Origin of the sequence: Cellulomonas sp. NPDC089187 (assembly GCF_040685135.1) — a bacterium.
Taxonomy (GTDB): Bacteria; Actinomycetota; Actinomycetes; order Actinomycetales; family Cellulomonadaceae; genus Cellulomonas.
In genome coordinates this window covers 170,850-228,520 of record NZ_JBFBHI010000001.1, presented here as the reverse complement: position 1 = coordinate 228,520, position 57,671 = coordinate 170,850, and the positions used below count along the sequence as shown (strand labels likewise).

Genomic DNA, 57,671 nt, shown 5'->3' with positions numbered 1-57,671 from the left:
CGGCTCGTCGATCACCGCCACCACCCGGCTGCCGTCGGGTCGTTGCTCCAGCGGGAGCCAGCCCTGGGAGAGCACCGTCTGCACGTCGGCCACCGCCAGGTCGGCCTCGGTCAGCGCGGTGGCGGTCCGGGCGGTCTCGACATAGGGCATGTCCCACAGGTCGGCCAGTGCCCGGGTCAGCGTCGCGGAGTCGACGGCCCCGATGGCGACCAGTACCTCACCGATCTGCGCGCCGGTCCGGCGCGCCACCTCGGCGGCGGAGTCCAGCACCTGTCGGTCGACCAGCCCTCGCTCGGTCAGGTAATCGCCCACCCGCGGTGCGTTCTCGTGCCGTCCCACACTGCCCCTCCTGCCTCACCGGTGAGCGCACCATAGGCAGGGATCGGGAGGAATCGCCACGGAAGCGCTGCTCAGGGCTCCGGGTAGCGCGCCTGTCCGGCCGCGAACGCCGCCTGAGCCGCCCGAGTCACCGGACCCGGGGTGCCGTCCCCCACCGGTCGACCGTCCACCGCCACCACCGGCTGCACATCCCGGGCCGTGGAGGTCAGGAAGAGCTCCTCCGCAGTGTCCAGCACGTCATAGGGCAGGTCGACCTCCTGCGCACCCACCCACTCCAGCACCAGCGCGCGGGTGATCCCGGCCAGGCAACCGGCCGACAGCGGCGGGGTGCACAGCTGCCCGTCACGCACCACGAACACATTGGTGCCAGTGCCCTCGCAGAGCCGCCCCTGGGTGTTGGCGAACACCGCCTCCCCCGCGCCGACCGCATGCGCAGCCGCCAACGCCAACACGTTCTCCCCGTAGGAGGTGGTCTTCAGCCCGGTGAGCGCACCGAACTCATTGCGACGGTAGGGCACCGTGACGATGCCGGTCTGGGGGTCCGGGTCGTGCCCGGGGGTCAGGCCGAGCACCAGCGTCGGGGTGCTGGCCTCCGGTGCCATCCGGCCCGACCCGAGCACACCCGGGCCCGCGGTGAAGGTGATCCGCAGCAGGTCGTAGTCGCTGACCAACAGGTCACGGTTCGCGTCGATCACCTGCTCTGCGGCCCGCCGTACCCGCTCGGCGTCGAATCCGGGCAGCCCCATCCCGGCAGCCGACCGGGTCATCCGATCCAGATGCCGACCGAGCGCGAAGGGCGTGCCCTGCACCACCTTCACCGCCTCGAACACCCCGTCGCCCACCACCAGCCCGTGATCACGTGCGGAGGTGGTGGCCCGTTCGGCCGGAACCAGTTCACCGTTGACCCAGAACACCGTGCTGTTCACGTCCATGGCGGCACGCTACCCGCGCACGTTCAGGTGTACTCGGCACCGCCGGGCAGTCCGAACAGTTCCTCCACCGACTGTGCCCCACGCACCTGCAGCTGACGGATCAGGTCCTCACCCAGATAGCGCAGGTGCCAGCCCTCCGGGCGGTACCCGGTGCGGTCCTGGTTCTGGTCGGTGTAGCGGATCACGAATCCGAAGCGCTCGGCGTTCTGCGCCAACCACTGCCCCTCGACGGTCTGGGTGTAACACTGCTCCAGATCGCACTGCGGCTGCGTCGCGCTGCCCAGGTCGACCGCCAGACCGGTCTGGTGCTCGGAGTGTCCAGGCCGGGCGGAGACCTCATCCGCGCTCGGCCCGCCCATCTGGGATACCCAGGAGGCGTACACCTCGGCCTGCCGCTCCGCCGAGCGGTAGCCGGAGATCAGTGTCGGGGTGACACCCTCCGCCGCGGCTGCCGCGCGCAGGGAAGCCAGGGCGTCCGCCGCCTCCTGGCGCAGCTCGATCACACCGCCGTCCACCGGCACCAACCCCGCCGGCACGTAGTCCAGCGGCAATGGTCGTTGCTTGTTGACCACCGCCCCCAGCGACGCCGGGTCCTCGTCGATCATCAGCGGTCCCGGTCGCAGGACCTCAGCCAACCGGTCTCCCTGCGGTCGCGGATCCGGCCACGGACCGGCCATCGCGGGTGCTGCCATGGCGGGGCTGAGCAGCAGCCCGAGCAGGGCAGCACTCACCAGGGTCCGGGCACGCATGGGATCCAGTCTGACCCGCATGCGCCGACTCGGCCAGAGCCGACGCGAGACCTTCACCCGCGCCGGACCCGCATCCGCCACAGCAGCCAGATGAAGTACGGCGTGCCGACCAGCGCGGTCACCAACCCCGCGGGCAACTGAGCCGGGGCCATCGCCGTACGCCCCACGGTGTCCGCCACACAAACCAGCAGCGCGCCCAGCATCAGGGTCATCGGCAGCAGCCACCGGTGCTTCTTGCCGATCAGCATCCGGGCGGCATGCGGGGCGACCAATCCGACAAACGCGATCGGTCCGACCGCTGCGGTCGCCGCCGCGGTCAGCAGCACCGCCACCCCGATGTGCAGCCGCCGACTGCGTGCCAGGGCCACGCCCAGCACCCGTGGCGTGGTGTCGTCCACCTGCACCAGATCCAGATCCCGGTGGGTCCGGGCGACGATCAGCACCGCGATCACCAACGCGATCGCCATCGGGATCAGCTGCTTGGGTCCGGCACCGAACGTCGACCCACCGAGCCAGGTGATCGCCCGGTTCTGGTTCCACGGGTCAGTGCGCACCAACACCAGCGTCGTGATGGCACTGGCCGCCGCCTGCACGCCGATACCCACCAGCACGATCCGACCAGAGGCCATCCCACCCCGGGCGGCCATCCCGAAGACGATCAACGCAGCGACCAGGGCCCCGGCCATGGACCCCGCCAGGATCGTGACGTAGGACCCGGCACCGGTCGCGACGATCACCGCCACCGCCCCCAACCCCGCGGCATTCGCCACACCGAGCACCCCGGGGTCGGCCAACGGGTTGCGGGTCACGGTCTGCACCAGGGCACCGGCCAGCGCCAGACACGCCCCGGCCAACAGTGCGGCGGCCACCCGCGGCACCCGGGAGTCCAGGATGATGTCCAACCGGACCGAGGCGCGCCCGGCCAGCCAGTTGCTCACATCGCCGAGCAGCACCGTCGAGTCACCGAGCAGTACCCCGGCAACGACAGCCACCACCAACAGCACCCCGGCGGCGGCCAGAATCAGCCACGGTGCTCGGCGGGCCAGTCGCCCACCCGCCCGCAGTGTGGCCAGCGTGTCCGCCTCCAGCGCCGACCGGGCACGACGGGCCAGCAGGATCAGCGCGATCGCCCCCAGGATGCTGGTGACCACCCCGGTGGGGACCGTCACGCCGCTCAACGGTCCGAAGACCGCGCGCAGCGCCACATCCGCCGTCAGCACCAGCGCCACTCCGGCCAGCGCCGCAGCCGGGATCATCAGCCGGTGCTTGCGCAGTGGCCGCACCCAGCCCGCCGCCAACCGGATCAGCAGCGGCGCGCACAGACCGACGAACCCGATCGGGCCGGTGGTCGCCACCGCGCAGGTGGCCAGCAGCACCGCGAGCACCACCACGATCACCCGGGTCCGACCGACATCCACCCCGAGCGAGCGCGCGGCGTCGTCGCCGAGCTGCAACAGGTCGATCCGCCGCCCGGTCCAGATCAACGCCAGCATCCCGACCAGCACCACGGGCAGGATCACCCGCACGGTGTCCAGCCCGTTCTGACCGAGCGAGCCGGCACCCCAGGCGAACAGTCCCTGGGTCTCCCAGGGGAAGAGCAACAGCAGCGCCGAGGTGATCGCATGCAGTCCGAGGGTGATCGCGGTCCCGGCCAGCACCAGGCGGACCGGCGAGGACGCCACGCCCCCGGACAGGCCCATCACCACCCCGGCAGTGACCAGGCCACCGACGAAGGCCACCGCCACCCCGGACAACGACCCGAGATTCACCCCGAAGGCCGCCACGGCGGTCAGCGCCAGGTAGGCCCCGGCGTTCACCCCCGTGGTGTCCGGGGAGGCGAGCGGGTTGCGCGCCACCCCCTGCATCGCCGCGCCGGAGGCACCCAGCGCGCAGCCGACCAGCACACCGGCCAACAGACGCGGGATGCGCGACGCGGTCACCACAGCAGCGGCCTGGTCCAGCGCCGGGCCGCCGGTCAGCGCCCCCCACAGTTCGCCGACGGTGACATCCGCAGTGCCCTGGGTCAGGTGCACGGCGGCGACCGCCACCAGCCACGCCACCAGCAGCGCACCGATCAGCACGGTGCGCAGCGTCTGGCGGTCGCGGACCGGCGGCGGCGTCGGTCGAACGGCGGGGGGCGCGTCGATCATGCGGCGGTGAGCTGCGCGACCAGGTCGTCGCTCCACGCGGCCAGCGACTCCGGACCGCCGTAGGCCCAGATGCCCACTCCGGCGCGGTACACGTGGCCGTCCTGGACGAAGGGCAGCGACTGCCAGATTGGGTTCGAGGCCAGGACGGTGGTCACCGTGTCCTCCTCGGTGTCATTGCCCCAGTACAGAAACCGGGTGTCGGCCGGCAGAGCGGTCAACCCCTCGACATCCATGGAGGACAGCCCGTAGGCATCATCGCCCGGGTCCTGAGTGGCCGACCCCAGCCCCATCTCCGTGGCGACGGCCTGGACCGCCGAGCGCGGACCGTGCATCCGGATGGTGACGTTGGCACCCTCCGCGTAGGGCGAGGCGAAGACCACCGGGACATCGGTCAGACCGGCGTCGGCGATGGCGGCGGCGTTGTCCTCGATCCGCTGCGTGGTGTCCGCGATGACCTCGGCCGCCACATCCTCCTTGCCGACCAGGGTGCCGATCGAGGTCAGCATGTCATTGACATAGCCGATCGGGTCATCGGCGCTCGCCCCGTCGAACAACGCCACCGGCGCGATCCGGGAGATCTGCTCCATGGCCTCCTCCGGGATGGAGGTGGTCACGCCCACGATCAGGTCCGGCTCCAGCGAGGCGATGGCCTCCACCGACGGCTCTCCCCGGGTGCCGACGTCCTCCGGGTCGCTGCTCAGCGGCACCGCGGTGCCCACCCAGGAGGTGTAGCCCTCAACATCGGCCGCACCCACCGGGTCCACACCCAGCGAGGCCAGCATCTCGGTCTGCATCCACTCCAGGGAGACGACGTTGACCGCCGGGGAGTCCAGCTCCACGGTCTCGCCGCGGTCGTCGGTGATCGACACCGGACCGGCGGAGGCGTCCGCGGTGCTGGTCGATTCGTCCGCCGGGGCGTCGGTGGTGCCACAGGCGGCCACCAGGGCGAGCGTCCCGACGGCCAGGGCCGCGGTCAGCGCACGTCGCGTGCTCATTCGTTCCTCATGTCTGCGCAGGGGGTGAGAGGGCGCCCGCGCGTCGCGCCCGTGACAAACGTGCAGGGGGTTCAGACCGCGGCGTGCTCCGCAGCGCGCACCCGGCGCAGCTGGAGTCGGGGCGCCCGGACGGTCACATGTCCGGACGGGGTGATGCCCGCCTCGATCTCGATCTCGTAGACCCGGCTGAGCAGGGCAGAGGTCAACGCCTGCTCCGGGCTGCCGTCGGCGACGACTCGGCCCTCGGCCAGCACCAGCACCCGGTCGGCCACCGCGGCGGCCTGCTCCAGGTCGTGCAGCACCACACCGACCGCGACGCCGTGCACGTCAGCCAGCTCGCGGACCAGTTCCAGCACCTCGACCTGATAGCGCAGGTCCAGGTGGTTGGTCGGTTCGTCCAGCAGCAGCACGCCCGTGTCCTGGGCGAGCGCACTGGCGAACCACACCCGTTGCACCTGCCCACCGGACAGGGCGTCCATGTCATCGTCCGCGAGGTCGGCGATCCCGGCCAGCGCCAGCGCCCGGTCCACTGCGGCGTGCCCCTGCGGGTCGCTGCCCCGCCAACCCTGCCGGTGCGGGTGGCGGCCGAACTCCACCGCGTCGCGCACCGTGATCCCCGCCGGGGTCGGACGGGACTGGGACAGCAACGTCACCCGACGAGCGAACTCCCGGGAGCTCAGCGCCGCGGCATCAGCCTCGCCCAGCTCGATGCCCCCGTCGGAGAGCCGCTGCAACCGGGCCATGCCACGCAACAGCGTCGACTTCCCGGACCCGTTCGGTCCGACCAGGGCGGTCACCTGGCCCGCCGCGACCTCGACGCTGGCACCGGTGACGACGGGATCCCCGCCATAGCCGATGGTGACGTCGCGCGCGGCCATCGCGGCAGTGTGGATGGGCACGAAGCGAGAGATTAGCTGAGGCTTGCCTTACAGACAATGCCTGTCCGGTTCCGGCATGATGCCCGAATGTTCACCGGCCTGAGCGCCTTCCCGCTGACCCCGATCCGCGAGGAGGCGGTCGACACCGCCGCCCTGGCCCGGATCGTCGACCGCCTGACCGCCGCCGGCGTCGACTCCATCGGGGCACTCGGCTCCACCGGCGCGGCCCCGCTGCTGTCCCGCACCGAACGCTCGACGGCGCTGCGCACCGTGATCGAGCACGCCGACGCCACCCCGGTAATGGCCGGGATCGGCGGCCTACGCACCCGCGACGTGCTGACCTACGCCGAGGACGCACAAACAGCAGGAGTCGACGCGGTGCTGCTCGCCCCGGTGGCCTACCAGCCGCTGACCGAGGATGAGGTGCTCGCGCTGTTCCGGACCGTGCTCGCCGGACTGGATGTGCCGCTAGTGATCTACGACAACCCGCGCACCACCCAGTTCCGGTTCACCCCCGAGCTGTACGGCCGGATCGCCGCGCTCGGGAACGTGACCGCGATCAAGGTGCCCGGCGTGCCCGAGGATCTGGCTCAGATCCGTGCACTGCTCCCCCGTGGCGTGGCGGTGGGTGTCTCCGGTGACGGCTCGGGCGCCGCCGGACTCGCTGCCGGCTGCGACCTCTGGTTCAGCTCCCTCGCCGGGATCCTGCCGGAGGCCATGCTCGACATCGCCCGGGCGGACGACCCGGTGGCCCAGGCGGCCCGGTTCGACCCGTTGTGGGAGCTGATCCCCCGACACGGTGGGCTGCGGGTGTCAGCGGTGGCGGCCCGTCTGCTGGGACTCGTCGAGGAGCCGTGCCTGCCTGCCCCGTTGCGCGAGCCCGACGACGCGCGGATCGAGTCGACCCTGCGGGCACTCGGACTGGTCTGACCCCGGTGGGTGCCTCCGCCTCTGGGTGACTCAGCCCACCAGCACCCGCCCGCCGCCGATCACGACCTCCCGCGGCGGAGTCCGCACCAGCGCATCCATCGGGTTTTCTGCATCCAGCAGCACGATGTCCGCCCGACCGCCGACCACCAGATCGTGCTCCTGCGCGCTGCGGCCCACCGCCCACGCACCCGCGCTGGTCAGACCGCGCACCACCCGGGTCAGATCCTCGTCCCGGACCAGCGACGACGACCGCGCGAACTGCCAGCCGATGCCCAGCGTGTCCCCGGTCCCGTACGGGCTCCACAGGTCACGGATGCCATCAGTGCCGAAGCCGACCGGCACCCCCGCCTCGTCCAGCTCCGCCAGCGGCAACTGCGGCAGACGCAGTGGCGCCACCGTCGTCATTGACACCCCGGCCTCCCCCATCCGGGCCAGCAGCTCCCGACGCGGACCCTCCGGCAGCTGCGCGATGGCGAAGCCGTGGGCGATGGTCACCCGACCCTGCAAGCCCAGCGCCACCGTCCGGTCCACGATCAGCTCGAACTGGAACGCGCCCAGCTCGGCCGGGTCGTGCAGGTGGATGTCCACCCCGACGCCCTCCTCCGCGGCCAGACCGAGGATCGCGTCGATCTGCCCCACCGGATCACGGTCGATCCCGGCCGGGTCCAACCCGCCGATGTGCTCGGCACCCGCCCGCGCGGCGTCACGCAGCAGATCGAGCACCCCGGGCCGGCGCAGCACACCATCCTGCGGGAAGGCCACGATCTGCACGTCCAGCGCCCCGTCGTAGGTGGCCGCCGCCTCCCGGACCGCCTCGATCCCCCGCGGGCCGACCCCCAGGTCCACGTCGACGTGACTGCGGATCGCGGTGGTGCCGTGCGCAACCATCTGCGCCAGCACCGCCGCCGTCGGCCGCACGCCCGGGATGCCCAGCTCGTCCCGCCGGGCGCGCTCGTGCCGAATCCGACCGTCCGTGCCGCCCTCGCCGCCGTAAGACTGCCACGGCAGCCCCCACCACGACTTGTCGACATGGGCGTGAGCGTTGACGATCCCGGGCAGCGCCAGCAGTCCGCGACCGTCCAGCACCGCCGCCGGATCGATGCCCTCCTGCGACACCGCCCCGATCTGCTCGATCCGGCCATCCGCCCCGATCAGGACGTCGACGGGCGGACCACCCCAGGGACGAATGCGACGCAGCAGGCGGACCGGACGACGGGCATCGATGCTCATGACCGGCAGTCTCACCCGGAACACCCCATCGGGTGAAATCGCCTGTACCGCACAGCCGCGTCAGGCTCCGCCGCGCAGCTCCACACTGATCTGCTCCGCGTCGATGGCCTCCAACGCACCGGAGAGCGCCTCCGCGTCGAAGGCCCCGTCATCCCGGGCGTCCAACAGCGCGGTGCGCTGCGCCACCAACCGATCCAGCTCGGTCGCCTGACCGGAGGCTTCCTGATCCGCCGCCGCAGAGGCCTCCTCCAGCAGTGCCAGCAACCGCCCGTGCTCCTGTGCGGCCTCCGCCTCCTGCCGGGCCACCGCCTCCGGCTCCGGTGCCAGCCGGGCGGCCATCCACCCGATGCTGCCGCCCTGGATCAGCAGGGAGAACGCCGCCACGATGAAGGCGATCACCACCAACAGTGCCCGGTCGGGGGTGTCCGCGGGCAAGGTCTGAGCCGCAGCCACAGTGACGGCGCCGCGCATCCCCGCCCACACCACGATCACGCCCTCCCGCTTGCCCAGTGGCGAGCGGCGGAAGTAGTCGATATCCGCCAGCATCCGGCGGACCCGGGTACTGAACCGACTCAGGTCGGCCTGGCGGTCGGCGGGCACCCGCGCACGACCACGACGACGGGCGATCATGCGCAGCCGCAGGCGCATGTTCCAACGGTGACCACGGGGGTGCGCACCGCCACCCACCGGTCGCGGTGCGGGGATTCGGTCCGCAGCGACCGCAGGCACCGTGGTCGCGCCCTCGGTCACCGCCTTCCCGGTCGCCATCCGCTCCGCCTCGACCACCTCGCGCCGCACCGCCGGACCGCCTAGCCGGGGCAGATCCGACCGGCCACGCCCGGCCACACCCCTGGGGTCACCGACGAACTCTCCACGTTCGCGGGCCTCGCGCTGGCGGACCAGGAACTTCTGCGCCCACTCCGGATCGGCCAACGTCTGCTCAATGGCGGTCAACCGCGGGGCGACCGCCGCGCCCCGGGCCGCCTTGCGTCGCAGCCACGCCAGCATCGGCACCACAAATGCCCCGCGCACCAGCACGGTGATCGCCAGCGCCGCCACGGCCAGCAACACCGCCACGCCGATCCCCTGGTGGTCGGCATGCACCTCCTCCACCAGGCCGTACAGCTGCAACCCCATCGTCAGAAAGACCACGCCCTCCAACACCAGCTCCACCGTGGCCCAGTTCTGCTGGTCGGAGAGCCGGTGCTGTGGCGCGAGCACTCGGGGGCCGCGCCATCCGGTGATCAGCCCCGCCACCACCGCCGCGACCAGCCCGGAGGCCCCCAGCTCCTCGGCCGGGATGGAGGCGATGAACGGCACGGTGAAGCTGAGCAGTGTGTTGACGGTCGCATCCGTGACCCTGGCGCGGATCCGCACATTGAGCCGCCCGACGATCCACCCGATCAGCGCCGCCACCCCCACGGCGTACAGGAACGTGCCCAGTGCATGCCAGAAGGAGAACGCCACCGCCGTCGCCGCAATAGCCGTCCGCAGCACCACCAGCGCCGAGGCGTCGTTCAGCAGACCTTCGCCCTCCAACAGCGCCACCACCCGCGGCGAGGCACCGGCGTTCTTCACGATCCGGGTCGCCACCGCATCCGTCGGGCTGATGATCGCGCCCAGCGCCACACCCCAGGCCAGGTCGATCCCCGGCACCACCCACGCAAAGAACAGCCCGAGCACCAGCGACGTCCCGACGACCAACACCACCGACAGCCCACTGACCGCACCGAAGTCCCGACGCAGACTCATGGTCGGCATCGACACCGCCGCGGAGTACAACAGCGGTGGCAGCACCCCGGCCAGGATCCACTCCGGCTCGATGTCCACCGCCGGCACCACCGGCAGGAAGCTCACCGCGATCCCCACCAGCACCAGGATCAGCGGCGCGGGCAGCCCGAAGCGGGGGCCGAGAACCGCCGCCGCAGCGGTCACCAGCACAGTCAGGACGATCACCACGATGGCCAACACGTCCGCGACCCTAGACCCCGGCCAGCACCCCCTCGGTGCCTGTCGCGGGTCGCGCCGGTCACTCAGGGTCCGAGTTGCGGGCTACGTGTCGACTGTGTGGGCCGTGGCGAACACCCCGAGCCAACGCAGCGCCTCGTCCACCGCGCGGCTCGGATCGTCACCGGCGCCACTGGCCACCCACTGCACCAGTGCCGTGTGGCTCGCCGACTCATAGGCGGCGGCCAGGGCGAGCGGGATGCTGGGCGGTGCCTGCGGCAGGCGGTCGCTGAGGTAGTCGGCCAGCGCGTCCCGCCACGGGCGGTAGGCCCGATGTGCGCTCGCCGCCAACTCCGGCTCGCTCTCGATCAGCCGTGCCCATTGCGCGCCGAGGCGGCCGGTGGGCGGTGCCATCGATGCCAGCACCGCGGTGCGGAGCACATCGGCCAGGGGTGCCGTCGGGTCCGCGGCGGCCAGGGCGGTGCGCAGGCGCTCGGCGGCCAACGGCACTCCGGACCAGAAGATCGCGGAGCGCTCGGAGTAGTGCCGGATCAGCGTGCGGACGCTGATCCCGGTGGCGTCGGCGAGCTCCCGCCATCCGGTGGCGGCGAATCCCTGCGCGGTCCAGAGCTGGATCGCCGCGATGCTCACCGCGGTGTCGTCCACCACCGTGGGCCGGCCGCGTCCGTGACCGGAGGCACTGTTTTTTGGCACAGCGCGTCACTATAGTCGTGGGCACACCACGGCGCTGGGTGCGGCCCACCCGCCACGACGCCACCGATGTCGTCGACGGCCCGGACCCGCGCGGGTCGACGGCGACGGTGCCACCGACCGCGCACTCCCACCCGGCACCTCGACCGAGGGAGTGTCATGACCCGCACCATCGTCGTCACCGGATCCGCCTCCGGCATCGGAGCCACCACCGCTGAGCTCCTGCGAGATCGCGGTGACCGGGTGATCGGCATCGACCTGCGCGAGGCCGATATCAACGCCGACCTGTCCGTGCCCGAGGCTCGTGAACGGGCCGTCCGCGAGACCACTGACCGGGCGGATGGGGTCATCGACGCGGTCATCGCCTGCGCCGGCATCTCCGCACCGGTGCCCGCCACCATCGCGGTCAACTACTTCGGGGTGACGGAGTTGCTGACCGGTCTGTTGCCCGCGCTGAGCCGTTCCGCCGCACCGCGTGCCGCCGTGGTGTCCTCGATGGCCTCCCTGCAACCGAACTCCCCCGAGTTGGTCGCCGCCGCCCTGGCCGGTGACGAGCAGCGTGCCCTGGCGATCGCGCATGAGCTGTGCGCCCACGGGCCGGAGGCGGGCTACATCGTCTATCCCTCCTCCAAGCGGGCGCTCTCCCGGTGGGTGCGCCGCGAATCGATCACCCCGGCCTGGGCGGGTGCCGGGATCCCGCTCAATGCCGTCGCGCCCGGAACCGTGCTGACCCCGATGACCCAGGACCTGCTCTCCGACCCGACGACCGTGGCGATGGTGGATGCGGCGGTGCCGATGCCGCTCGGCTACCACCAACCGCCCGGGTCCATCGCGCACCTGCTGATCTGGCTGACCGGACCGGAGAACACGCACCTGGCCGGACAGGTGATCTACGACGATGGTGGGGCGGATGTGTCCCTGCGCGGTGAGGACATCTGGTCCTGGGCGGATCGGAGCTGAACCAGGGCCGTCACTGCGTGCGGACACAGCGCCACGGCGGCGGCTACTCCCTCGGGAGGACCGCCGCCGTGGCGTCATCAGGATCGCGCGGTCAGCCCTGCGCGGGAACCTCGCTGGACTCGACCTCCGGGTCGGGGGTGGGCTGCTCCCCCGCCACGGCGGCCTGCTCCTCATCAGTGACCACCGCCGCCGCGAACTGCGACTGGTACAGCCGGTGGTACGCCCCCTCCCGGGTGATCAGCTCATCGTGCGTGCCCTGCTCCACGATGGCGCCGTGCTCCATCACCAGGATCAGGTCCGCATCCCGAATCGTGGAGAGCCGGTGCGCGATCACGAATGAGGTCCGACCCCGCCGCAGCGTGGCCATTGCCTGCTGCAGCAGTCGCTCGGTGCGGGTGTCCACCGAGCTGGTCGCCTCGTCCAGGATCAGCACCGACGGCTGCGCCACGAAGGCCCGGGCGATGGTGATCAGCTGCTTCTCACCGGCCGAGACGTTCGCCGCATCCTCCTCCAGCACCGTGTCATACCCGTCCGGCAACGAGTGCACGAACCGGTCCACATAGGTGGCCTTCGCTGCGGCCAACACCTCGTCATCGCTGGCGGACTGACGCCCGTAGCGGATGTTCTCCCGGATGGTTCCGGAGAACAGCCACGGGTCCTGCAACACCATCCCGGTCCGGGCACGCGCATCGTGCCGGCTCAGGTCGGCGATGTCCTGCCCGTTGACCAGGATCCGGCCGCCGTCCAGCTCGTAGAACCGCATCAGCAGGTTGACCAGGGTGGTCTTGCCCGCACCGGTGGGTCCGACGATGGCCACGGTCTGGCCGGGCCGGACGGTGAAGGACAGGTCCTCGATCAGCGGCTGGTCCTCCCGGTAGGAGAACCGGACGTGCTCGAACTCGATGGTGCCGTCGCCCTCGGCCGGTGCCGGGGCGTCCACGTCATCGGCGGACTGCTCGTCCTCGTCCAACAGCTGGAACACCCGCTCGGCCGAGGCGGTGCCGGACTGGACCACTGCGGCCATGCCACCCAGCTCGGACAGCGGCTGGGTGAACATCTGCGCGTACTGGATGAAGGCCTGCACCGAGCCCAGTCGCATCGAACCGTTGGCGACCATCAGTCCACCGACCACCGCGATCCCGACATAGGTCAGGTTCCCGACAAAGCTCATCCCCGGCCAGATGATCCCGGACAGGAACTGCGCCTTGAACGACGCCTGGTACAGCTCCTCGTTCTCGGCCTTGAACTTGTCCTGGAAGTCCTGGCGACGACCGAAGACCTTGACCAGCGCGTGCCCGGAGAACGACTCCTCCACCCGGGCATTCAACCGACCGACCTTGCGCCACTGGATGCCGAAGGCCTTCTGCGACTTGGGGCCGATCACCCCGAAGATCACACCCATCAACGGCAAGGACACCAGCGCGATCAGCGCCAGCTGCCACGAGATGGAGAACATCATCACCAGCACACCGATCACCGTCAGCACACTGGTCAGCGCCGTGGACAGCGACTGCTGCATGGTCTGGGTGATGTTGTCGATGTCATTGGTGACCCGGCTGATCAGCTCACCGCGCTGCACCCGGTCGAAGTAGCGCAGCGGCAGCCGGTTGATCTTGGCCTCGACGTCCTCGCGCAGCCGCCACATCGCCCGGACCATCACAATGTTGATGATGTAGCCCTGCAACCAGGTCAGAAACGCACCGGCGGCGTACAACGCGAGCACGGTGACCAGGATCGATCCCAGTCGGCTGAAGTCGATGCCCTGGCCCGGGATCAGCCGGTCCATCGCCTCGACCATCGCCGCGAGCTGGTCCTGGCCGGCAGCCCGCAGCCCATCGACCGCCTGCTCCTGCGAGGTGCCGGCCGGTAGCTGGTTCGAGATGTACCCCTCGAAGACCTCGTTGGTGGCATTGCCCAGCACCCGCGGGGCGAGCACGGTCAGCACCACACCGGCCGCGCCCATGATCGTCACCGCGATCAGCGCCGCCATGTACGGCTTGAGCAGCCCGAGCATCCGCCCGAAGCTCTCCTTGAAGTTGTCCGCCTTACCTGGCGCGACCGAGTCCCAGGAGTCCGAGGCGATCCGGGCCTGCTCGCCCAGCTCCAGCTCGTACTTCTCCTCGTCGGTCAGCTCCGGGGCTGTCTTCTGCTCGCTCATGCTCCGGCCTCCACGGACAGCTGGGACTCCGCGATCTCGCGGTAGGTCTGGTTGGACGCGAGTAGCTCCTCATGCGTCCCATGTCCGGCCACCTGCCCGTCCTCGAGCACGATGATCTGGTCCGCACCGGTCACAGTGGACACCCGCTGGGCCACCACGACCTTGGTCACCTCCGGCAGCTCCGACCACAACGCCTGGCGCAGGCGCGCATCCGTGGCCAGGTCCAGCGCGCTGAACGAGTCGTCGAAGACCAGGATGTCCGGCTTGCGGACCAGTGCCCGGGCGATGGCCAACCGCTGCCGCTGCCCACCGGAGACATTGGTGCCGCCCTGCGCGATCCGCGCCTCAAGCCCGCCGTCCATCTGCTGCACGAAGTCGCTGCCCTGCGCGATCTCCAGGGCGCGCCACAGGTCACCGTCGCTGGCGTCTTCGTTACCCAACCGCAGGTTGGAGGCCACCGTTCCCGCGAACAGGAACGGACGCTGCGGCACCAGACCGATCCGGGACCACAGGTGCTCCAACTCCGCGTCACGCACATCGACCCCGCCGACCCGGACCGTGCCGGAGGTGGCGTCGAACAGGCGGGGCAGCAGCGAGATCAGCGTGGTCTTGCCCGCGCCGGTGGACCCGATCACGGCCAGGGTCTGCCCCGGTCGCACGTCGAAGCTCACCCGGGACAGCACCGGATGCTCAGCGCCCGGATAGGTGAAGGTCACGTCCTCCAGGCTCACCGCGCCCGGCTCCGGGAACTCCGTCACCGGCTGCGCGGGAATGCTCAGCGTCGACTCCGAGGACAGCACCTCGGTGACACGTTCGGCGGAGACCGCAGCACGCGGGATCATCACCGTCATGAAGCTGGCCATCAGCACACCCATCAGGATCTGACCGATGTACTGCATGAATGCCAGCAGGGTGCCGATCTGCACACTGCCCTCGTCCACCTGGATCGCCCCGAACCAGATCACGCCGATGGTCGTCACGTTCAGCACCAGCATCGCCAGCGGGAACAGCACCACGAACAGCGACCCGATCTTGCGTCCGACCACCAGGATGTCGGTATTCGCCACCCGGAACCGCTCAGACTCGATCTGCTCCCGGACGAACGCGCGCACCACCCGCACACCGGTCAGCTGCTCACGCATGATCCGGTTCACCGAGTCGAGCTTGGTCTGATAGCTGCGGAACAGCGGGATCATCCGGCTGATCACGATCCCCGCGATCACCAGCAACGTCGGCACCGACACCGCGATCAACCAGGACAGGCTCACGTCCTGACGCAGCGCCATCACGATGCCGCCGATGGCCAGCAGCGGAGCAGTGACCAGCATGGTCGCGCCCATCATGCTGACCATCTGGACCTGCTGAACGTCGTTGGTGTTCCGAGTGATCAACGACCCGGCTCCGAACTGCGACACCTCACGCTCGGAGAAGCCCGACACCCGGGCGTAGATGTCGTCACGCAGGTCACGGCCCATCTGCATGGCCGCGCGCGCCGCGAAGAAGGTCGCGATGATCGCGGCCAGGATCTGCCCCAGCGACACCGCCAACATGAAACCGCCGGTGCGCCAGATGTAGCCGGTGTCGCCCCGCGCCACCCCCTGGTCCACGATGTCAGCGTTCAGACTGGGCAGGTACAGCATGGCCAGCGCCGAGGCGAACTGGAACACCAGCACGCCCAGCAGCAACCAGCGATAGGGCGCGAGGTAGCGAAGTAGAAGTCGTCCGAGCACAGGATCTCCGGGGTGAGTGCGCGCCGTGGTGGCGAACCATCTGGTCAACGAGCACGTCCGCCCCAGCGAGCCGGGTCGTGACGGTGTGGCCGGCAGAGCCGGGCGATGAGAGCGACAGCATAGGCCCGGGGGTCTGACACGCACAGGGATTTCACGGGCACGCTGCTCAGGGCCGAACGCGCGAGGGGGTCGGGTGGTTCCCGGCCATTCACGCCCCGGCGGCCACGCACCCCTCGTCGGTCAGCGCGACCAGTGCGTCGACGATGCCCCGCCAGCCGCCCATCACACTCACGCGATCGACTCTCGATCAATGCGCACATCACCCAATCGAGTGAAGACAACCGCCGCGATCCCGGTGACGATGACCAGGAATGCAAGCCTTCCCTGACTAGCCGAGTGACAGGACAACGCTGCTCGCTGCTGAACCGAATCCCAGTCGACATCAGCATGGTCGGACGATGTGATCGCATCACTCGCCGACCAGAAGCCCCGATCACTGTCCTGCGCCGCAACTCCCAGACCAATCGGCGCGCACGACATGCGGGCGCTCGGGTCAGAAATCGAGGCCGAGATCGGTGTGAACACCAATAAAGCCACCACAATGACGTATCCGAGAACAACACCCCACGCGGACCATTTCATGGATGCGAGGGTAGTAAGGCGCTGTCCCACCAGTCCAACACCCGGATCGCCGCCCAGGTGACCCACGGTGACGGCTCCCCCTCCGGCACGTCCACCTCGAACCACGCCTCGCCCGCCAACCGCGGCCCCTGCTCCCACCGACCGTCCGCACCCCGCGCATCCCGGATCAGGTCCATCGCCTCGCCTAGCCGAGAATCAGGCGCGGTGCCCTCCAGCCCGGCAGCAGCCCGGAAGTACTCGGCCGCCCCCAGCACGCTATACGCCCACCGCCACGGGTACCGGAGCCGCGTCGTCCACGGCCCGACGGAGTCCCCGGTGGACAGCCGCCGGTGCAACCGACGGGCCAGCAGATACTCCTCGCCCCGGTGCCGTGCCTCCGCGGTGCGGTCCAGGTCGCCGGTGCGTTGGGCGTGGTCGAGGAGTCCGCGCAAGGCGTTGAGGGTGGAGTGGAAGGAGGACCGCGTGGAGCCCTCGACCCATTCGCAGTTCCAGCCGCCGTCAGATTGCTGGTGCTGAAGAAACCAGTCGACCAGAGGGTCGACATCGATGCCGAGCCAGAGGCCGTTCATCAGGGTCCAGGAGTTGATGCAGACGTCGACCTCGCCGCCCCAGTAGGGCAAGTCGTCGTACTCCCAGCGCACGGTGGCCAGTCGAGCGCCAGTGTCCCCCAGCATCGCTGCGTCGACGCCCCATTCGCGCAGGGAGTTTAGCGACCAGGTGGTGGCGGTCCAGGGTTGCCCTTCGCCCATGCCGTCGAAGCCACGCGGGAAGAATGCGCCACCCGCCCATTGCCCGTCTGGGTCCTGCAACGACAGCAGTCGTGCCCCGAACCCCTCGGTGGGTACCAGGGCACGGGTGGCCTGCCAGACGTCTGCCGGCTCTTGCAGGAGATCGCGCTGGACCTGCCAGCGCAGGGCCGGGTCGGTGTCCAGCAACCAGTCGACGAGCTCGGCGTCGAGCGTCATGCGGTCACGTTACGCCTGGGGGTGTCCGCACCACTGCTCGGCGGGCACCTGTGCCCGGACGTCGTCGACATGCTGTCCGCAACCGGACCAGGTGGTGCGGCCGCACTGGGCGCAGGGCACGGGGAAACACATGCGGACAGTCTGTCAGGTCGACTCAGCGCGCTAAGCCCAGCATCCGCGCGGCCAGGGCACGGACGCGCAGCAGGGCGCCCGCGTTCATGGGGTCGGCGACCCATCGTGTCATCGCGTCGGACAGCAGCCCCCAGGCGAGGGCATCCGCCTGCCGGGTGGCCCTGACCAAGCGACGGTGGCGGTGCTCACCCAGTGTGGTCACACCGGTGAAGGCAACGTCGTCAGTGAGCGCGATCACCTCGTGGCAGAGGTCGACGATCGGGTCCGGCGGGCTGATCGGCACCGGGACGTGCTCTCGACGGTCGAGGATCCCGCGGAACCGCTCCCTGAGCGCGTCGAGGCGCGCACCGGAGACGCGTCGTTGCGGCGCGAAGTCGAGGCTGATCACCACCGGTCCGGCGGCTCGGTCCACCACGACGGACACCGGTTCCCATCGACCGTCTCTCGCGAGGACCAGCACATGGGCGATGGTGGCGGTGCCCTCGGTGTAACGCAGCAGGGCGTCGGCGGTGACCTGGCGTTCAGCGCTGACCGGCAGGCGGAGCGCGATCACGCGACCCTGCCGATCGGTGACCGGCCAGAGCAGTTCCTGAGCCACCTCGTCCACCTGGACGGCACCCACTGACGAGGGGCTAAGCAGCACGGCGGTGTCCCGAACGGGCCTGGGCAGCTGCGACCAGTCATCGCAGCCGATCGACCGGAGCTCTTGGTCGGTGGCGGCGTCGACACCGGCCCGGTCGACCCGGGCTCCGGTGGGCGACACCTCGCCGTCCTCCGTGATCCGCAGGTCGCGGAGCAGGAAGGGGCCCGCGAGCAGGTGCGGCACGGTGGCACCCCAGAGCAGGACAGCGCGCGCAATGCGCTGGAAGCCCGGATCGGCGTGCGCAGCCCGGGCGGCGCGGACCTGGAACATCACGCCCTCGGCCCGGTCCCAGAACACAGCGGTGACCCCGCGGGCCCCGGTCCGGGCGGTCCACCAGGATGCCCCGAGCGGCACCACCTCCCGGTCCGCCGCGTGGTCGGTCTGCCGCCGGGACTGACCACGCAGCGCACCGAGGGGCTCACCGACGGCGCGGGCGGCGATCGCCTCGGCCACCAGGTGACACTCGGCGAGTTCGCCATGCGGGTCGAGGTCGGCACCGTCGTCCTGTCCGTCGGCAACCGCCATCAGGGTGGCTGCACAGCGGGCGACCTGTCGGGAGAGCCGCGGCAGCCCCACCGCGCGTGCGCGCAGGCCGATTTCCCGCAGCGGATCGACGGATTCCGGCACCAGGCGGCCAATCCCCCGGCTAACCAGGGAACGCACCTCGGCCGCCACCGCCGCAGCAGCCTTTCGCTCTGCCGCGGTCACCGCGTCGGGGTCGACCGGTTCGGTGCCGGGGATCCAGGTCCAGCCCGGCACCACCTCGGAGAGCGCGGCGAGGTGCACCGCCGCTCGCTCGGCACCGGTCAGATCCGAGAGGACCGCGCCGTCCACCAGCAGCACAGGGCCGTGTCGGGTCTCGATCCGCAGCCGACCGGGTTCGGAGGTGGTGCTGAGAACCACCGGGCCTTCCCGGAGCAGGTGCCGGGCGGCCCGGACCGCGGCGCGCCCTGCCGTCCGCTGGACCCGCACCGGATCGATATCGGGCACCGCGCGGTCCGATTCGCCGACCAGGGCCGCTGCGATGACGTGAACGCACACTCCAGCGGTCGGACACGGACAGCTCCAGTCCTCCACCGCGCCCCGAGTGCGGACCGGCATCTCGCCCACCAGCACGGTGCCGTCCGGCCCAGCGATGACCGCGCCCGAGTCCACCACCCGACGCGCCCGCCGGACCACGCCGGGACCGACAAGCAGGGTGAGCGCCCCCTCGTCCCAGCCGGTCACCGCATCACCTCTGCCAGCCACTCCGCGAGGTGATCCGGGGTCAGCGCGGCGATCTCCATCCCGACCGCGGCAAGGCGACCGGCCACCACGGGGTCGTGCACGGGGTTCGCCTGCTCGTCGAGCGCGGCCAGCCCCAGCAGGGTGACCCCAGCGGTCCGCAACCGACGCGTGGTGGCCACCAGGTCGGTGACGGAACCGCCCTCCTCGAAGTCCGACACCACCATCACCACGGTGCGGGCCGGGCTGTGCACCATCGACTCAGCGGTCCGCAACGCACCGGCGATGTCCGTGCCACCCCCAAGCTGGGCGGTCATCAGCACCGCCACCGGGTCGGCTGCCAGATGGGTCAGATCGGCCACCGCCGTGTCGAATAGCAGCAGCCGCAGCTGGACGCCGGGCAGCGCGGACATGATCCCGGCACAGACTGCGCTGTAGAGCACCGAGGACGCCATCGACCCGGACTGGTCCACCAGCAGGATCACGTCCCAGGTCAGTCGGCGTCGCACCCGGGCGTCGAATCGCAGCCTCTGCACCACCAGCCGTCCGGACTGGGGGTCATAGTGGCGCAGGTTCTCCCGGATCGTTCCCAGGGCATCGAAGTTCTGTGCCACCGGCAGCGGTGAGCGACGGTGTCGATTGCGGCGACCCAAGAACGCGCTGGTGAACCGAGGTCGGATCCGGGCGACCACCTGGGCCACCACCCGCTCGATCAGCCGCCGGATTCCCGCCTCCAGCCCCGGATCGAGCCGCCCGCGCACCGCCAGCAGCGCACTGGCCAGCTCCGGACTGGGGTCGAGCGCCTCGACCACCTCCGGGTCGGCGAGCAGATCGGTCATGCCGTACTCCTCGATGGCCTGGCGCTGCATCCGCTCGACGGTGGACCGAGGAAAGAGCTCCCCGGCCAGGTGCAGCCAGGTCAGTGCGGTGATCGCGCTCGGATCCAGCCCACCACCGGTGCCGCGCGCGTGCCGGTGACCGCGGTCGGCATATCCGCGGTCGTACAGGTGGCCCAGCACCCGGTCCACTCGCTGGTCGGCTTTGTCCAGAGTGTGGGCGGTCGGCATCGAACGCTCGGCGTACCGACCCAGGACGAGTCGCCAGCGTCGGGAGGAGTCGGTCATAGCCCCTCCGCAGCGAGCTGGGCCCGCAGTGCCCGTTCCAGCGCGATGCCCCGGCGCAGGGTGGGGGCGTCAATGCCCGTGACGTGCACATCGACCGGTCCATCGATGCCGTCGCCGCGCAGCCGTTCGGCCAGCAGTGCGGTGTCGCGCGGACGGAGCCGGGCGAAGGCGTGGCGTAGATCGGGCAGCAGGGTCAGGAAGGTCGACTCCGACATGCGCGTGACCGCAGCGTCCACCGCTGTGCGCAGCCGGTCGTCTCGGATGACCAGATCGGGTCCGGCGTGCAGCACACCGGAGATGAACCGCACCGAGGTCTCCGCGTCGGCACCGACACCCAGATACCTGGACACCGCCTCGGCCCACTCGGCGACTGATCCGCTGTCGCGGGCCACCGCCACGGTCAAGGCGGCACCGGAAACCGCCGGCGACGACGCCGCGGTCAGCCGATCCAGTGCATGCCGGAGCGGGCCGGGGTCGACACCGAGCCCGGCATCGTCAAGCTCTGCCACCAGATCGACGATCCCGAGCAGCGTGGAGACGGCCTCGGCGTCACGCTCCGGCGGCACACCACCCAGGTCCGGGACGCGCTGGGTCAAGGCCAGCACCCCGAGCGCGACCAGATCGGACACCGGGGCGTCCCCCAGATCGAGTCCGTCCCGGGAGTGCCAGAGCATCAGCAGCCGACGGACCGCGGCGAGCACTGAACCGGTCCCGGGGTCACGTGCGAGTAGCTCGGCGACCTCATCCCCCAGCCCCGGCATCCGGTCCAGGACACCGAGCGCCACCGCCTGACCCAGCAGCCGGGTCGCGCGGTCAGCCGAGTCGGTCGGCGTGCTCAGCTCCTCCCCCAGCCGCGCCACTGCGAGGTCCTCCAGATCAGCGCCCCGTCCCGCGAGCCGGATCAGCTCGGACTCCACCAGGGGTGTCCAGGCGTACTCCCACTGCTCGTACAGCCGTCCACGGCCGGTGCCCGCGGCCAGGTCCAGCCCGGACAGCTGCCGCGCGAATCCGGTGCCGAGGTAGCTCATCAGGGCGAGGAACCGGGCCTTGGCTCGGTGCTCCGCAGACCGTAGCCGGTCGATCTCGGTCCGTCGCGGGCTGCTGTCGGTGAGAGTCAGCCGGTGCCGCCGTGCCCGGTCCCGGGTCCGCGAGACCAACGGCGGTGCCGTGGTGTCGGGTGGGACCTCGCCCAGGGCGGTGCCGCCGAAGGCCGACGCCACCGCATCGCGCACCGCCGGCGGCCAGTCCCCGTCGGCACTGACATAGCAGGACGTGATCGCGTCCAGCACGTCGCACCGACCAGGGCTCGGGTGTCCCCGCAGGGCGGCGAGACGATGTGCAGCCTGCGTGGCTGCCAGCACCTCTGCGGTGCCGACCGGGTCCGCCGTGCCCCGGGTGGATCGGGCGACGTCGACCAGCAACTGTGTCGGATCGAAGCGCAGATCGGCCCGCCACACCCGCTGGTAGAAGCCCGGCGACCGCATCCCCGCGCCATAGCCATGCAGCGCATCCAGTCGCGCGAAGTCGTAGCGGACCAACCACGCGGGCTCGGCCGCCCGACCGGCAGGGACCTCCACCTCACCGGACGTGAGCCGATCGGCCAGGGCCAGAGTGTGGAACGCCCCGGTGACCACCACGACCGGACCAGCGGGGTCACGTTCCCGCCGCGCCCGCACCCAGCCTGCCATCCGCTCTTCCCGGGCCAGCGAGCCGTCAGCACGCAATTCGGTCTGCGTGGCGTCGACCCGTGCCAGATCAGCCCACACCGCAACCTCCCGGAACACGGTGCGCCAGTCCGCCGCCTGGTCGGTGGACCGGAGCTCCACCAGGTGGTCCCACAGATCATCGTGGTCGCGGCAGTGCAAGCGACGGGCCAACGCGGCCAGGGTGCGCGAGTGCGCCAGTGCGGCCTCGGACATCACGGACCGGGCGACCACGTCGTCTCCGGTGTCCTGCCGCTGGGACCACGGCAGGTCGATGAAGGACAGTTCCGCGCCCGCCTCGGCACCCGCCCGCAGCGCCACCCACTCGGGTGAGAACTCGGCGAGCGGGAAGAACCCACTGGCGTGCGGTCCGTGGCTGAGCAGCGCCACCGGCGGTCGCGTGTGCTCCCGGAGCAGGTCGGGGATCAGTGCGGTGTACTCCTCCGGACCCTCGATCAGCACCGCCGTGGGCCGCACCTCCTCGATCAGTGTCCGCACCGCGGTGGCGCACACCGGGCTGTGGTGCCGCACCGCCGCCAGGTGGACCCCGTCCGCCGCCAGCATCCGCATCCGGTCCAACCCCTCACGGGTCCGGTCCGGGAGCTCGCTGAGCAGGTCGGTCACTGCCACAGTCCGGCGGCCCCCTCCAGAAACGCCCGCCAGGTGGCGTCAGTCCGGGCACGTTCCCGCACCACCGTGTCCAGATAGGAGCGCAGGGTGGCGGCGTCGTCCTGCGCGTCCTTGAGCGCCACCCCGGCCAACTGCCCGGCGAGACGACCGGCGTGCACCACGCCGTCGCCGAGATAGCGGGCCTCCAACGCGGCGGCGTGTGCGACGTTCACCGCCTCCGCGGTGGACATCACGGTCTGCGGGCGGGAGATCGGCGTGCCGGCAATGGTGCGTCCGGTCCGCAACTCCTGGAAGACCGTCACCAGCAGGTCGATCACCGGCTTCGGGGTGTCCACCATCTCCGCGACGTCACCGAGTTCGGCGGCCAACGCGCGCTGCACCAGATCGACCTCGAATTCCCGGTCGGCGATCGGCCGCACCGTCTCGAAGGCGAACCGACGCTTGAGTGCCGCGGACATCTCATTCACGCCCCGGTCCCGCAGGTTGGCGGTGGCAATCACGGTAAAACCGGGCCGAGCCGGAAGCCGTGCCTCCTCGCCGAGTTCGGGCACCATCAGCTGCTTCTCGGACAGGATCGAGACCAGGGTGTCCTGGATCTCCGGGGCGCACCGGGTGATCTCCTCGAAGCGCACGACCCGACCGTGCTCCATTCCGCGGTACACCGGGGACGGCACCAGGGCCCGCCGCGACGGGCCTTCGGCGAGCAACAGGGCGTAGTTCCAGGAGTACCGGATGTGGTCCTCGGTGGTCCCCGCGGTCCCCTGCACCACCAGGCCGGAGTCGCCGCTGATCGCCGCCGCGAACAGTTCGGACAGCAGGGACTTGGCCGTGCCGGGCTCCCCGACCAACATCAGTCCCTGGTTGCCCAGCAGGCTCACCACGGCGCGGTCGACCAACGGGTCGTCGCCGTAGAACTTCCGACTGATCCCGGTGTCCTCGTCGCCGAGGACGAAGGACCGCACGGCGCGGGCGGACAGCCGCCACCCCGGCGGGATCGGGTCGCCGGTGGCGCGGTCCCGGTCCGCGAGGGCGGTCAGCTCCTCGGCGTAGCGCTGCTCCGCGGGCAGCCGCTGCTCGGTCACCATCGGGTTGTCCGCTCCCACTCCGGATCGAAGGCACCGGCCTCGGCCATCGCCCGGTAGTCCCCGTAGGCCTCCCACCGCAGGACGGGCGGCACCTCCGCCACCGGCATCGGTCGGGTGCGACGGCCCGCGATCCGTGCGAACCGGAGGTCGGTCACGGCGGCGGTGACCTGTTCACTCTCCGGCAGCATCGACCCGGTGAAGCCGACCGACACCTGCACGCCCAGCGAGTCGAAGCGCTTGTGGTACTCGGTGAACCAGCCGCCGTCCCCACCCTCGCCGCGGACCAGGTCTCGCTTGGCCGCGACCCCGCGCAGGGCGTAGTTGTCGCTCAGCCAGCCCCGACGGTCGTCGATCCGCATCGGGTCCGGCAGCTCCGTCGGTGGCGCAACCTCGCTGAACTGCTCGAACAGAGGACGCACGCGGTAGTCCGCCAGGTGGGCGCGCCACGCGGCGGCGACATCGGCGGTGACCAGTGCCCGGTGCGCCACCCGCACCTCTGCGGTCGGGTCGAGGGTGAACTCGTCATCGTCGATACCCAGCAGCGCGCCCTCGGACGGACGGAACAGCCGCTCGGTGTCCCCGACCCGTTCGATCCAGACCAGGTCACTGACCAGACGACCGACCAGGGGGTGGGCCAGCAGATGCTCCGACCATTCCGTGCCCGACCAACGCCGCTGCCCGCACATCGCCTCGTACAGCCGGATCCGCTGGGCGGTGACGACCTCCTTGAGTTCCTTACGAGCGCTCGACAGGGCAGATTTTGCGACCTTCACGGTCGCCGCGTCCTCATGCACCCGTGGAGCGGGCAGCGCTTTGATCACGTGGCCGTCCTCGCCGGAGAGCTCCACGGTGTACCGCGGCGTGATCCGGGCGGTGAAGGTCCGTTCGCCGTAGCTCAGACGCAGCACCCCGTCGTCGTCGAACCCGGCGGTGGGCACGGTGCGGTCGGCCAGCTCCTCGGGGGACCAGCCGCGCCGGTCGGCGATCTCGTCCACCAGCTCCCGGGTCTTGGCCTGCAAGGACGCCGCCCGGGACCGCTGGGCCACGGACAGCACCCATTGCAGGGCCACCCGGTCGTCGCTGGCTGCGGCGACCCGCACCAGGGACTCCATCTGGGACATCCGGCCGTGGTGCTCCCGGAAGTACGCCCGGCCGACGGCGGCGATGGTCGTCCCCGGCGCAGCGGTGGCCAGGGCCAGGATCCCCTTCTCCCCGGTCGCCGACCCCAGGTAGGTGGCCGCCAGTTCGGCACGGATCTCCTTAGTGACCGACTCCAGGGTGGCACCACGGAACCTCGCCCCCCACTCCCGGTCCGCCCAGCGCTGGTAATTGGCCAGACGTCCGGGGGCCTGCGCGGCAGCCTCGGTGCGGCACCACTCGTCGCTGGGGTGTCGGGTGTCATGGGCGACCCACGCCCGCAGCACGACCTCGCCCAGCGTCACCGCATCCGTCGGATCGAGCAGGTCGAGGTAGATCCCGATCAGTCCGCCGCCGCCCGGGTCCTTGAGCTTGCAGGCCAACACGACCCACCACCGCAGGACCTCGGCCGGCACCGGCGAACCGTCTGCGGCCCAGTGCACCTGGGGCAGCGTGTCCATCGGGAACCAGTCCAGCCCCGCGGGTGGCTTGCGGGACAGGCCGGCCTGCGCCTGGGCGAGGAGCACCCGGGGGGACAGATCCGGGGTGATGTCCTCGCCGAGGCGAGCCAACGCGGACAGCAGGGCGGCCGACACCGCCTCGCGCTTCTCCGTGGCCAGTGCGGCCCGGAGTGCGCCGACCGACGCCGGGTCACCGAGCTCACCGACCCACCGTGCGGACGCCGCCCGCACCTCGGCCTTGCCGTCCCGGAGCCCGCGCTCGGCCAGGTCGCGCACCTGCGGGTGTCCGGAGAGCAACTGCTGGGCGACCGGACGGTTCACCTTCGACGTGCCGCGGGCGATCAGCACCAGGTCGCCCAGATAGTCATCCGGCACCCGCGGGAACGTGGCTAACACCCGCATCCCGTAGGCCTGCATCACCACGGGGTCGAAACGCGCAACGGTCCCCCGGCCGAAGGCCTCGGCCAGGAACGCGGGGTTCTCCGCGAAGAACGGCCACACCAGCGCAGGGTCCAGATCATCGATGAGCCCGCGGTTGACCGCCTCCCACACAGCGTGGACGCGTTTTTCGGTGGTCGCATCGGCTCCCAGCCGCAGCGCCACGGAGACCCGAAGATCGATCGGTGGCAACTCGGCTCCCCCGACCCAGGTCACCCCGTGTCGAGCAGTCGCACGATCCCATCGCAGCCGCGTCGGCTGATCGACGATGGCCCCGGCGATCAGCCCCTCGACCGCCCTCAGCGTCTGGTCGACGACCCCCTGGTCTGCCTTCTCGACCTGGTGCAGGATCCGGGACCGAAGTGCCTCCGTGCACGAAGTTTCTTCCTCTCCCAGCCGGGCGGAGACGATCGCCTCCAGGTCCTCGTCCGTGACCAGGGTCAGCGCGGCGACCGTCTGCGCCCGGGTCCGCAGGTTCTGCTTTCCCCACTCTGTGCTGGTGAAGACCGAGTCGGGGTCGCTGCCCAGACGCTCGATGTCCGCGGTCTGGTTCTCGATGCTGGTGTCCAGTGCTCGGCGGACCTGTGCGACCAGATCATCCGGGAGTCGCACCGGGGGCAGGGGCGGCATGGGCGGCACCGTCAGGGGTGGCGGGTTGTCGTCGAGGCCCTCCGAGTCCGCAAGCACTCCGGCCAACACGGCCGCACGCGGTGCGGTGGCGTCCGAGCGCACCCGGTCCACCCGGTCCCGCCCGCCGGGCAAGGCGATCACGGCGGCCGCGATCTCCGCGAGGCGCGGCTTCGGCGCGGTCAGGAGTTGGGTGGCGAGCAGGTCCAACCGCTGCGCCTCAGGCAACTGGGTGAGCAGCATCATCGTCCGCTCGCGCACTCCCTTGCCCGAAGCACCGACCCCCGGCACGATCTGGGCTGCGAAAGTCGTGACGATTTCGGGTGCCTCGGCGAAGTCCACCAGAGCCGCTCGGGCACGCGCCGGGTCAACGGTGAGGGCAGTCGTCACCGCAGCTTCCTGACCCGCCACCACCGGAACCAAGAAGTCCGTTGCGGCCAGACGTTCGGTCAGCCCGCCACACGGTGCCGGCGACCGGTGCGGGACCGCCCCGCACAGAGCCAGGGCCAATCGGCGAGCGGGGTCATCCAGGCCATCGAGGGTGAGCATCCGCTGAAGCAGTTCAGCAGTGAAGGCGGGGCGGTCCTCGGGCACGTGTCGGCGCTGGATCGTCTGCGCTGTCACCCCGAACGCGTCCCAGAGCAGCGCGGACAACCAGCGCGGGACCCCGTGGTCGCTCCAGGGCCCCGGCTGCCACTGCACACCCTCCGCCGCGGGGGTCAACACCCGGACCCATCGCAGCACTTGCTCGGCGGTGAGGTCGTCGCGGCCATACAGCCGATGCCGAGCTCGCCGTGCGACGAACCCGAAGTCGTTCCCCCACGTGCTGGTGTCCATCTGGGCGTGCCAGGTCTGGGTCAACGCGAGCGCGGAACCAACCATCTGCGCCGCCGGCCCCGCACAGCGCAGTGGCAACTCGGGGTCGTCGCCCGCCACGATGTACCGCACCGCCCGCTCGGCCAGCCCCGGCTCCACCGCGTCGAGCCCGATCACCGCATCGGCCCAGGCCCGGTCCAGAGGCTCACGGAACGTCGCGTGCAGACGTCCCCGCACAGTCTCGATCGTCGTCATGGGGTTGACCTTCTTTCTGTGCTCACCTCCGCGGGACGCTATCGGCCTGAGAGGACACCTCCGGCGAAGCAGGGGTGGTGCCCGCCCGATTGAGTACTGGATCGCGCAGGCATGCGCATTCCCGCTACCGTCGCCCCTCATGACCTCCGTGCGCACCGTCGCGCCCGCCGCTGTCGGGCTGGTCGCTTCCCTGGTCGCCGGCCTGCTCACCGCGCCGCCGAGCATCTGGGGTCTGCTGCCGATCGTGCTGTTCACCGTCCTGGTGGTGCTCGGTGCGCCGATGCTGCGGGCCGGGCTGGTGGCGTTGGCGTCGGCGCTGCTGGTGCTGCTGCCGGGGCCGTCGGCGGTGTGGGAGATCGTGCGCACCTCGATCCCGAACCAGGTGACGATCATCGGTCTGGTGATCGTGCTGGGGGCGGCGGTCGGTGAGGTGCTGCGGCGCACCGGGGTGGCTGCGGCGCTGGTCCGCGGCATCGTCGGGCTTGTCGGTGACCGGGGCCGGACCGCCACCGCGTTGGCGATCATGCTGTCCTGTCTGGTGCTGGTGGCGGCGTTGGGCACCCTGGCTGGTGCCCTGGCGATCGCCGCACCGCTGGTGATCCCGGTGGCGGCACGACTCGGCTTCACCCGGAGCGCGACCGCATCGATGATGTTCGCCGGAGGCGGTGCCGGGCTGGCACTGGCCCCCTTCGCCGGATCGAATGTGGCGGTCATGACCGCGGCCGGGGCGGGGTACCCGGAGTACCTGGTGTACGGCGCGCTACCGCTGGCCGCGGTGTCGGTGCTGGTCGGTCTGCCGGTGGCGCTGTGGATGCAACGCCGCACCGACGACGTCTACGGCCCGGAGGACGCCGCCGGCGATGCTTCAGTCACCACGCTGCGCACCCGGGCGGCGACCTGGACCTTTCTGGTGCTGCTGGTCGGGTCGGTGGTCGGCGCGGTGGTCGTCGACGCCGGACTGTTCTTCCCGGTGGTGGCTCTGCCGGTGCTGGGCGTGGTCACCGGGCTGATCGGCGGGCTCGGTGGGTCGACGGTGCGAGCGTTGGGCACCGGGGCGTGGTCGATGCGCGGGATGTTCCTGCTGTTCCTGTTGCTGGCAGTGCTGTTTGTGACGGTGGATCTGATCGCGCCCTTCGACGTGGTGATCGACCGTTGGGGGGACAGCATCGGCGCGCTGGGGCCGTTCCTGTTCGCGGTGGTGGTGGCCCTGCTCGGCTGGGTGGGGGTCCCCGGCGCGACGGCCGCCCAGGTGGTGTTGTTGAACGAGCTCTTCGGCGGGCTGGCCGGGCAGATCGGGATCGGGGCCGGCACCTGGATCATCGTGCTGCTCTTCGCGTCGAAGGCGGACACCTACGGCCCGTTCCCGAACCCGAACATGGTCGGCGCGATGGGCCTGGCCCGGTCGACGAACCTGCGTGGCATGCTGCTGACCGGCTGGTCACTGCTGGTCCCGGCCTGCTGCGTGTACCTGCTCCTGATGTTCCTCGAGACCCGGTGAGGCAATGGTGAACGACATCGTCCTGGTGGGTGGCACCGTGATCGACGGCTCCGGTGCGCCCGGTCGAGCCGCGGATGTCGCGGTGCGCGACGGTCGGATCGCCGCCGTCGCGGAGCCTGGCGCCCTGGAGGCGGCGGAGCGGATCGACGTCACCGGTCTGGTGGTGGCACCGGGCTTCATCGACATCCACTCCCACGCCGACTTCACGCTGTCCCTGTCGCCGACGGCCGAGTCGCAGCTGGCACAGGGCGTCACCACGCTGATCGGCGGCAACTGCGGGCAGTCACCCTTCCCGGTGACCGACCGCAACCGGGTGCCCTCCGGTCTAGCGGGGTCAGGCGATCTGGAGCTGGCCTGGGACGACCTGGACGGCTTCGCAGCGGCGGTCGAGGCCAGCCGTCCGGCGATCAACCTCGGACTCCAGGTCGGGCACAACGCGATCCGGTCCGCGATCCTCGGCGACGAGGACCGGGCACCCAGCCCCGACGAGCTGGACCGGATGTGCGCCGAGGTCACCGCCGCGGCCCGCGCGGGTGCGTTCGGCTTCTCCACCGGGCTGATCTACCCGCCCGGGCTCTTCGCCGCCACCGACGAGGTCGTCACCCTGGTGCGCACCGCCGCCGAGGCCGGGCTGACCTACTCCACCCACGTCCGGAACGAGACCGACCACGTCATCGCGGCCGTCGACGAGGCGCTGGACGCCGCCACCCGCGCCGGTGCCCGACTCCAGGTCTCGCACCTGAAGAGCATGGGCCCGGGCAATGTCGGCAAATCCCGCATCGCCCTGGACCACCTGCACGCCGCCCGCGCCGAAGGACTGGACGTGGCCTGCGACGTCTACCCCTACACCGCCTCCTCCACCTCCCTGGCCTCCCGACTGCCCGCCTGGGCACTGGACGGAGGCCGCGAGGACGTCGCCCGCCGACTCGCCGACCCCGCCACCCAGGCCCGGATCGTCGCGGACCTGACCGCCCGCTTCGGCCAGGACATCGACCCGGCCGGGATCGTGCTCGCCGAACTCGGCCCCGGTCCGTTCGCCGACCGGGCCGGACAGTCCATCGTCGACATCGCCCACGACATCGGCCGCTCGCCCGCCGAGGTCGTGCTCCTGGTGCTCGCCGGACACGGAGACGTCGCCATCGTCAACCACGCCATCGACGCCGACGACCTGCTGCACATCCTGCGCGACCCGCACTGCGCCATCGCCTCCGACGGCTGGGTGATGGACCTGACCGGCCCCGGCGTGCCGCACCCGCGCAGCTTCGGCACCTTCGCCCGGGTGCTCGGGCACTACGTCCGGGAGATCGGCGCACTCACCCTGCCTGAAGCGGTCCGCAAGATGACCTCCCTGCCCGCCGAACGCCTCGGCCTCACCGACCGCGGCCTGGTGCGGGCCGGACTCGCCGCGGACCTGACCGTCTTCGACCCCGCGACCATCGCCGACCGTGCCACCTACGAGCAGCCGCGGCAGGCCGCAGTGGGCGTCCGGGCGGTGCTGGTGAACGGGGTGCCGGTGGTGCGCGATGGGGTGGCGACCGGGGCGCGGGGTGGGCGGGTGCTGCGGAAGGGGCGTTGATCGCAAAACGTCTTTTCTCGGCATAGCGCCCGGACAATTCGATGGACACCTTCCCTTTGATAGCGTGACGGGTCTTCATTTCCGTCGCCATCAGGGGGCATCGTGGCTGAATTCGATGTGGACACCAGTGCGCTCGATCTGGTCCGGCAAGTCGCAGAACGGCAGTCGACACACGTCGCCGCCTTGCGTTCCTATCTCGATTCCCACACCAGCCTGACCGACGTGGGCGGGGCGGTCATGGCGTGCCTCGCCGGCCAGTACAACGAGGGTCGGGACGCCGCGAAGCAGGGATTCGATCAGGCCACCACGGTGTGCGATGCCTCGGCCGACCGGATGGCCGAGACCCGTCAGGCCTACCTCGACGCCGACCGCGCCGCCCATGAGCGCTTCTCCGCGTTGGCAGCCAGGCTGGGGGTGTCCTTGCCGGCCTTCCACGAGCCCGACACCGCCACTCTCGGCTCCGCCACTGCCGACTGGTCCGGCTCCGGATGGACCGTCGAGGCACCAATGCCACCATGGTCCTCCTCCCCCACCGCGGACGGCTTGCTGTCGATCCCGATGTCGGCCACCACCAGCCAGCAAGAGCGCTTCACCGGGATCGCGCAGCCGAAACCGTGGACCGTCGGCGGGGCCATCGGTGACGTGGCCAAGGACGACATGACCTCCCGCGCCTGGTCGGCCGCCGACAACGCGTTCAACGTGCCGACCGCCACATCGACGCTGCAGCAGCGGTACGAGCAGTGGCAGAGCGGGCGATACGGGGCGGCGTACTCCGCGGGTGCCGAGACCACCGACATGGGGTGGATGACCCGGGACTCGGACTGGGCACGCGACCGGACCGGCACCCGCGCCCTCGGTCATCTCGACACTGCCGTCTCCACCGTGCAGGACCTCCAGAGCGCCTGGAACGCGGTGGAACACCTGCAGGAGACCAGCAACCGCGATGCGGCCGTGCAGGGTGTAGCGGACGGCACCGCGAACAGCGCGACCTACGACTGGGCGAGGTGACGGCGATGTCGATCACCGAGGTGTACGACCCGACCTCCGTGCTGGTGCCGCCCGCGGAGCCGGCCGAGAACTTCGCCGACTCACTGCGCTGGAAAGCCGGCCCCCTGCTCGGAGGACTCGACTGGCTGCTCGAGCAACTGATTGGCAAGTCGGCGATCGCCGAACTGGTCGAGCCGATCGCGGGCGATTGGAACGGACTGGAGCGGGGCGCACAGGCCTGGGGGAACGCCGCCGGAGCGTGCGCCGCCATTGCCGGGAACTACCGGGCCGTGGCAACCGACGTGCTCGGCAGCTGGTCCGGTGAGGCCGCGGAGGCGTTCAGCGCACGCGCGCTGGAGATCGCCGACAGCTTCGCGCAGTACGGCGAAGGCTGCGGGGCGATGGGCGAGGTCACCGCGGCGCTGCTCGAGCTGGCCAAGACGACGGCCGAGACCATCGCAGGCGTGCTCGGTCTCATCGGCGATCTGCTCACCCGATTGCTGGCGGAGGCGGCGATCCCGATCGCAGGGTGGGTCGCCGGTGCCATCGACGGGGCAATCAGCGGTGCACTGCTGCTGGGCAAGTTCCAGACCGCCTACTCCGCGCTCCAACGCCTGCTGACCGCCATCGACGGCATCATCGACGCGGTGACCGCCATCCGTCAGGTCGCCTACGTCATCACCACCCTGGCGAACACGCTGTCCGCCGCCACCACCCTGCACACCATCAGCCTGGCGGATGACGCCACCGGCACCGCCTTCGGCGTGAACTGAGGTCGCCATGGACTCCCGCACTGCAGCATCCCTAGCCCAGATCCGCGCGGCGACCGCGGCGAACCGGGCCGTGACCGCCGAGCTCGCCGCCGAACGCGCGAAGCTGGCCGCGGACGCGACGCAGGCAGAACAACGGCGTGCCAGTGCCGCCCGCCGGGGTGAACTCGGCGACGACTGGCGCACGCTCCAGACCCGGATCGACGCACGCCGCACCACACTGTCGGCGATCATGTCCGGCGAGGACGAGTCCCCGGAGGCGCGACGCGTCACCGAGCACGCCTTCGAGCGGCTGCGGTCGATGCGGGACGAGTTCGACCAAGCGATCCGGACCAGCGACCCGGAGGACCCGGGCAGCCCCGCCGCGACGGTCCGGGCGACCAGCGAGGCCGCCGCCGAGATCCGGCGCACTCTGGCCCGGTTGCGCGACGCTCAGCGCGGCTGACGCTCCGGAGCCAGCTCGATGAAGGCCCGCGGTCGACGCCGCCGGTGTCGTCGACCGGTGCGCACCCGCTGATCCCAGTCGGCCGTCGCGATCCCTCGCTGCACGACCAGGTCGAAGAACCCGCCACCGATCCGCTGCACACCGCAGGCCAGGCCGAGGTAGACCAGTCCCAGGACGACGATCTGCGCGGCGGAGTCCTGGTGTGTGGATCGTCCGCGGCCAATCTCGCCGTCACCGGCCGTGCCACTGGGGACCACGGTCAGGCGATCACCGACCTCGGCCGGCTGGCTTCCCCGGGTCAGGGCCAGCAGTCGGCCGTCATCGGTGCGGACGGTGGGTCGGTACTCGAGCTCGAGGTGGATGCCGAACAGACCCAGCCCACTGTCCCGCCGCTGGCCCTCGACCTGCACCTCGGTGACCGTGGCCCGAACCGGATCCTGCTCCCACGGCCAGACGATGTGCTGCGCCGGCCACAGTCCCCAGCTCACCAGGGTGCCGAGTCCGAGTACCACGGTGCCGATCACCGCCCGAACGGCCCCCATCACCGGCGACACCTGGTCCGCGGCCGAGAGTGCGTGGGGTGTGTTCCACCAGTGGCGCGGACGCCAGGTGGTCCGCCGGGCACGGAGGTCGACGTCGGCATTGGCGATCATGGTGCTCAGCCGCCAGCCCCGTCCGAGCCCGCGCAGGTCAGCGCGCATCGCGCTCGGCACCTGCTCGACCGCCTGCCGCATCTCCAGCACGGTCAGCACCACCCGGGTCCCCGCCGTGAGCCGGACGACCTGGACACACCACCAGGCCAGACCCCAGCCGAGCGCGACCGCGGGAGTGAGGAGCAACAGCCCCGCCATGCGTACCCGGTCGAAGGCGGAGACTCCCGGTCGAACCGCGCGGGTGACCAGCCGCCAGGCCCCGGCCCAGCTGCCGAACATGGCGCTGACGATGCCCAGGACCAGGGTCAGTCGGTCGTCGCCGGTGCGGCGGTCCCGGTCGACGTCGTCCAGAAGGAGCTGCGCCTCGTCGATCTGGCTCGGTGAGGCAAAGACGAACCACCGGCGCAGCCCGCGCACCGCCAACGGGTGGGTCAGCGTCTCGGGTCCCAGGAAGAGCGTCGGCATCCGTCGCCCGCGTTCGGTGGCGACCAGGGCGACCCAGTCGACCTGCTCCGGGGTCGCCGGGACCAGGGAGCCACCGCCCCAGTCCTGGACCAGCGCCCGACTGGCGGCGGTGGACCACACGATCAACGCCACAGGCCCGGTCATGATCGCGGCCCCGGCGACCACCGAGGCGGGCTGCGCCAGCAGGGCGAGCAGCAGTGCCGGACCACTGACCGCAATCCCGAAGAAGACCAGCATCGCCAGCACGGTCGGCAGCAGCCGCAGCATTCTCATGCGAGCACCGTACTGACCCGACAATGTGTGCGGCGGAATGCTCACCGGACATTCCGCCTTGATCGCCCAGCCATCACCGCCGCGCACCCGCCGCCCTGGACCGAATGTCCTTCCGCACCTGCCTCCCCCGCGCCCCCGCGTCGCCGCCGCCGTCAAGGCCACCGTCTCCGCACTGCTGGCCTGGTCGGGGGTGCAGGCGGTCCCCGGTCCCCGGAGCGACTACCCGTACTACGCGCCGATGGGGGCGTTGATCGCGTCAGCGGCGACGGTGCGGGCGTCGACCCGGGGCGCGTTCCAGGCCATCGCGGCGATGGCGGCCAGCGCCGCCTTGAGCGGCTCGGTCGAGGTCAGGTACCCGGCACGGTTCACGCTCTACACGTCCACCGCCTCCGATCCACCGACCTTCCGGGTGTCCCAGGCGTAGGCGGTCTGCCAGCCGGAGATATCCGCGTTCATGGTGCGGACCTCACCGACGGCGGTGGAGACCTGGTGCAGTTCGGCGAGCTCGTCGTTGGCCGCCGCAACCTGGCTCAGTACGATCTGCGAGCCCAGGCCGACCAGCACCGCGGTGCCCGCCCTGACCGCTGCCGCGCCCAGCACCTTGACCCGCGCCTCGGCCCATCGCCGCGTCTGGCTCATCGCATCTTCCACTCGACCCCTGTTCCCCGTTCCATCGGCCGGGGTGGAGTGGGCGAAAAGGAAAACGACCGGAGGGAGTCAGGGCACCCGAGCGTGGACGGCCACCCATGGGCTCTCACGCGCCCACCGCTCACCGGTGAGGGAGCTCCAGCGCTCCACCACCTCGAACCCCGCCGCCGCCAGCACCGCCGTCAACCGCTCGGGCTCGTAGTCCTGGAACCACATCCGGTACACCCGGGGCCCGTCCGGTCCCACCACCACGTACTGCTCGCAGCTCAGGTCCCCGTCGTAGCGGTGCTGCGCGGTCAGGACCAGGTGCTTGTCCGTCCGCCAGAGCCCGCCGGTGACCCGAGCGCCACTCCAAACGGACAACCCGTCAGTTCAGGCTCCCGTCGACGTATAGCACCCAGGACCCGCCGAGCGACCTCAGCAGAATGCAGGTCACGTACGAGCTCGCCGTGGTCGGCAGCTCCTCAACCACGGCCTGGCTCCCTCTGCTCGTTCGTTGGCTCCAACAGGCGAGGAGGGAGAGAAGCCCACACGTTCAGCAACGTGGACCCGTCAGGGTGCCTCACTCCATGGATCCGCGGCCTCGCCCTGATCGAGCCGTTTGAGGATCGAAACGAAGCGGTCGGCTATGCCTGGTCCTGAGTTTCATAGTCTCGGATTGAATCCCGTCAAACGCTCCGGAGAACTCGGCACCTTTTCCGCGATTCAGGATCGCCGACATAAGAGCCAATTGACTTTTCGACCACTCACCACCACATTCAGCATTCACATCGGACCTCGATACTCGATACGCCGCCCGAATGAGAGGTTTCGCATCCGTCACCGACCAGCTTCAAAACCCCGAACCTGAACGCAGCACGTGGGCATCGATAGCCGGCAGCTTCATCTGCGATACCAGGCCTTCATTTCATCATATACTGCCACCGAGGTCACCCCTCCGTCGTTCTTTCAGCCCCATGGGGTGCCCGACGTAGTGCAATGCGATACATCGTCACGATCAAGAGCCCCGCAATGGCAACCATCACACTCGTCTGACGTGCAATTTTCGTGTCTTGACAGGCAGACACAATAGTGAGACGTGTGCCCTCGACCACGACCGAGCGTGTTGGTTCGCTGAGCCGGTCCGCAGCGGTGCTTTCGATATAGTTTTCGGCCGCACCTGCGTGATCCCACGCAGACTGTGCGGCACCCGCACCCAGCCCCCACCCAAGAGGGCGACAGGACACCGCCTCGGACGAGTCACCTTGTAGCCGCACGCTCGACGGCGTCACGACTAGCGCGATGATCGCTGCCACGATCAACGCGATACAGACCGACAGGGCTCTGCGCATTACCGCAAGATATCAGAGTCATTTTCGAGCGAATCGGGCTATTTGTACGTCCGAGATCGAACCGTCGAGAGCGTGACTCGTACCTGAGTCGCCTCGCATGCTCGCACCCTCGCTCCGAGCGCGCGCCCTGCCGGATGCCCATCATGCGCGGCTGAGACAGGGACTGCTCCGCCCGAGCGCGCGCAATGAACAACGCAAAAGTCACGCAACATCGACAGGGCTCTTGTCGGTGCGGGGACACAGAGAGACCAGGGTGGTCACCGCAAGCGGGCATCGACTGTTGCAGTCCACATGCACCGATTCGGAATGACGAAGGCCGCGAAGCCACGCTCCACGGCCCTCGAATCGGTCGGGCTGAGCTGACCAGATTCACCCCAGCCTCGCGCATCAATGCCGCACCCTGGGCCCCGGACGTGCCGCGGCCAACTGCTCCGGGCAGTAGTCGCCGCTGTAGAAGATTCCTGCGGTCGACGTGGTACTCGCTCATGCTGTCTCGCTGTCTAGCGGTGCGGTGCACGGTCACACCTGCGCTATCCCGTCCACCGTCACCACCAGCGGCCCGATCTCCCCCACCGCTCAGAGGATCGCAGTCGCAGCCGCGGATCGTGCCGCAGCCGCTTAGCCTTTCTAGTCGCTGCGTCCGAGATCACCACCAGCGCCGAGCTCTCCGGCGCGATCCACACCGGCGTCGACACCGACGTGCCGTCCTTCCGATAGGTGGTGAGCGCGACGAGCCGTGCGTCGGCGATTTCGGACCAGGCGTCGTCGTGGGTCATCGCCGCGGTAGACCACAACCCGGACCGACCCCACCGGGCACGCGCCAGGTATCCATCCCCGCGCCGACCAGAGGCGATCTGTTCCCCGTCATCGTCGCCCGACACCACTGGGGCAATCGGTCACCCCGGACACCACCCAGGTCGCGCGCTGACCGACCGTCAACCGTCGATCACCCGCAGCGGCCCCTCGTCCTCCGTCGGCACCTCGAACCCCGCCAGGTAGCCATCCATCCGCTCGTCCGGCACCAGCACGTCATCCGGTCCGGTGCCACCCGCGCCCGCATCGTCGCCTCCGACACTCGCAGGTAGTGAACCACCGGTACGACCCCCGTGGACGCCAACAGCTCCCGATACGCCTCGCGCCCGGCCCGGGACCAGAAACTGGTGTCCACCACCACCCGCTCCCCCGCGCCCACCGCCGCCAGCAGCCGCTCCCGGATGATCCCGTGCACCCGTTCGACAGCCGCCACCGACACCGGATGCTCCCGATGCCCCAGCTCCCAAGCGATCCGGTCGAAGGACAACCACCGGTACCCGAGCTCAGCCAGCCGCGCCGCATGGGTCGACTTGCCCGCACCCGCCGGACCGCAGACCAGCACCACCTGCTCGTCCATCACACCCCCTCGGACACACCGAAGGCCGCGAACCCATGGTTCACGGCCTTCGAATCGGTCGGGCTGACAGGATTTGAACCTGCGACCCCTTGACCCCCAGTCAAGTGCGCTACCAAGCTGCGCCACAGCCCGATGGCCCCCGCAGAGGCCTCGGCAAGACTACCCCACCGCACCCCGATCTTCCGCATCGACGCACCAGTGACCAGCACCACCGTGGCCGACCCGGCATCCTTCCCGGGTCGGCCACGGCGCGCTCAGCGGGTCATGACCGCCAGGTGTCGTTGAGCATGACGGTCCCGGAGCTGCCGACCGTGGCGGTCCGGTTCGCCCCGGACTCCCAGATCACCGTGCCGGCCCCGTCGACCTTCACGTACTCGTATTCGAAGCTGGTGCCCACCGGCAGAGGGACCGTGCCGCGCCACACCGGGTAGCTGGCCGACGAGAGCGCCACTCCGGAAGCCGGGTTCCAGCTGCCCAGCGCCGGGATCGACCCCACGACGCGGATGTTCTGACCCCACACGGTGCTGGCGTTCACCGCGAAGGATGCAGATCCCTGGGTGGTGCCGCCACCGCTGGTCCGGGCCCCGACATGCAGCGCCAGCGCACCGTAGGCGGGCACAGTGGCGGTGAAGGTCCCGGCGGAGCTGACCGTGTAGGTCACCGCACAGGTCTTCGAGGCCACCACGTCGCAGTAGGTTCCGGCGGGCAGCGAGGTCTGGTAGGTCCGGGTCACGGCGGCGGCGGAGTTGTTGATCGTGACGTAGCCCTGGTTCCCGCGGCCGAACGCGATGTGGTTGCTGCCGTCGTCCCACCAATGGGTGAGTGCGGTGCCGTCGACCTGGTTGTGGAAGCCGACCATCCCGGCGATCTCGGTCCAGCGCTGGGTGCAGGTCCAGGACTGCGAGGAGCAGTTCGCGTCCGGGACGCTGGTCGTGGTGGCACCGGGGGCTCCGGCGTCCTTGTCGGTGAACCGGTAGCCGGAGTACACCGACGGGGAGCCGTACGGGTAGGCCAGCATGAACGCGTTTGCCAGGATGTACTTGGCACCCCAGGTGACGTTCATGGTCTCGCCGTTGCGCTCGGTGTCGTGGTTGTCGACGAACACCCCGGCCTGCGCGGAGGGCAGCTGTCCGTCGCCGATGGTGCGCAGCTGGGCGATCTGGCCGTCGAACCGCGACTTGAGGGTCCGGGCGTAGTCGAACTCGTGCACGTCGCCGGTGCCGACGTACTCGCCCTCGGTGATCGGTTCACCGGCAGCGCCGATCACCTCCTGCACCCAGTAGACGTTCGGGTCGGTGAGCTTGGCCTTGATCGCGGCCAGGTCGGCGGCGGGGATGTGCTTGGCCGCGTCGATCCGGAACCCGGAGACGCCGAGCCCGATCAGGTCGTTGAGGTACCCGGCGATGACACCGCGGACGTACTCCGACCCGGTGCGCAGATCCTGGAGGGACACCAGGCGGCAGTTTTGCACCTGGTACCGGTCCCGGTAGTTGCTGATGTTGCTGCGGCAGTCGTTGAAGTCGGCCGCCCCGTAGATCCCCGGGAAGCTGTCGACGCCGTACGACGACCCGGCGACCCCGGTGCCGGAGCCGCCGTCCGCGCCGGTGGTGTGGTTGATCACCGCGTCGACGATCACGCCGACCCCGGCCGCCTCGCAGGTCTGGACCATCGCCGCGAACTCTGCGCGGGTGCCGAGCTTGGACTCGATCTTGTAGCTCACCGGCTGGTAGGAGGTCCACCAGGCCGTGCCGCGGATGGTCTCCTGCGGCGGCGACACCTGCACATAGCCGAATCCGGCCGGTCCGATGGTGCTGGTGCACTCGGCTGCCACCGAGTCCCAGGTCCACTGGAACAGGTTGAGGATGACATTGCCCTGGCCACCCGGACCGTCGGGCGCGGTGGCGGTGGCCGGTGTGGCGATCCCGGCCAACCCGGTGCACGCCAGCACGGCGGTGACTGCCGCCGCGGTGATGCGTCTGCTGAGCCTCATTGCCCCTGCTTTCGTCGGTGCCCGTGGGCACGCCACGCTCGGGCCTCATTGCCGGAGCGTCGATCCATCCCGCCGGGTGCAAGCCTTTGCAGGATGTTGCGCAAGAACGTAACGCCTGTTTCAGCTGTTGTCACCCGAATCGCCACGGGCCGGCAGATGGGCTCGCCAGCCACAGGCGACCACCACCAGCGCCACCACCGCCAGCACGACTCCCCCGCCGAACATCACCGGATACGCCCACCGCCCGGACAACCAGGACAACAGCGCCGGCACGAAGAACCCCGTGTACGCCAGCGAGTAGTACACCGCTGTCAGCCCGGCCAGATCGTCCGGTCCGGCGATCCGCTGCACCTCGGACAGCCCGGCCACCAGCGCGATCCCGTACCCGCAGCCCAACACCGCTGCCGCCACGATGACGATCACCAACGACAGCGACGCCGCAGCCCAGGCGGCCAGCGACAGCCCGATCACGATCATGGTCAGAGCCACCACCGACGCCCGCGCCGAATGCTGAGTGTCGATCCGCCGTCCTAGTGACTGGATGCCGAAGCCACAGGCCAGTGTCACCACGGTCAGCAGCGCGGAGAACGCGATCGGCATCCCGCCGGAGTGCTCCCGCATCAACCCCGGCAGCACCGCGTACGCCGACCCCACCGCGCCGAACACCCACGGTGCCAGCGGCACCACCACCCGCCAGAACCGCCGGTGCCCGATCGCCGGGACCCGCAGGTCGTCCCGCAACCGATGTGGCTGCACCGACCGCGCATGCGTCTCCCGGGCGCGCAGCACCAGCACCCAACCCGCCGCCGTCACCACCGCGTGCAGCAGATACGGCAGCGCGGTCGGCAACGGACCCCATTGCGCCAACACCCCAGCGATGCCAGCCCCGACCAGGAACCCCAGTGTCAGCGCCAACGAGGCCCGGCGCGCCCCAGTGCCAGGCTCGGACAGTTCGGTGATCCAGGTGGTGCCCACCGCCATCGCCAGCCCCAGCGCCACCCCCGACAACACGCGTCCCGCGGACAACATCGCCACCGACGACGGGCCTGCCGCCAGGATCAGCGACCCCACGATCCCGATCGGCGCGGCGGGCACCAGCAACCGTCGCCGCCCATAGCGATCCGACAACGGCCCGCCGATCAGCAGCGCCGGGATGATCCCGAGCACATACGCGCCGAGCAGGATGTTCACCGTCAACGCGCTGTAGTGGCTGACATCGCGGTACATCACCAACAATGGGGTGAACTCGTTGCCGCCCCAGGCGATGGCGAACACCAGTGCGGCGACCCGGCGCCAGTCAGCATTCATGACCCCCAGGTCTACGCCCGCTCCCCCGGCCGATAACCGCCCGTCCAAATGATGGGATGATTCATCCGACCACCCGAGCCGGACCACCCGCCGCCGCCTGCACACCCGCCCCGCCCCAACCGGTCGCCACCCGCACCCACCGCGCCTCGCCCCACGCCGCCCCGCCACCTCCCGCACCCGGCCCGGCCAGCACCGAGACTGCACAAACCCACGCTCCAGCCGCCCGGAAGCGTCGGTTCGCGCAGTCTCGGCGAGTCAGAGCGCCTGGGCGAACTCGTCCGGGTCAGGGTCGGAGGACTTGCCGCGGAGAACGTCGAGCTCAGCTGCGACCAGGCCGAGGAGTACCAGGTCCACCGCCAGCCCGGATACCGCGCTCCACTGGTCGACCCGGAACAGGAAGATCTGGGTCAGCAGCAGGTTCACCAACACCGCCCGCCGAAACCACTCGTAACCGGCCGCCCGGTCCGTGCCGACCTTCCGCAGCCCGAGGACCGACAGTCCCAGCGACACCGCGCCCGAGAGCACGATTCCGCCCAACGCCCAGTTCGGCAGCGGTGACCCGGTGGACCACAGCACGATCCCGCGCACCAGGGTGTAGACCGTCGCCACGCCCAGCACGATCACGGTCACCCGCGGTGCCCAGCGCACCCGCACCACCCGGCGACTGACCCCGACGATCCAGGACGCCACCGCACCGATCGGGTCCGGCAACTCCTTCGCGTCGTCCTGCACGGAGTCCAACAGTGCCCTGACGTGCTCGGCACCCGGTACGTCCCCCGCTTCATCCACGAGCGCGCGAGCCTGCCGCCGCGCCCGAACCGAGAACCCACCTGCCATCCCGGCCACTGCCAGGTCGGTGGCGGCGGCCAACAGCTCGTGCGGGTCGCGCTTGCGCCGATGGATCAACTCCGCGGTGAGCACCAGCAGGACCACGACGACGTAGATCAGTGCCGCAGTCGGCTCGTAGAAGTAGTCGTTGTCCGAGGTGACGAACTTCCCCACCTCGTCGATGAACAGCCCGAAGCCGATCCCACCGACCACCGCCACCACCGGACGCACCACCGGCCCCGCCCAGGACAGCGCCGCCACCAGGGCCAACGCCATCAGCAGCCCGCCCCAGAGCACGTGCGCGATGTGCAGCCCATCGCCGCCCAGTTGCGGGAACCCGGTCAGCGCCAACGCCGCCCGGGTCACCAACACGGTCAGCACCGTGATCGCCAGGAACCCCGCGACATGCCGGGTCCCGGAGGGGTCACGGGGCAGCCCGATCACCAACAGAGGATTGCGACGTCGGACGGTGTGCTGTTCAGGCATAGCAGGGATGATCCCGCGTGGTCAGGCGGAGTGCGAGGTCAGCGCGTCCCAGGCCCGGATCAGCACCGCACCCTCGGTCACCGCTTGCGCTTCTCCCGCACCCGCACCGAGATGCTGATCGGCGACCCCTCGAAGCCGAAGGTCTCGCGCAGTCGACGCTCGATGAACCGTCGGTACTGCGCCTCCAGGAACCCGGAAGCGAAGATCACGAACCGGGGCGGACGGGTGGACGCCTGGGTGGCGAACAGGATGCGCGGCTGCTTGCCGCCCCGCAGCGGGTGCGGGTGCGCGGCGACCAGCTCACCGAGGAACGAGTTCAGTTTGCCGGTGGGGATGCGCATGTCCCAGGACTCCAGCGAGCGAGTCAGCGCGGGCACCAGCCGGTCGGTGTGCCAGCCGGTCTTCGCGGAGACGTTGACCCGCGGCGCCCACTGGATCTGCACCAGCTCGCGCTCGATCTCCCGCTCCAGGTAGGGCCGACGGTCCTCGTCCATCAGGTCCCACTTGTTGTAGGCGATCACCAGCGCGCGCCCGGCGTCGACCACCTGCTGCACCACTCGGATGTCCTGCTCGGTCAGCGGCGCGGAGGCGTCCAGCAGCACGACCGCCACCTCGGCCTTCTCGATGGCGGCCTGGGTGCGCAGCGAGGCGTAGAAGTCCGCGCCGGAGGTCTGGTGCACCCGGCGGCGGATGCCCGCGGTGTCCACGAACCACCACGGGATGCCCTTGAGCTCGACCAACTCGTCCACCGGGTCACGGGTGGTCCCGGCCAGGTCGTCGACGACCACACGGTTCTCGCCCAGGACCTTGTTCAGCAGCGACGACTTGCCGACATTCGGACGGCCGACCAGCGCGACCCGACGCGGACCACCGGGACGGGCCTCGCCGTGCTCCGAGACCAGCGGCAACTTGGCCAGCGCGGCGTCCAACAGGTCACCGGTGCCACGACCGTGCAACGCGGACACCGGCAGCGGCTCGCCCAGGCCCAGGCTCCACAGCTGAGCGGCATCGGCCTCGCCGCGGGGACCGTCGACCTTGTTGGCGCACAGCACCACCGGCTTGCCGGCACGGCGCAGCAGCCGGACCACCCGCTCGTCGGTGGCCGTGGCTCCCACGGTCGCATCCACCACAAAGATGACCGCGTCCGCCAGGGAGATCGCCACCTCGGCCTGCTCGGCCACCCGTGCCTCGATCCCGGCGACGTCGACCTCCCAGCCCCCGGTGTCGACCAGCGTGAACCGGCGGCCGGCCCACTCTGCGGGGTAGCTCACCCGGTCACGGGTGACACCGGGCTTGTCCTCAACGACGGCCTCGCGACGCCCCAGGATGCGGTTGACCAGGGTCGACTTGCCCACATTCGGACGACCGACCACGGCCAGCACGGGCAGGATCTCTGGCTCGACACTCTCGCCGTCCAGGTCGTAGTCGCCGCCGAGGAGAGCGGCGTCCTCCTCATCGAGCTCGTAGTCCTCCAGCCCGACGCGGAGCGCCTGCTCGCGCGCGACGTCATCGTCGTCATCGACCAGCGGGAACGGGACGGCACCCTCGGGGGTCGTCTCGTCGGGGTCGAGGTTGGTCGGGAAGTCAGACATGGGCACCATTGTCGCCGATCACTGGTGCTGTCCGCGAACACCGGGCCACGATGACCCACTCGGGGGTCACATCGACACCCATTCCGGTCCTCGGCAGCACCCGGTCCGTGACGAGCCACGGTGATCGGCCGCTACGGCAGGTCGATCCAAAGCTGCTCATCGCCGCAGTGCCGACACCGGAACCGGTGCACGCCGCCACCGGACTCGATCAGCAGCTCCGCACGGTCGGAGCTGAGCCCGTACTGGTTGCGCACTGCCTCCGGCAGGTCCAGCGCACCGGCGACGTCCAGCGGCCCGAGGTACACGCAAGCATCCGCACAGCAGACCTGCCACACCTCCTGCTGCCAGCCCGTGATCCCCGGCGTCCGATCACAGACCACGGCGACCACATCCGGCGCGACACCACCGTTCACCAGCGGGAGGTCGTCGACAAAGCTCGCCCCCAGCTGAGCCGCACTCCCATCCGCGATGCACCACGGACACAGGTGCTCAAGACAGCCCCGACCGTAGGGCGTTTTCACGTACTCCCACCCTCGGGCCCGATCACAGGAGGGGCACGTGTTCGGGCTGCGCCGAATCATGCCGGTGGCCACCGGGTCCGGGTGGAAGGTGAAGACCGGCAGCTCTTGCGTCACCGGGGGCAGCGTGGCGGGGTCCGGCGCGAAGTCGGCCAGCACCACACCGAGCGGCTCCCACCCGAGCGACCCACGCCGCACCCAGATCTGGTCATCACGGACGGCCACCGCGGGCATTTCACCCAGCGCACCGAGCACCACGGCCCCCGCCGGGAAGCTGTCCTCTGCCTGGGCCCGCTCGGTGTGCCACGCGATGTCCTGCGCGGTCCGGGCCATCCGCTTGCGGTCGGAGCCGTCACGGACCGGCAGTGCCCGGTAGAGCACACCTGTCACCCCGGCGCGGTCGTCCCAGTCGAAGCCGTTCCGCTCCCGCAACCGGTCGCGCCACCAAGTGGGCAGCGCCACGCCGAGTACCTGCTCGGCCCGGTCCAGGTCCTCGTCACGCGCCCCAGTCATCAATCCTCCGGCAGCCCCACGCCGACCTCGCTCAGTGTGCGCGCCACCAGTCCGCTCAGCGCCACCCGCACCGCCTCGTTGGTCGCGGACACCGCCTCACGCTTGCTGGCCCCCGGCTCACGCACCGGCATGATCGGCTCACCGAACCGTACCCACAGCCGTCGACGCACCCCGGGGATGTGGTTGACACCCTCACCGGTACGACGGGTACCGAGCACCGCCACCGGGACCACCGGCGCGTCACCGTTCACCGCCAACCAGGACACCCCGGCCCGGGCGGAGGCGGCGTCACCACGGCCACGGTTGCCTTCGGGGAAGACCCCGACCGCTCCCCCGCGCTGCAACACGTTCAGCCCGGCGACCAGCGCGCTGCGTCCGCCACCGTCACGGTCCACCGGGATCTGACCCGAGGCCCGCAGGATCGCGCCGATCGGTCCGTGGAACATCTCTTCTTTCACCAGGATGTTCAGCCGTCGCGGCGACGCCCCGGCCAGCAGCGGACCGTCGATCACCGACACGTGGTTGGCCGCCAGCACCACCGGACCGGTCTCCGGGACCAGCTCGGCACCGAGCACTCGGGTGTTCCACACGCCGTGCGCCAGGAACTTCCCAATGCCGTGCGCCCAGCCCGGCATCAGCTTCTGCTCGGTCATGCCCGCTGCTCGATCACATCCAGGACGGCCTGCACCGTCTGGTCCAGATCCCACTCGGAGGAGTCGACGGTGACCACGCCGTCCGCCGCCACGGTGAAGGAGGCCACGGTCGAGTCGTCGGCGTCGCGGCGCAGCACCTGGTCCTTGGTGGCCTCCACCGCGTCGGCATCGGCGGAGCCGTGCACCTCGCGCGCGCGTCGGGCCAGGCGGGCATCCTCGGAGGCGGTGAGCAGCAAGCGCACGTCGGCGTCGGGGGCGATCACGGTGGTGATGTCCCGGCCCTCGGCGACGATGCCCTTCCCACCGGAGAAGGACGAGGACACGGCCTGCGCGGCGATCTCGGCCCGTTGACGGCGACCCAGCTCGGCGCGGACCTCCAGGTTGGTGGCGACGGCACTCACGGCAGCGGAGATCGAGGTCTCTCGGATCGCCTCGTTGATGTCAATGCCATCGACAACGACGGTCGGCGAGGTCGGGTCGACGCCCATCACCAGCGGCATGTCCCGGACGAGCGTCGCCACCGCGTCCTGATCGGTGAGCGGCACCCCGGAACGCAGCGCCCACCAGGTCGCCGCCCGGTACATCGCACCGGTGTCCAGGTACGCCAGACCGAGGGCCTGCGCCACCCGTCGGGACACGGTGGACTTGCCCGAGCCGGAGGGCCCGTCGATCGCCACCACCAGGTGCTGCGTCATCGCACCAACCTCCATCCGCGGGCCGTCAGCTCCGCCTCCAGGTGCGCTGAACGGGCCGGGTCGACGGAGACCGAGGCCATACCGACCGGTCGCCCGGCCGCGTGTTCCAGCTGCAGCTCTTCTAGGTTGACCCCGGCCTCACCGACATCGGTCAGCAGGCGGGCGAGTTCTCCGGGCTGGTCCGGAACCAGCGCGGTGACCACGGCCCACTGCCGCGGCGCACCACCGTGCTTGCCCGGCACCAGGGCGACACCGGCATTGCCGTCGGCGATGGTCGAGGCGATCCGGGCCAGCGCGCCCAGGGCGACATCCTCCGGACCGGACGCCTCCGCGGCCTCGTTCAGCGCCCCCACGATCCCGTCCAGGTCATCGCGCAGCGCGGCCAGCACATCACGCACGGCGGAGGCGTTGGCGGCCAGGATCGACGTCCACAGCGCCGGGTCCGAACCCGCCACCCGGGTCACGTCCCGCAGCCCCTGCCCGGCCAACCCGAGCGCATCCGGCTCGGCCTCCCGCAGTCGGGCGGCGACCAGGCTGGAGGCCACCTGCGGCACATGGGACACCAGGGCTACCGCCGCGTCGTGCGCGTCGGCATCCAGGGTGACCGGCACACCGCCCAGGTCGGTGGCCAGAGAACGCACCGCCAGCACCGCCGCCGGGTCGGACACACCGGAGTCGACGATCACCCACGGTCGGCCCAGGAACAGGTCAGGCAGCGCAGCTGCCGGCCCGGACCGCTCCCGGCCGGCCATCGGGTGCGAGCCAACGTACCGGGTCAGGTCAGCGCCCGCGTCGCGCAGCTCACGCAGGACGTAGCCCTTCACCGACGCCACATCGGTGACCACCGCGTTCGGGTGCGCGGCCAGTTCGGCCCGCACGACGTCCGCGGTCACATCGGGGGGCGAGGCGACGACGATCAGCGCCGGCTCCGGGTCGCCGTCCACGGCGGGACGACCGGCCCCGACGTCCCGGGCCAGTGCCAGTGCCGTGCGCGAGGGATCGTGCAGCAGCACCTCTACCCCGTGCGCGCGCAGGCTGAGCCCGATCGAGGTCCCGAGCAGCCCGGTGCCGACGATCCGCACCGGCCCCCGGGTCGCCGCGGGGACCACGGTCACAACCCGACCTGGACCATCAGTGCGCCGACCTCCGCCTTGGACAGCACCCGGCTGCGCCCCGGCTTGAGGTCGCCGAGCCGGATCGACCCGATCCGGGTCCGCACCAGGCGGGTGACCGGGTGGCCGACCTCCTTCATCAGGCGACGCACGATCCGGTTGCGGCCCTCGTGGATCACGATCTCGATCAGGCTGGCGTAGGGGGTGGCCTGCACGATGCGGGCGTCCACCACGTCCACCGGTCCGTCGTCGAGCTCCACACCCTTCTTCAACCGGGTGATCAGTCCCGCGGAGACCCGCCCCTCGACGTCCACCAGGTAGGTCTTGAGCACGCCGTGCGAGGGGTGGGACAGCCGGTTGGCCAGCTCGCCGTCGTTGGTCAGCAGGATCAGGCCCTCGGAGTCCGCATCCAGGCGTCCGACGTGGAACAGCCGCTCCTGGCGGTCCGGCACCAGGTCACGCAGAGTGGGTCGGCCCTCGGGGTCGTCCATCGTCGACACCACACCCAGCGGCTTGTTGACCGCCAGCGTGATCCGTGAACTGTCCAGCTGCACCCGCAGACCGTCGACGTGGATCACCGACTGCGGGCTGACCCGCACACCCAGCTCGATCACCGGCTCGCCGTCCACGGTGACCCGGCCGGAAGTGATCAGCTCCTCACAGGCGCGACGCGAACCGAGGCCGGCCTGCGCCAGCACCTTCTGCAACCGGATGCCATCCGGGTCGTGCACATCAGAGGTCGGCTGCACCGGTCGGCGCGGAGCCCGCGAACCCGTCGGGGCGTCCGGCCAGCGCGAACCGGGACGGCCCACCGCGGGGCCACCGCGCCGAGCGCCAGCGCGCGCGCCAGAGGCGGCACCCCGGGACGCACCCGGCCGACCAGCGGAACGGCCCGCAAACGACTGCGCGCCCGGTGCCGCACCGCGACCCGCACCGGAGGCACCGCCACGGCCCGCGCCGGAACGACCGGCACCCGCACCACCACGTCCGGTGCCACCGACGCCGCCAGAGTCACTGCCCGCACCGGAACGACCGCCCGCACCGCGTCCAGCACCACCGGCGCGACCCGCACCGCCCGAACGTCCGGCAGGCGCGCCACCAGAGCGACCCGCGCCCGGACGACCGGCACCACCCGCACCCGAACGGCCCGAGGCCCCGCCGCGTCCCCCGCCCGAGGCTCCGCGTCCACCGCCCTGCCCGGCACCGCCGGAACGACCGGCCCCACCCGTGCGGCCGCTGCCGCCCCGTCCTGCACTCATCACACGTCTCCAGTCATTCGTCGCCGCCCGCGCCATCGAGCCCGTCGAGGGCGCTCATCTCCGGCAGGTAGGGCGCGAGCGGGGGCAGCTGATCCAGGGAGGTCAGGCCCATCCGCTCAAGGAAGTATCCCGTGGTGCCGTACAGCACCGCACCCGTCGACGGGTCCTGGCCGATCTCGCCGATCAGTCCACGGGTGGTCAACGTGCGCACCACACCGTCGACATTCACGCCTCGGATGCCGGACACCTGTCCACGGCTGACCGGTTGACGGTACGCGATCACCGCCAGGGTCTCCAAGGCGGCCTGGGTCAACCGCTGGGTCTGACCGTTGATCACAAAGGAACTCACCACCGGGTGGAACGCCGGTGCGGAGTACAGCCGCCAGCCACCGCCGACCTCGCGCAGCTCGAAGCCGCGCGGCCGTCCGCCGCGTTCCCCGCGGTACTCCGCGGCCAGCTCAGCCAGAAGCTCGGTGACCTCCTCGGTGGTCAGCGCCAGCTCGGTGGCCAGGCGCAGCACCGGCACCGGCTCGTCGGCGACCATCAGCACCGACTCGATCGCGGCCAGTGCCCCACCCGGCAGGTCGTGCACATCGACCGCCTCGGTCGTCTCCGGTTCCAGGCCCTCAGCCATCGGTCACATCCTCCAGTGCGTCGAACCCGCCGACCCCGGTGTCCTCGTCGTCGTAGTCGGTGCTGATCTGCCCCTCGCCGGAGCCGGTCCAGCGCACCGTCAGCTCGCCCAGCGGCGTGACCTGGTCGAAGCCCACCGATCCGTCACGGAACAGCTCCAGCAGCGCCAGGAACCGGGCGACCACCACCAGCGTCGACTCAGCATCCGCGGTCAGGGTGCGGAAGCTGGCCACCCCGCCGTGATGGCGTAGCCGGTCGGCGATAGCCAACGCCTGCTCGCGCACACTCACCGGCGGCGCGTGCAGGTGACTGAGGTCAACACCGGGTGGCGGCGGCGGTGGGGCCATCGCCTTGGCGGCCAACGCGGCCAGCTCCTCCGGGCCGATCTGCCAGATCAGCTCCGGTAGCAGCGCGGCGTACTGCGGTTCTAGCTCGACGGTGCGCGGATGTCGCCGTCCCTCGTCCAGCAACCGACCGCCGATATCCGCCGCCACCACCTTGTACGCGCGGTACTGCAACAGCCGGGCGAACAGCAGGTCCCTGGCCTCCAACAGTTCCAGGTCGTCGTCGTCCTCGACGTCGCCGGAGGGCAGCAGCCGCGCCGCCTTGAGGTCCAACAGGGTTGCGGCCACCACCAGGAACTCGCTGGCCTGGCTCAGATCCCAGTCGCCGTCCGCATCCTCGAAGGCCCGGATGTACGCGATGAACTCGTCGGTGACCGTGGCCAGCGCCACCTCGGTGATGTCCAGTTTGTGTTTGGCGATCAACCCGAGCAGCAGGTCGAAGGGTCCGGAGAACACGTCCAGGTGCACCTGGAACGCGCTAGTCCCCGCCGGGGCCTCCTCGACGGGGGCCGACCCGGGTGGGGTGGGATCAGGCGACGTCACCGCGGGCGACGAGCTCACGGGCCAGCTGCCGGTAGGCCTGCGCACCCGGGTGGGTCGGCGCGTAGCTGGTGATCGGCTCGGCGGCGACCGAGGCGTCCGGGAACTTCACGGTGCGGCCGATCACGGTGTGCAGCAGGTTGTCGCCGAAGGCCTCGTGCACCCGGGCGACGACCTCGCGGGCGTGCAGGGTGCGCGGGTCGAACATGGTCGCCAGGATGCCGTCCAGCTCCAGACGCGGGTTGAGCCGGTCGCGCACCTTGTCGATCGTCTCCACCAGCAGGGCGACCCCGCGCAGCGCGAAGAACTCGCATTCCAGCGGGATCAGCACGCCGTGCGCGGCGGTCAGCGCGTTCACGGTCAGCAGGCCGAGCGAGGGCTGGCAGTCGATCAGGATGACGTCGTACTCGTCCAGCACCGGGCGGAGCACCCGGGACAGGATCGACTCCCGGGCGACCTCGGTGACCAGCTGGACTTCCGCCGCGGACAGGTCGATGTTGGCGGGCAGCAGGTCCAGCGCCCCCTCCAGGGTGTCCTCCTGGGTGGGGCGGATCAGGTCGTGAACCTCGACGCTGCGGTCGACCAGCAGGTCGTAGACCGTGCGGTCCAGCTCATGCGGGTTCACCCCCAGACCCACCGAGGCGGCGCCCTGCGGGTCGAAGTCCACGATCAGCACCCGACGGCCGTACTCGGCCAGCGCGGCAGCCAGGTTGATGGTGGTGGTGGTCTTACCGACCCCGCCCTTCTGGTTGCACATCGCGATCACCCGCGCCGGGCCGTGCCCGTTCAACGCCGGGGGGACCGGGAAGTCCGGCAGGGGGCGTCCCACTGCGTCGACTGCGTTCTCGGTCATCTCCTCGCGTGCCACCCCGCCACCTTACCGGCAGCCCAGCTCAGCTCGGTTGCCGCCGCGCCCGGGGGTGACTGGTCGCGTAGACCTCGCGCAGGGTGTCCGGGGTGACCTTGGTGTAGATCTGGGTGGTCGTCACCGAGGCGTGCCCGAGCAGCTCCTGCACCACCCGCACATCCGCCCCGCCGGACAACAGGTGGGTGGCGAAGGAGTGGCGCAAGGTGTGCGGGGAGACATGCACGCTGGCCGGCAGCCCGGCCCGTTCCGCCGCCGTGCGCAACACCGCCCACGCGCTCTGCCGACTCAGGGGCGCGCCCCGGGTATTGAGAAACACCCGCGCACCACCCCGACCGGCCGCGGCCAGCACCGGCCGGGCCCGCACCAGATAGGCCTCGATCGCTTCCACCGCGTAGGCACCGACCGGGACGACCCTCTCTTTGCGCCCCTTGCCGAATAGGCGCACCGCGGCCCGGCCTGGCGTGAGGTCCAGGTCGTCGACGTCCAGTCCGACTGCCTCGGAGATCCGCGCGCCGGTGGAGTACAGCAGTTCCAGCAGCGCCCGGTCGCGCAGCGGCACCGGCCCCTCCCCCAGCGACGCCGCCTCCAACAGCCGCTCCACCTCATCGGTGCTGATCGCCTTGGGCAGCCGCTGGGTCTGCCGGGGTGGACGCACGCCACGTGCCGGATCGTCGGCGGCGAGCCCCTCGAGCACGCAGAACCGGTGCCAGCCCCGGGCGGCGACCACCGCCCGCGCGGCCGACGCGGCAGACAGCTCCGCCCGACCGTCCGAGCCGGTCCGGATCGCGGTCAGGTAGTCCTCGACGTCGCTCTCCACCACCTGATCGGGGGCGGTGCGACCGGCCGACGCCAAGAACGCCAGGTACCGCCCGAGGTCACGTCGGTAGGCGGCCAGGGTGTTGCGACTGAGACCGCGCTCGACGGTCAGATGCGCGAGATAGGCCTCCAGCGCCGAGGACAGCCCGGCGGGCACAGCGTCCACCGGCACCTCCCTCGCGTCGTCAGAACGGGAGGAAGACGTCCACCGCCACCGCGATCGACAGCAGCGACAGGTACGTGATCGACCCGTGGAACACCGTCATGGCGCGGAGCTTGCCGCGGGACGGGTCCTGGGCGCGACGGTACAGGCCGATGCACGAGGCGAGGAACCACACACCCAGACCGGTGGCGATCACCGCGTACACCCAGGTCATCCCGGCCACCGGCACCAGCAGCAGTGTGCACGCGATCATCGCCACGGTGTACGCGATCATCTCCCGCGCCACCTTGGCCTCCTTGGCGACCACCGGCAGCATCGGCACCCCGGCGGCGGCGTAGTCCTTGCGGAACTTCATCGACAGCGGCCAGTAATGCGGCGGGGTCCAGAAGAAGATCACGCCGAACAGCAGCGCCGCCGCCCAGGACACCCCACCGGTCACCGAGGACCAGCCGATCAGCACCGGCATGCAGCCCGCCGCGCCACCCCACACGATGTTCTGCGGGGTCCGGCGCTTGAGAATCATCGTGTAGCCCACGACGTAGATCGCGATGGCCGCACCGGTGAGCAGAGCCGAGGGCACGTTCACCACCAGCGCCAACCAGGTCAGCGAGGCCACGGTGAGCACCAGTCCGAAGATCAGCGCGGCACGGGGGGTGATCTCACCGGTGACCAGTGGACGCCGCTTGGTGCGGTTCATCACCTGGTCGATGTCCCGGTCCAAATAACAGTTGAGGACGTTCGCCGCACCCGCAGCGGCCGCACCGCCGACCAGCGTGGCCAACACCAGACCGATGGACGGGAAACCGCCCTCGGCCAGGATCATCGTCGGCAGTGTGGTGACCAGCAGCAGCTCGATCACCCGGGGCTTGGTCAGCGAGACGTACGCGCCCACCTTCCGACGCCAGCCGCTGCGCGCGCCCTGCTGCGTCGCGCGGGCCGCACTGGCCGTCGCTCCGGCCTCGTCGGCGCCGATGGCAGGGCTGATGGTGCGCACGCGGTCCGGTCCTCCTCGCGTTCGACCCCTGGCCTCCGGAGCAGCCGGGTGGGCCGCGCGGCACGGAGCGCCAGCGGGGTGGTCGTTCCGCCATCCTACGCACGATGCAGCTACCAGACGGGCTTCATCGCCCTTAGGGACGTGGGTCCCAGAGTGTGATTTCCGTCCCGATCCAGGGCGGTGTCCCGCACAGTACCGGCCCGGCCCGCCGGTTGTCCGTCCGGAGCACGGCCACGACCGGCGCGCCGTGGGTGCCCAGGATTAGGCTCGACCTGCACGTCCGGGGCGGGTCAGCCGCTCCCATCCGCGCGTGTTCGCATCGACGTCCCGGTGATGCCGGGACCGGAATGAGGTGACCTCTTCATGGCAGGCAGCACCACACCGCTCGATCGGCTGAGTGAGGCAGGTGTCGCGGTCTGGCTCGACGATCTGTCCCGTGAGCGACTGCGCACCGGCAACCTCGCCGAGCTGGTCGCCCACCATCGCGTGGTCGGCGTGACCACCAACCCGACGATCTTCGCCTCGGCGCTGGCCAAGGGCGACGCCTACGACGCGCAGCTGGCCGACCTGAAGCGCTCCGGCGTGAACGACGTCGACAGCGCCGTCTTCGCGATCACCACCGACGATGTGCGCGAGGCCGCCGACGTGCTGCGGGCGACCTACGAGGCCAGTGGCGGGCAGGACGGCCGGGTGTCCATCGAGGTAGACCCGCGTCTGGCCCGGGACACCCAGGGCACGATCGACTCCGCCCGGGCACTGTGGTCCACCGTCGACCGCCCCAATGTCTTCATCAAGATCCCCGCGACCCACGAGGGCCTGCCCGCCATTGCCCAGGCCCTGGCGGACGGCATCAGCGTCAACGTCACGCTGATCTTCTCCCTGGAGCGCTACCGCGCGGTGCTGGACGCGTTCCTGGACGGCCTCGAGCGAGCCAAGGAGGCCGGCCACGACCTCGCGCCGATCGCCTCGGTGGCCTCGTTCTTCGTCTCCCGGGTCGACACCGCCATCGACCCGAAGCTGGACGCGCTGGGCACCGACGAGTCCGCTGACCTGCGCGGTCAGGCTGCGATCGCCAACGCCCGCCTCGCCTACGCCGTCTACCAGGAGGTGATCGGCTCCCCGCGCTGGGCAGCCCTCGCCGCCGCCGGTGCGCATCCGCAGCGCCCGCTCTGGGCGTCCACCGGGGTCAAGGACAAGGCCTACCCGGACACCATGTACGTGGACGAGCTGGTCGTGGCCGGAGTGGTGAACACCATGCCGCAGGCCACCCTGGACGCCGTCGAGGACCACGGTCGGATCACCGGGGACACCGTCACCGGCACCCAGGCGGACTCGCAGGAGGTCATCGACCGGCTGTCGGCCGTCGGCATTCACCTGGACGAAATCACCGAGCAGCTCGAGGTCGAAGGGTTGGAGAAGTTCGAGAAGTCCTGGACCGAGCTGCTCGACACCGTCCGCGGTGGCCTGGACCGGGTGACCGAGTGAAGCCCGCCAAGGTCAGCGCCGAGCACAATCCGCTGCGCGACCCCCGCGACCGTCGACTCCCCCGGATCGCCGGGCCCTCCGGCCTGGTGATCTTCGGTGTCACCGGCGACCTCGCCCGCAAGAAGCTGATGCCCGCGGTCTACGACCTGACCAACCGCGGTCTGCTGCCCCCGGGCTTCGCGCTCACCGGCTTCGCCCGGCGGGACTGGGAGACCCAGGATTTCGCGCAGATCGTGCACGACTCGGTCAAGGAACACGCCCGCACCCCGTTCCGGGAGTCCACCTGGCGTCAGCTGTCCGAGGGCATCCGATTCGTGCAGGGCACCTTCGATGACGACGACGCCTTCGACCGGCTGCGGCAGACCGTCGAGCAGTTGGACGTCGAGCGCGGCACCGGCGGCAACCACGCGTTCTACCTGTCCGTACCGCCCAGCGCCTTCCCGGTGGTCTGCAAGCAGCTGGCCCGCTCGGGGCTCTCGGAATCCGCGGAGGGTGCCTGGCGTCGGGTCGTCATCGAGAAGCCCTTCGGCCACGACCTGAAGTCGGCCCGGGAGCTCAACGACGTCGTCTCCGAGGTCTTCCACCCCGACGACGTGTTCCGCATCGACCACTACCTGGGCAAGGAGACAGTGCAGAACCTGCTGGCGCTGCGCTTCGCCAACCAGATGTTCGAGCCGATCTGGAACGCCAACTACGTCGACCACGTGCAGATCACCATGGCCGAGGACATCGGCGTCGGTGGTCGAGCCGGGTACTACGACGGCATCGGTGCGGCCCGCGACGTCATCCAGAACCACCTGCTCCAGCTGCTCGCGCTCACCGCGATGGAGGAGCCGGTGTCGTTCAGCGCGCAGGACCTGATCGCGGAGAAGATCAAGGTGCTCAGCGCGGTGCGGCTGCCCAAGGACCTCGGCAAGCACACCGCCCGCGGCCAGTACGCCGCCGGGTGGCAGGGCGGCGAGCGAGTGGTCGGCTACCTGGACGAGGGCGGGTTCGACCCGAACTCCACCACCGAGACCTACGCCGCCGTCCGCCTGGACATCGACACCCGCCGCTGGGCCGGAGTGCCGTTCTACCTGCGCACCGGCAAGCGCCTGGGCCGTCGAGTGACCGAGATCGCCGTCGTGTTCAAGAAGGCGCCGCACCTGCCCTTCGAGTCCACCGCCACCGAGGAGCTGGGCAAGAACGCCCTGGTCATCCGGGTGCAGCCCGACGAGGGCGTGACCCTGCGGTTCGGTGCCAAGGTGCCGGGCACCGCGATGGAGGTCCGGGACGTCACGATGGACTTCGGCTACGGCCACGCGTTCACCGAATCCTCCCCCGAGGCCTACGAGCGTCTGATCCTCGACGTGCTGCTCGGCGACCCACCGCTGTTCCCGCGGCACGAGGAGGTCGAGCTGTCCTGGAAGATCCTCGACCCGGTGGAGGCCTACTGGGCCAAGCAGGGTCAGCCGGAGCAGTACCGCTCGGGCACCTGGGGCCCGTCCTCCGCTGATCGGATGATGGAGCGCGACGGACGAGCCTGGAGGCGACCGTGATCATCGACATGCCCAAGACGACCACCGGCGACATCAACAAGCGGCTGGTGCACGAGCGTGAAGAGGGCGGTGCCATCGCCCTCGGCCGGGTGTTGACCCTGCTGGTGGACGTCGGTGACCACGATCCGGAGGAGGCCATCGAGGCCGCGAACGACGCCTCTCGTGAGCACCCCTGCCGGGTGATCGTGCTGACCAGCGAGGGCCCCGGCGCGGACTCCGAGCTGGACGCCCAGATCCGGCTCGGCGGGGACGCCGGTGCCTCCGAGGTGGTGCTGCTGCGTCCGTCGGCCGCCCAGGCACGACACCTGGACACCCTGGTGCTTCCGCTGCTGCTTCCGGATGCGCCCATCGTCACCTGGTGGCCCTATCAGGTGCCCGAGGACCCGGCCGAGCACCCGCTCGGCACTCTCGCGCGCCGCCGGATCACCGACTCCACCGAATGCGCCAGCCCCACCGCCACGCTGCACGCGCTGGCGGCGGAGTACCGCGAGGGTGACACCGACCTGGCCTGGACCCGCACCACGCTGTGGCGTGGACTCATCGCCGCCACCCTGGACCAGCCGCCCTTCGAGCCGGTGCAGCGCGCGGTGGTCTCCGGCGAGTCCACGCACCCGTCGGTCGACCTGATGGCGGCCTGGTTGCGCTGGGCCCTGAACTGCCCGGTGGACATCGAGCGGATCGCCGATGCCCCGGCGATCACCCAGGTGAAGCTGGAGCGCCGCTCCGGTGCCATCGTGCTGGACCGCCCGGACGGCAAGACCGCCGCCCTGCGCCAGCCCGATCAGCCCGAGCACCGGATCGCCCTGCCGATCCGTCAGCTGCGCGAATGCCTGGCAGAGGAGCTGCGTCGACTGGACGCGGACGAGGTTTACGGCGAGGTCCTGCGCAAGGGCCTGCCGAAGGTGGAGGTGACTGCGTGACCCGCACTGTGTTGGTGCACCCGGATGCGACGATTCTGGCCGAGGCCACCGCCGCGCGACTGCTGACCAAGCTGATCGACCTGCAATCCGGCAAGTCTCCGGTGCACATCGGCCTGACCGGTGGCACCGTCGGCATCGCCACCCTGGCCGCAGTGGCTCGCTCCGAGGCGCGGCACGCCGTGGACTGGACCGGCGTGCACCTGTGGTGGGGCGACGAGCGCTTCCTGCCCGACGGCGACCCGGACCGCAATGAAACCCAGGCCCGTGCGGCGCTGATCGACGTGCTCGGCGAGGCCCTGCCCGCCGCTAATGTGCACCCGATGCCTGCCCTGGACCAGACAGCCGGCATAGCCACCCCGGAGGACTCCGCCGCCGCCTACGCCGCCTCGCTGAAAGCCTTCGCCCCGGACGGTGCTGAGCTGCCCGCCCTGGACGTGCTGATGTTCGGCATGGGCCCGGACGGCCACGTGGCCAGCCTGTTCCCCGGCCACCCTGGCGTCGACGTGACCGGCACCACCACCACCGGCGTGCACAACTCACCCAAGCCGCCGCCGCTGCGGGTGTCGCTCACCTTCGAGGCGATCCATGCGGCCCGTGAAGTGTGGGTGGTGGCCGCCGGTGCGGAGAAGGCCGGTGCGGTGGCCAGCGCCCTGACCCCGGGCACCGCCGCGATCACGACCCCGGCAGCGCATGCCACCGGGACGGACGCGACCCTCTGGCTGGTCGACGCCGCCGCTATCGCGGAGGCCGGCCCGCAGGGCTGAGCGCACATGCGTGGAGGGCCGGGCG

49 protein-coding genes and 1 tRNA gene (1 of these 50 only partly in view) are annotated in these 57,671 nt (G+C 70.6%); 11 read left to right on the top strand and 39 right to left on the bottom strand.

Going from position 1 to position 57,671, the window contains the following annotated elements; genetic code table 11:
• The 6 genes from AB0N78_RS01055 to AB0N78_RS01030 all read right to left on the bottom strand — a co-directional run.
• Window positions 1-312, bottom strand: partial view of a glycosyltransferase gene (locus AB0N78_RS01055; protein WP_363384667.1) — the beginning only. It extends 1,551 nt beyond the left edge of the window; only the first 312 of its 1,863 coding nucleotides appear in the window; its start codon is at window positions 310-312; its stop codon lies beyond the left edge, outside the window.
• 98 nt (window positions 313-410) lie between these two features.
• Window positions 411-1,271: an aminotransferase class IV gene (locus AB0N78_RS01050; RefSeq protein ID WP_363384664.1), complete on the bottom strand. Its 861-nt coding sequence runs from the start codon at window positions 1,269-1,271 to the stop codon at window positions 411-413.
• A 23-nt stretch (window positions 1,272-1,294) separates the two neighbouring features.
• Window positions 1,295-2,020 carry a M15 family metallopeptidase gene (locus AB0N78_RS01045; RefSeq protein ID WP_363384662.1) on the bottom strand — a complete coding sequence of 242 codons (726 nt, stop codon included), beginning with the start codon at window positions 2,018-2,020 and terminating at the stop codon, window positions 1,295-1,297.
• Between the two features lie 53 nt (window positions 2,021-2,073).
• Window positions 2,074-4,170, bottom strand: coding sequence for an iron ABC transporter permease (locus tag AB0N78_RS01040; RefSeq protein ID WP_363384660.1), 2,097 nt, complete (start codon window positions 4,168-4,170; stop codon window positions 2,074-2,076).
• Window positions 4,167-5,165, bottom strand: a complete 999-nt coding sequence (locus AB0N78_RS01035) for an iron-siderophore ABC transporter substrate-binding protein (protein WP_363384657.1) — start codon at window positions 5,163-5,165, stop codon at window positions 4,167-4,169. Before AB0N78_RS01035 ends, AB0N78_RS01040 begins: the two co-directional genes overlap by 4 nt.
• A 71-nt stretch (window positions 5,166-5,236) precedes the next feature.
• Window positions 5,237-6,043, bottom strand: coding sequence for an ABC transporter ATP-binding protein (locus AB0N78_RS01030; RefSeq protein WP_363384654.1), 807 nt, complete (start codon window positions 6,041-6,043; stop codon window positions 5,237-5,239).
• An 87-nt stretch (window positions 6,044-6,130) separates the two neighbouring features.
• On the opposite strand from AB0N78_RS01030, the gene AB0N78_RS01025 reads away from it, so the two are divergent.
• Window positions 6,131-6,973 carry a dihydrodipicolinate synthase family protein gene (locus AB0N78_RS01025; RefSeq protein WP_363384651.1) on the top strand — a complete coding sequence of 281 codons (843 nt, stop codon included), beginning with the start codon at window positions 6,131-6,133 and terminating at the stop codon, window positions 6,971-6,973.
• A gap of 30 nt (window positions 6,974-7,003) precedes the next feature.
• Here the strand turns inward: AB0N78_RS01025 and AB0N78_RS01020 are convergent, their stop codons facing one another.
• The 3 genes from AB0N78_RS01020 to AB0N78_RS01010 form a co-directional block, all read right to left on the bottom strand.
• Window positions 7,004-8,203 carry an amidohydrolase family protein gene (locus AB0N78_RS01020; RefSeq protein ID WP_363384649.1) on the bottom strand — a complete coding sequence of 400 codons (1,200 nt, stop codon included), beginning with the start codon at window positions 8,201-8,203 and terminating at the stop codon, window positions 7,004-7,006.
• Between the two features lie 60 nt (window positions 8,204-8,263).
• Entirely contained in the window at window positions 8,264-10,174 is a 1,911-nt protein-coding gene (locus AB0N78_RS01015; RefSeq protein ID WP_363384646.1) for a cation:proton antiporter, read from the bottom strand.
• A gap of 81 nt (window positions 10,175-10,255) precedes the next feature.
• Window positions 10,256-10,819 (bottom strand): TetR family transcriptional regulator, encoded by a 564-nt coding sequence (locus AB0N78_RS01010; protein ID WP_363384644.1) that lies wholly within the window; start codon window positions 10,817-10,819, stop codon window positions 10,256-10,258.
• 201 nt (window positions 10,820-11,020) lie between these two features.
• On the opposite strand from AB0N78_RS01010, the gene AB0N78_RS01005 reads away from it, so the two are divergent.
• Complete coding sequence (locus tag AB0N78_RS01005) at window positions 11,021-11,821, top strand: SDR family NAD(P)-dependent oxidoreductase (protein ID WP_363384641.1); 801 nt, start codon at window positions 11,021-11,023, stop codon at window positions 11,819-11,821.
• 91 nt (window positions 11,822-11,912) lie between these two features.
• Here AB0N78_RS01005 and AB0N78_RS01000 read toward each other — a convergent pair whose 3' ends face one another.
• The 9 genes from AB0N78_RS01000 to AB0N78_RS00960 form a co-directional block, all read right to left on the bottom strand.
• Complete coding sequence (locus AB0N78_RS01000) at window positions 11,913-13,979, bottom strand: ABC transporter ATP-binding protein (protein ID WP_363384638.1); 2,067 nt, start codon at window positions 13,977-13,979, stop codon at window positions 11,913-11,915.
• The gene (locus AB0N78_RS00995; RefSeq protein WP_363384636.1) at window positions 13,976-15,709 is read right to left on the bottom strand and encodes an ABC transporter ATP-binding protein; all 1,734 of its coding nucleotides are present in this window, start codon (window positions 15,707-15,709) and stop codon (window positions 13,976-13,978) included. The genes AB0N78_RS01000 and AB0N78_RS00995 overlap by 4 nt, the downstream gene beginning before the upstream one ends.
• A 288-nt stretch (window positions 15,710-15,997) precedes the next feature.
• Window positions 15,998-16,351 carry a hypothetical protein gene (locus AB0N78_RS00990; RefSeq protein ID WP_363384634.1) on the bottom strand — a complete coding sequence of 118 codons (354 nt, stop codon included), beginning with the start codon at window positions 16,349-16,351 and terminating at the stop codon, window positions 15,998-16,000.
• Complete coding sequence (locus AB0N78_RS00985) at window positions 16,348-17,316, bottom strand: squalene cyclase (RefSeq protein WP_363384631.1); 969 nt, start codon at window positions 17,314-17,316, stop codon at window positions 16,348-16,350. The genes AB0N78_RS00990 and AB0N78_RS00985 overlap by 4 nt, the downstream gene beginning before the upstream one ends.
• Before the next feature lie 154 nt (window positions 17,317-17,470).
• Window positions 17,471-19,318, bottom strand: coding sequence for a hypothetical protein (locus AB0N78_RS00980; RefSeq protein WP_363384628.1), 1,848 nt, complete (start codon window positions 19,316-19,318; stop codon window positions 17,471-17,473).
• A complete protein-coding gene (locus AB0N78_RS00975; protein ID WP_363384625.1) occupies window positions 19,315-20,439 on the bottom strand; it encodes a VWA domain-containing protein in 1,125 nt (374 codons plus the stop codon). The genes AB0N78_RS00980 and AB0N78_RS00975 overlap by 4 nt, the downstream gene beginning before the upstream one ends.
• Window positions 20,436-22,766, bottom strand: a complete 2,331-nt coding sequence (locus tag AB0N78_RS00970; RefSeq protein ID WP_363384623.1) for a DUF5682 family protein — start codon at window positions 22,764-22,766, stop codon at window positions 20,436-20,438. The genes AB0N78_RS00975 and AB0N78_RS00970 overlap by 4 nt, the downstream gene beginning before the upstream one ends.
• Window positions 22,763-23,857 (bottom strand): AAA family ATPase, encoded by a 1,095-nt coding sequence (locus tag AB0N78_RS00965; RefSeq protein WP_363384620.1) that lies wholly within the window; start codon window positions 23,855-23,857, stop codon window positions 22,763-22,765. The genes AB0N78_RS00970 and AB0N78_RS00965 overlap by 4 nt, the downstream gene beginning before the upstream one ends.
• A complete protein-coding gene (locus tag AB0N78_RS00960) occupies window positions 23,851-27,591 on the bottom strand; it encodes a DUF4132 domain-containing protein (protein ID WP_363384617.1) in 3,741 nt (1,246 codons plus the stop codon). The genes AB0N78_RS00965 and AB0N78_RS00960 overlap by 7 nt, the downstream gene beginning before the upstream one ends.
• A gap of 139 nt (window positions 27,592-27,730) precedes the next feature.
• On the opposite strand from AB0N78_RS00960, the gene AB0N78_RS00955 reads away from it, so the two are divergent.
• The 5 genes from AB0N78_RS00955 (at window position 27,731) to AB0N78_RS00935 (ending at window position 32,867) form a co-directional block, all read left to right on the top strand.
• Window positions 27,731-29,089 carry a Na+/H+ antiporter NhaC family protein gene (locus AB0N78_RS00955; RefSeq protein WP_363384614.1) on the top strand — a complete coding sequence of 453 codons (1,359 nt, stop codon included), beginning with the start codon at window positions 27,731-27,733 and terminating at the stop codon, window positions 29,087-29,089.
• Window positions 29,090-29,093: 4 nt separating this feature from the next.
• A complete protein-coding gene (locus tag AB0N78_RS00950) occupies window positions 29,094-30,665 on the top strand; it encodes a D-aminoacylase (RefSeq protein ID WP_363384611.1) in 1,572 nt (523 codons plus the stop codon).
• A gap of 102 nt (window positions 30,666-30,767) precedes the next feature.
• Complete coding sequence (locus AB0N78_RS00945; protein ID WP_363384608.1) at window positions 30,768-31,673, top strand: hypothetical protein; 906 nt, start codon at window positions 30,768-30,770, stop codon at window positions 31,671-31,673.
• A gap of 5 nt (window positions 31,674-31,678) precedes the next feature.
• Window positions 31,679-32,425, top strand: a complete 747-nt coding sequence (locus tag AB0N78_RS00940) for a hypothetical protein (RefSeq protein ID WP_363384605.1) — start codon at window positions 31,679-31,681, stop codon at window positions 32,423-32,425.
• 7 nt (window positions 32,426-32,432) lie between these two features.
• Window positions 32,433-32,867, top strand: coding sequence for a hypothetical protein (locus AB0N78_RS00935; RefSeq protein WP_363384602.1), 435 nt, complete (start codon window positions 32,433-32,435; stop codon window positions 32,865-32,867).
• Here AB0N78_RS00935 and AB0N78_RS00930 read toward each other — a convergent pair.
• The 21 genes from AB0N78_RS00930 to AB0N78_RS00830 form a co-directional block, all read right to left on the bottom strand.
• On the bottom strand, window positions 32,855-34,258 hold the full coding sequence (locus AB0N78_RS00930) for a hypothetical protein (RefSeq protein WP_363384599.1): 1,404 nt from the start codon (window positions 34,256-34,258) through the stop codon (window positions 32,855-32,857). The two genes, AB0N78_RS00935 and AB0N78_RS00930, sit on opposite strands and share 13 nt — an antisense overlap.
• Before the next feature lie 228 nt (window positions 34,259-34,486).
• Window positions 34,487-34,627, bottom strand: a complete 141-nt coding sequence (locus AB0N78_RS00925; protein WP_363384596.1) for a hypothetical protein — start codon at window positions 34,625-34,627, stop codon at window positions 34,487-34,489.
• 3 nt (window positions 34,628-34,630) lie between these two features.
• Complete coding sequence (locus tag AB0N78_RS00920) at window positions 34,631-34,897, bottom strand: hypothetical protein (protein ID WP_363384593.1); 267 nt, start codon at window positions 34,895-34,897, stop codon at window positions 34,631-34,633.
• A gap of 78 nt (window positions 34,898-34,975) precedes the next feature.
• Entirely contained in the window at window positions 34,976-35,269 is a 294-nt protein-coding gene (locus AB0N78_RS00915) for a hypothetical protein (protein ID WP_363384590.1), read from the bottom strand.
• Between the two features lie 1,513 nt (window positions 35,270-36,782).
• Window positions 36,783-37,013, bottom strand: coding sequence for a pyridoxamine 5'-phosphate oxidase family protein (locus AB0N78_RS00910; RefSeq protein WP_363384587.1), 231 nt, complete (start codon window positions 37,011-37,013; stop codon window positions 36,783-36,785).
• A 170-nt stretch (window positions 37,014-37,183) separates the two neighbouring features.
• Window positions 37,184-37,627, bottom strand: a complete 444-nt coding sequence (locus AB0N78_RS00905) for an ATP-binding protein (protein ID WP_363384584.1) — start codon at window positions 37,625-37,627, stop codon at window positions 37,184-37,186.
• Window positions 37,628-37,685: 58 nt separating this feature from the next.
• Window positions 37,686-37,759, bottom strand: a tRNA-Pro gene (locus AB0N78_RS00900).
• A 130-nt stretch (window positions 37,760-37,889) separates the two neighbouring features.
• On the bottom strand, window positions 37,890-39,617 hold the full coding sequence (locus AB0N78_RS00895; protein ID WP_363384581.1) for a carbohydrate-binding module family 20 domain-containing protein: 1,728 nt from the start codon (window positions 39,615-39,617) through the stop codon (window positions 37,890-37,892).
• A 120-nt stretch (window positions 39,618-39,737) separates the two neighbouring features.
• Window positions 39,738-40,925: an MFS transporter gene (locus AB0N78_RS00890; protein WP_363384578.1), complete on the bottom strand. Its 1,188-nt coding sequence runs from the start codon at window positions 40,923-40,925 to the stop codon at window positions 39,738-39,740.
• A 255-nt stretch (window positions 40,926-41,180) separates the two neighbouring features.
• Entirely contained in the window at window positions 41,181-42,239 is a 1,059-nt protein-coding gene (locus tag AB0N78_RS00885) for a hypothetical protein (RefSeq protein ID WP_363384575.1), read from the bottom strand.
• 77 nt (window positions 42,240-42,316) lie between these two features.
• Window positions 42,317-43,831, bottom strand: a complete 1,515-nt coding sequence (gene der, locus AB0N78_RS00880) for a ribosome biogenesis GTPase Der (protein ID WP_363384572.1) — start codon at window positions 43,829-43,831, stop codon at window positions 42,317-42,319.
• Window positions 43,832-43,962: 131 nt separating this feature from the next.
• Complete coding sequence (locus tag AB0N78_RS00875) at window positions 43,963-44,862, bottom strand: CbrC family protein (protein ID WP_363384569.1); 900 nt, start codon at window positions 44,860-44,862, stop codon at window positions 43,963-43,965.
• Complete coding sequence (locus AB0N78_RS00870) at window positions 44,862-45,515, bottom strand: lysophospholipid acyltransferase family protein (RefSeq protein ID WP_363384566.1); 654 nt, start codon at window positions 45,513-45,515, stop codon at window positions 44,862-44,864. The genes AB0N78_RS00875 and AB0N78_RS00870 overlap by 1 nt, the downstream gene beginning before the upstream one ends.
• A complete protein-coding gene (cmk, locus tag AB0N78_RS00865) occupies window positions 45,512-46,210 on the bottom strand; it encodes a (d)CMP kinase (protein ID WP_363384563.1) in 699 nt (232 codons plus the stop codon). The genes AB0N78_RS00870 and cmk overlap by 4 nt, the downstream gene beginning before the upstream one ends.
• The gene (locus AB0N78_RS00860; RefSeq protein ID WP_363384560.1) at window positions 46,207-47,325 is read right to left on the bottom strand and encodes a prephenate dehydrogenase; all 1,119 of its coding nucleotides are present in this window, start codon (window positions 47,323-47,325) and stop codon (window positions 46,207-46,209) included. The genes cmk and AB0N78_RS00860 overlap by 4 nt, the downstream gene beginning before the upstream one ends.
• On the bottom strand, window positions 47,322-48,071 hold the full coding sequence (locus AB0N78_RS00855) for a pseudouridine synthase (RefSeq protein ID WP_363386201.1): 750 nt from the start codon (window positions 48,069-48,071) through the stop codon (window positions 47,322-47,324). The genes AB0N78_RS00860 and AB0N78_RS00855 overlap by 4 nt, the downstream gene beginning before the upstream one ends.
• A 523-nt stretch (window positions 48,072-48,594) precedes the next feature.
• On the bottom strand, window positions 48,595-49,215 hold the full coding sequence (gene scpB, locus AB0N78_RS00850) for an SMC-Scp complex subunit ScpB (protein WP_363384557.1): 621 nt from the start codon (window positions 49,213-49,215) through the stop codon (window positions 48,595-48,597).
• Entirely contained in the window at window positions 49,208-50,026 is an 819-nt protein-coding gene (locus tag AB0N78_RS00845; RefSeq protein WP_363386199.1) for a ScpA family protein, read from the bottom strand. The genes scpB and AB0N78_RS00845 overlap by 8 nt, the downstream gene beginning before the upstream one ends.
• Window positions 50,027-50,087: 61 nt before the next feature.
• Window positions 50,088-50,951: an AAA family ATPase gene (locus AB0N78_RS00840; protein ID WP_363386197.1), complete on the bottom strand. Its 864-nt coding sequence runs from the start codon at window positions 50,949-50,951 to the stop codon at window positions 50,088-50,090.
• A gap of 40 nt (window positions 50,952-50,991) precedes the next feature.
• A complete protein-coding gene (xerD, locus tag AB0N78_RS00835) occupies window positions 50,992-51,948 on the bottom strand; it encodes a site-specific tyrosine recombinase XerD (protein WP_363384555.1) in 957 nt (318 codons plus the stop codon).
• Window positions 51,949-51,967: 19 nt separating this feature from the next.
• Window positions 51,968-52,939, bottom strand: coding sequence for a heme o synthase (locus AB0N78_RS00830; protein ID WP_363384552.1), 972 nt, complete (start codon window positions 52,937-52,939; stop codon window positions 51,968-51,970).
• A 363-nt stretch (window positions 52,940-53,302) separates the two neighbouring features.
• Here AB0N78_RS00830 and tal point away from each other — a divergent pair, with 363 nt between their 5' ends.
• The 4 genes from tal to pgl are packed head-to-tail and all read left to right on the top strand — an operon-like array spanning window position 53,303 to window position 57,646.
• Window positions 53,303-54,424, top strand: coding sequence for a transaldolase (tal, locus tag AB0N78_RS00825; RefSeq protein WP_363384550.1), 1,122 nt, complete (start codon window positions 53,303-53,305; stop codon window positions 54,422-54,424).
• Entirely contained in the window at window positions 54,421-55,962 is a 1,542-nt protein-coding gene (zwf, locus tag AB0N78_RS00820; RefSeq protein WP_363384547.1) for a glucose-6-phosphate dehydrogenase, read from the top strand. The genes tal and zwf overlap by 4 nt, the downstream gene beginning before the upstream one ends.
• The gene (locus tag AB0N78_RS00815) at window positions 55,959-56,882 is read left to right on the top strand and encodes a glucose-6-phosphate dehydrogenase assembly protein OpcA (RefSeq protein WP_363384544.1); all 924 of its coding nucleotides are present in this window, start codon (window positions 55,959-55,961) and stop codon (window positions 56,880-56,882) included. The genes zwf and AB0N78_RS00815 overlap by 4 nt, the downstream gene beginning before the upstream one ends.
• Window positions 56,879-57,646, top strand: coding sequence for a 6-phosphogluconolactonase (gene pgl / locus AB0N78_RS00810; protein ID WP_363384542.1), 768 nt, complete (start codon window positions 56,879-56,881; stop codon window positions 57,644-57,646). The genes AB0N78_RS00815 and pgl overlap by 4 nt, the downstream gene beginning before the upstream one ends.
• Window positions 57,647-57,671: the final 25 nt, after the last annotated feature.

Bases quoted from the DNA above. Each gene is read 5' to 3' on its own strand.
- AB0N78_RS00990 (WP_363384634.1), bottom strand. From the start codon at position 16,351: ATGAAATGGTCCGCGTGGGGTGTTGTTCTCGGATACGTCATTGTGGTG.
- AB0N78_RS00920 (WP_363384593.1), bottom strand. From the start codon at position 34,897: ATGAGCCAGACGCGGCGATGGGCCGAGGCGCGGGTCAAGGTGCTGGGC.
- AB0N78_RS00870 (WP_363384566.1), bottom strand. From the start codon at position 45,515: ATGACCGAGCAGAAGCTGATGCCGGGCTGGGCGCACGGCATTGGGAAG.
- scpB (WP_363384557.1), bottom strand. From the start codon at position 49,215: ATGGCTGAGGGCCTGGAACCGGAGACGACCGAGGCGGTCGATGTGCAC.
- AB0N78_RS00840 (WP_363386197.1), bottom strand. From the start codon at position 50,951: ATGACCGAGAACGCAGTCGACGCAGTGGGACGCCCCCTGCCGGACTTC.
- AB0N78_RS01005 (WP_363384641.1), top strand. From the start codon at position 11,021: ATGACCCGCACCATCGTCGTCACCGGATCCGCCTCCGGCATCGGAGCC.
- cmk (WP_363384563.1), bottom strand. From the start codon at position 46,210: ATGACGCAGCACCTGGTGGTGGCGATCGACGGGCCCTCCGGCTCGGGC.
- AB0N78_RS00975 (WP_363384625.1), bottom strand. From the start codon at position 20,439: ATGACCGACTCCTCCCGACGCTGGCGACTCGTCCTGGGTCGGTACGCC.
- tal (WP_363384550.1), top strand. From the start codon at position 53,303: ATGGCAGGCAGCACCACACCGCTCGATCGGCTGAGTGAGGCAGGTGTC.
- AB0N78_RS01045 (WP_363384662.1), bottom strand. From the start codon at position 2,020: ATGCGTGCCCGGACCCTGGTGAGTGCTGCCCTGCTCGGGCTGCTGCTC.
- AB0N78_RS00940 (WP_363384605.1), top strand. From the start codon at position 31,679: ATGTCGATCACCGAGGTGTACGACCCGACCTCCGTGCTGGTGCCGCCC.
- AB0N78_RS01030 (WP_363384654.1), bottom strand. From the start codon at position 6,043: ATGGCCGCGCGCGACGTCACCATCGGCTATGGCGGGGATCCCGTCGTC.
- AB0N78_RS00965 (WP_363384620.1), bottom strand. From the start codon at position 23,857: ATGGTGACCGAGCAGCGGCTGCCCGCGGAGCAGCGCTACGCCGAGGAG.
- AB0N78_RS01050 (WP_363384664.1), bottom strand. From the start codon at position 1,271: ATGGACGTGAACAGCACGGTGTTCTGGGTCAACGGTGAACTGGTTCCG.
- AB0N78_RS00890 (WP_363384578.1), bottom strand. From the start codon at position 40,925: ATGAATGCTGACTGGCGCCGGGTCGCCGCACTGGTGTTCGCCATCGCC.
- AB0N78_RS00930 (WP_363384599.1), bottom strand. From the start codon at position 34,258: ATGAGAATGCTGCGGCTGCTGCCGACCGTGCTGGCGATGCTGGTCTTC.
- AB0N78_RS01035 (WP_363384657.1), bottom strand. From the start codon at position 5,165: ATGAGCACGCGACGTGCGCTGACCGCGGCCCTGGCCGTCGGGACGCTC.
- AB0N78_RS00950 (WP_363384611.1), top strand. From the start codon at position 29,094: ATGGTGAACGACATCGTCCTGGTGGGTGGCACCGTGATCGACGGCTCC.
- AB0N78_RS00885 (WP_363384575.1), bottom strand. From the start codon at position 42,239: ATGCCTGAACAGCACACCGTCCGACGTCGCAATCCTCTGTTGGTGATC.
- AB0N78_RS01020 (WP_363384649.1), bottom strand. From the start codon at position 8,203: ATGAGCATCGATGCCCGTCGTCCGGTCCGCCTGCTGCGTCGCATTCGT.
- AB0N78_RS00910 (WP_363384587.1), bottom strand. From the start codon at position 37,013: ATGACCCACGACGACGCCTGGTCCGAAATCGCCGACGCACGGCTCGTC.
- AB0N78_RS00955 (WP_363384614.1), top strand. From the start codon at position 27,731: ATGACCTCCGTGCGCACCGTCGCGCCCGCCGCTGTCGGGCTGGTCGCT.
- AB0N78_RS01025 (WP_363384651.1), top strand. From the start codon at position 6,131: ATGTTCACCGGCCTGAGCGCCTTCCCGCTGACCCCGATCCGCGAGGAG.
- AB0N78_RS01040 (WP_363384660.1), bottom strand. From the start codon at position 4,170: ATGATCGACGCGCCCCCCGCCGTTCGACCGACGCCGCCGCCGGTCCGC.
- AB0N78_RS01000 (WP_363384638.1), bottom strand. From the start codon at position 13,979: ATGAGCGAGCAGAAGACAGCCCCGGAGCTGACCGACGAGGAGAAGTAC.
- der (WP_363384572.1), bottom strand. From the start codon at position 43,831: ATGTCTGACTTCCCGACCAACCTCGACCCCGACGAGACGACCCCCGAG.
- AB0N78_RS00905 (WP_363384584.1), bottom strand. From the start codon at position 37,627: ATGGACGAGCAGGTGGTGCTGGTCTGCGGTCCGGCGGGTGCGGGCAAG.
- AB0N78_RS00935 (WP_363384602.1), top strand. From the start codon at position 32,433: ATGGACTCCCGCACTGCAGCATCCCTAGCCCAGATCCGCGCGGCGACC.
- AB0N78_RS00960 (WP_363384617.1), bottom strand. From the start codon at position 27,591: ATGACGACGATCGAGACTGTGCGGGGACGTCTGCACGCGACGTTCCGT.
- AB0N78_RS00985 (WP_363384631.1), bottom strand. From the start codon at position 17,316: ATGACGCTCGACGCCGAGCTCGTCGACTGGTTGCTGGACACCGACCCG.
- AB0N78_RS00875 (WP_363384569.1), bottom strand. From the start codon at position 44,862: ATGACTGGGGCGCGTGACGAGGACCTGGACCGGGCCGAGCAGGTACTC.
- AB0N78_RS00895 (WP_363384581.1), bottom strand. From the start codon at position 39,617: ATGAGGCTCAGCAGACGCATCACCGCGGCGGCAGTCACCGCCGTGCTG.